Here is a 57,671-nt window from a genome sequence, read left to right as displayed (position 1 = left end):
GCCAAAAAAAACGCCATGGCGGCAAGCCATAGCGTTTGGAGTGGTAAACAGGCTAAATGTTCAAGCGCGTTTGGCCGGTGCACCGTTTGCCACATAGTAGTCAACGCTGGCGCGGGGGAGCGGCTCGTGCCCCTTAATACGGTCGGCGATTTTCTCCGCCAGCATGATGGTGGGCGCATTCAAGTTACCGGTAGGAATCACCGGAAAGAGCGAGGCATCGACCACGCGCAGACCCTCAATGCCATGCACGCGGCCTTGACCATCAGTGACCGCCATCTCGCCTTCGCCCATTCGGCAACTGCCGCAGGGGTGATAGGCGGTTTCTGCGTGCTGTTTAACAAAAGCGTCCAGCTCAGCGTCCGTCTGAACGTTCGGGCCAGGCGCTATTTCACGCCCTCGGTATTTATCAAACGCAGGCTGGGCGACGATGTCACGGGTGAGGCGGATAGCATCACGGAACTCTTGCCAATCTTTTTCTTTGGCCATGTAGTTGAACAGAATGCTGGGTGCCGCGTGTGGATCCGTTGACGTCAGGCGGATACGACCGCGACTTTCTGAGCGCATCGAGCCAACATGGGCTTGGAAACCATGTGCTTCTACCGCGCTTTTGCCGTTATAGCTGATAGCGATGGGCAGAAAGTGGTACTGAAGATTGGGCCACTCCTCTTCATCACGGCTGCGGATAAAGCCACAGGATTCAAACTGGTTGCTGGCGCCCACGCCGGTGCCATTGAATAGCCATTCGGCGCCAATCTTAGGCTGGTTGTACCACTTTAGCGCTGGATAGAGCGAGATAGGTTCTTTGCATTCGTATTGAATGTACATTTCCAGGTGATCCTGGAGATTTTCACCCACGCCGGGCAGGGCATGAACCGTCTCGATATTCAGTTCGTTCAGCAGTTCCGGGTTGCCAATACCTGAACGCTGCAAAATCTGCGGCGAGGCGATGGCGCCGCCACACAGAATTACTTCGCGGCGTACATAGGCCTGCTGTTTTTCACCTTTCTGCTCATAGCGAACGCCCACCGCACGCTTGCCTTCAAACTCAATGACGTCGGTAACGGCATGAGTTTCGATGGTGAGGTTGTGGCGCTGTTTGGCGGTATCCAGGTAGCCTCGAGCCGTAGACGCACGGCGACCTTTGGGCGTGACGAAGCGGTCCATGGGGCCAAAACCCTCTTGCTGGTAGCCGTTAACGTCTTCGGTTTCCGGATAGCCCGCCTGTTTTCCCGCTTCAATAAAGGTGCGGTAAAGCGGATTGTTATCTGCTTTTGGCGTGGTCACGCTCACCGGGCCGTCGCCACCGTGGTAGCTGTTGGCACCGATGTCGCGGGTTTCGCACTTTTTGAAGTAGGGCAGGCAGCTAAGGTAATCCCAATCCTCAAGACCGGGCTGTTTGGCCCAGTTGTCGTAATCGAGCGCATTGCCGCGGATATAGCACATGCCGTTAATCAGCGAGGAGCCGCCCAGACCTTTGCCGCGACCACACTCCATGCGACGACCATCCATATGCGGCTCGGGGTCGGTTTCAAACGCCCAGTTATAGCGCTTGCCCTGTAGCGGAAATGCCAGGGCAGCGGGCATTTGGGTGCGGAAATCGAAGCGATAATCCGGCCCGCCCGCTTCTAACAGCAGTACGCTGACGCTGCTGTCTTCGGTGAGGCGAGTAGCGAGCACGTTGCCCGCCGAGCCTGCACCGATAATGATGTAGTCAAATTCGCGTGGTTGAGACATAGAGTCTCCTTAAGAAATCTTGCTGAGTCGAGGAAGTGAGCCGGTAGGCATAAAAGCGAAGCGTCTTTTTCAGGGATGAAAAAGCCGAGCGCCCATGGATGGGTTCACAGCGTCTTCGTGTTATGCCTACCGGCGGAGCTAGTGCTTAGAGTTAAAACACTGACTCAAAAGGCCCCATCTCGATTTGAACTGACTTGGTTTGGGTATAGTGATTAAGCGTCTCGATACCGTTCTCACGACCAATGCCAGATTCTTTATAGCCGCCTACCGGCATCTCGGAAGGTGACTCACCCCAGGTATTGATCCAGCAGATACCGGCTTCCAATTGATGAATGACGCGGTGGGCGCGATTCAGGCTTTCGCTGAAGACACCAGCGGCAAGGCCGTAAGTGGTGTCATTGGCGCGACGAATGACTTCTGCTTCGTCATCAAAGGCGAGTACCGACATTACTGGGCCGAAGATCTCTTCGCGCACAATGCGCATTTCGTCGGTGCAGTCGGTGAAGATCGTCGGTGCCGCCCAGGCACCATTGGCAAAGCTGCCGGTATTCCACTCGTCGCCACCCACGAGCAGGCGAGCGCCTTGTTCCTTGCCCAGAGCAATATACGAAAGCACTTTCTCTTGATGTTCAAAGCTAACCAGCGGGCCAAAGTTGACGCTGGGATCCATCGGGTCGCCTGCTTTGATGCGCTTGACGCGCTCTATCAGCTTGGCTTCAAAGGCCTCTTTAACGCTGCGTTCAACAAATACCCGCGTGCCGTTGGTGCAGATTTGGCCGCTGGAGTAAAAGTTGGCCATCATGGCGGCGTCTGCGGCGCGGTCAAGGTCGGCATCTGCAAAAACTAGTAGCGGCGATTTGCCGCCTAGTTCCATGGTGACGTCTTTTAGCGTCGAGCTAGCGGCGGCGGCCATGACTTTTTTGCCGGTGCCCGCTTCGCCGGTGAACGAGACTTTGGCGATACCAGTATGCTCAGTGAGCATGGCGCCTACACGGCCATCGCCCTGTACCACGTTAAAGACGCCATTAGGCAGGCCGGCTTCTGTGAAGATTTCCGCCAGTTTCATCACGGTTAGCGGGGTCACTTCGCTGGGCTTGAATACCACTGCGTTGCCTGCCGCCAGCGCCGGTGCGGCTTTCCAGCAAGCAATTTGGATCGGGTAGTTCCAGGCGCCAATGGCGCCAATCACGCCCAGCGGTTCGCGGCGGGTGTAAACAAATGAGCTATCACGCAGAGGGATCTGGCTGCCTTGAATAGCAGGCGCCAAGCCAGCGTAGTACTCCAGCGCATCTGCGCCGGTAACGATATCGACACTGGCGGTTTCGCTGATCGGCTTACCGGTGTTGCGGGTTTCCAGCTCAGCAAGTTCATCATTGCGTTCTCTTAGCAGCGCGACGGCGCGCAGCAGAATACGCGAGCGCTCCATGCCAGTCATCGCGGCCCACTCGCGCTGGCCTCGCTGGGCAGCGGCGACCGCAGTGTCGACATCAGTTTGGCTAGCTTGGCCGATAGTGGCCAGCAGGCTGCCATCAAACGGGTTGGTAACGGTAAAAGTATCGCCTGAGGTGGAGGCTACCTGGCGACCATCAATATAAAGAGGCTGTACGTCTTGAGCGGCCATGTCGGTCTCCTTGAATATAAAAAATTAACTGTTCGTGTGGGATGCAGGCGTTGTACATCCATAATGAGCAAAAAGCTGATCGAGATAAGTGTGCGCAAGAAGGCGGGCTTCGTCAGCATCTAATCCTTCTGGGGTAAGGGCGCCACGTAGCCACAGACCGTCGATCATGGCAGCCAAACCACGCGCTGCGTTGCGGGCTTCTGCGCGGGCCATTACACGTCGAAACTGGTGACATAAGTTGCTGTAAAGACGACGATCATTGACGTTTTGCAGCCGCTGCAGCATAGGTTTATGCATGCTGCTGGCCCAGAACGCTAACCACGTTTTAGCGGCGGGGCCGGTGACCTGAGTGCGGTCAAAGTTACCCTCAATAATGGCGCCAATATGAGCACGGGGAGAGTCGTCTTCCAATGCATGTCGGCGCACCGCAACGGCCCCGGTCAGGTCGGTCAGGATTTGCCGCATTGTCGCTTCCAACAAGCCATCTTTACCGCCAAAGTAGTGACTGATAATGCCCGCTGAAACACCCGCATGACGTGCAATGCGCATGACGGTCGTTTCGGCCAGGCCGACTTCATCAATGGCTGCCATGGTTGCGGTAATTAACTGCTGGCGGCGTATCGGTTCCATTCCCACCTTTGGCACAGCGTTCTCCTAATTCGTTGAATGCCTAACTTGGGTAGATGCTTGAAACCCAGGCGCAGGCATGATTACCTAACCATGATGGCATTTTTTTATTGAACGTTCAATCAATAAAAAGGCGCCGACATTTACACTGGATGCGACCACTGCCACCACTGAGTGTTCGCAGCAGACGTTTAAGGGGAACCACGATCATGAGCAGAACTTCTTCACGCTACGCAGGTGCTTTATTGCTGGCAGCAGGCCTACCGGCGGTGGCTTACGCCGACGAGTGCAGCAGCGTGCGCTTTGCAGAAGTGGGCTGGACGGACATCACCGCGACGACAGCGCTAGCCAGTGAAGTACTTGAAGGGCTTGGTTACGAACCAAGCGTGGATACGGTTTCCGTGCCGATCGCCTACGCAGGCATGCGCAACAATGATTTTGATGTCTTCCTGGGTAATTGGATGCCTTCGATGGCTTCCATCAGCGACCCCTATATCGAGCGTGGCGAGGTTGAGCGCCTGGTGGCTAACCTGGAAGGGGCGAAGTACACCCTCGCAGTGCCCCAGTATGTTTACGACGCTGGCGTGACCTCGGTTAATGATTTAGCGGAGCATGCCGACCAGTTTGATCGCAGCGTGCATGGTATCGAGGCGGGTAACGACGGCAACGAGATGATCGAGCAGATGATCGATGATGACGCTTATGGCCTTGGCGATTGGCAGGTAATCGATTCCAGCGAAGCGGGAATGCTGGCTGAGCTAAGTGCCCGAGTACCTAACGAGCAGTGGATGGTGTTTTTAGGCTGGGAGCCGCACCCCATGAACTCCAACTTCGAGATGGCCTACCTTTCTGATGCCGATGACTATTTTGGCCCAGATTTAGGCGGCGCGACGGTGCACACCAATACCCGTGCGGGCTTTGTGGAGGAGTGCCCAAATGTGGGAACGCTATTGCGCAACATGACGTTTACCCTGGAAATGGAAAACCAACTAATGAGCGCGATCATGGATGATGGCGAAGACCCCCGTGATGCCGCGCGTGATTACTTGAAGGCCAATGATGGCGTGCTTGACGAGTGGTTAGACGGCGTGACCACACGCAACGGCGAGCCTGGTGCTGAAGCCGTGCGTACTGCTATTCAATAAGTCAATTTCGATACGCTTTGTTAACTAGCAGGGCAAGCCGGAATCCGGCTTGCCTTTCATCGTTAAGATAGGCATAATCTGCACCCGTTGATGAGGTAAGGCTACGTAGCTCAGCTGGTTAGAGCACATCACTCATAATGATGGGGTCCCCTGTTCAAATCAGGGCGTAGCCACCACATCAGCATTAGCACACTGACTCAATAACAGAGTGTGCCGTTATGGTGGCCCCTTAGGTCCTCCCGCAACGCTAAACTGCGAACCCCGCCAGGCCCGGAAGGGAGCAACGGTAGTGGTGGCTGCGTGTGCCGGGATGTGGCTTTTGGGGCCGCCTCCATTTTTGTCGTTTCTCCTTCAAAGTGGCACAAACTGTCCTGCTGTTGTCATTTTTTGCCTTTTCTCGTGGCATAACCTACTTTTGTAGTAATAAAACAAAAATAGGTGTACTGCCATGTATACCCGTACCTTGCGTCCTTCTCCCGTCAAGCACATCTATAAATTTGCCAGTCACAAGAATGGCAATGTCCAGACTGTTGAGTCCTCCCTCGAATTTAATGCCTGCTTTCATTTTGAATATGCCAACGAGGTAAGTTCCTTCGTTGCTCAGCCAGAAGGCTTTTATTATCAATTTGAAAACAGGACTTGCTCTTACACACCCGACTTTGAGCTTTTCTGCCGCTCAGGAAAGAAGGTGTTTGTTGAAATAAAGCCACCTCCAGAAGCTTTGAAGCATGATTTCATCCAGCGTTTTACCGCTAAAAAAAAGGCGGTTGAAATGCTGGGCAAAGAGCTAATTCTAGTCACTGATCATCAAATCAGTTCAATTCCAAAACTGAGAAATCTGAAACTAATTAACCGATATGCAGGGCTTTATACTGAGGCGGTATCTCGTAAAAAAATTCACGAATTGATAAAGAAGTCTCATGGTTTAACTATTGCTGATATTTCTGAACTGTGTGGTGCTGACTCAGCTGAGGTCTTGGTTGACGTTATGTGGTTAGTTGCTTCGGGAAAAGTTCTCATAAATATTGATGAAACGTTTGGATATGAATCTCTAATTTGGGTTGGAGGTGGGCAATGAGCATCGAATTTTTTAGTGATGAATTCCCAGGCTTCCAAAGTGGGGAGGCATCCGCAGTTGTAGATAGACAATATCTAAATGCGCCTGAGCGCCTTTCTTATATTTCATTTGATTCCTTAAGCAAAAGCGTACAAGAGGAAGCGTATTATAAGTATAAAGTTATCGTTCTAGTTAATGAGCATCTCCAGGGTGGGTGGACGAAAAAGAATATTGAACCACTTTTAGACTCGTTGTTAGAGCAAGGCCATATTGAAAAAAAGCCATCATGGAGAAGTGTTGCAAGATGGCATAAAAATTACGATCAAGACATTGGGCCAAAATCATTGGTTTCTGCGAAAGGACTAGTGAAAAACGCTGGAAATTCAAAAAGAGATGATGCGGATTTTTATAAAAAAGCTGTGGAAGAAAAGTTTCTCAAAAGAGAGAGGCCGCATGTATCTACCGCTTATTATCACTATTTTAACAATATACTACTATATAACAGGGCGCACCCTGATAATGCTATTGAACCTATTACAAAATCTGCATTTTACAAACGTGTAAAGAAAATTTCTCCCTACGAAGTAGAGGTAGGGCGTTTTGGTAAAGCTGAGGCCGATAAAAATTACCGTGTTGTGAATAAGTTTTCCGCGGCAGAACGTGTGATGGAGCGCGTTGAGATTGATCATACACCTCTCGACTTGATTTTATTAGACGATACATTGCTCATTCCTATAGGAAGGCCGTATTTAACAATCTTAATAGATTGCCATAGTAGGTGTATAATTGGTTTTTATCTTAGCTTTCAGGAGCCAAGTTATAACTCAATAAGAAGCGCAATCATGAACGCGTGTTTAAGTAAAGAAGATGTTGTTGAAAAATATCCAATGATTAAAAAAGATTGGCCGTGTCAAGGTAAAATTGAAACGCTAGTTGTCGATAATGGAGCTGAGTTCTGGTCAAAAAATTTAGAATTTTTCTGCGCATCAGTCGGTATAAACATTGAATTTAACCCTGTGGGTAAACCTTGGAAAAAACCTTTAGTTGAAAGGTTGTTTTCAATTTATAATTCTAAGTTTGTGAAAGAAATACCTGGCACTACTTTTTCTAATGCCCAACAGTTAGCTGGTTATAAACCTGAGAAAGATGCAATCCTTCCGTTTTCCTATTTTATTGAGCTAATGCATATTTGGATAATTGATATTTATAACCAGTCGCCAGATAGCAGGATGACGAGAATACCTGCATTATCTTGGGATATTAGTTGTAAAAAGTATCCTCCTCCTTTATATAGTGGTTTTGAAGAAAAAAAATTTAAAATTGAAGCCTTTCCTACTGAACTGTGTACTCTGCGAAGAGGGGGAATAAGCATTGATAGAATCGATTATACTAATGAAGAGTTGGTGGAGTATCGTAAGATTACCCCACCGCCACCTGGTAGCAAAGTAGTGAAGGTTGTTGTTAAGAGAGATCCAGACGATGTCTCTTACATATATGTTTATTTGGTAGAAAAAAAAGAATATATCAGGGTTTCTGCTGTTGACCCAGATCACTTATATGATGGGCTGAGTGTTTTTCAGCTAAAAGTAAGACGTAAATTACATCGTAATTTTATAAATTCGAAAACTGATTATGTAGGTATTGCGGAAGCTGAAAAATTGATTGACGATAGAGTTTGTGAAATTGCAGAGGAAGTGTCCGCTTCAAAGAAAAAAATTAAAGGAACTAAAAAGGCGGCGGCTTATTTTGGAATATCAAGTGAAAACCCTAGCTCTATCATAGATGGCTTTACTAGTAGGGAAATAAGTGATATCGAGAAAGGAAATAAGTCACACAGTGATGTAAATCCAAATGACGAAGAATGGAAAAGAATTTCTGATGATTTGGAGCCCTACTCATGAATATGTTAATGAGTAACGAAAAATTAGAGCAGCAAATTTATTTCAAGAATTGCTATGTCAAGCATTCGTCTGTTGCAAGAGCCATAAGTTCTTTAGAAATTCTGAAAGCTAATCATGCTCTAGGGGGAGAACAACAGTGTATGTTAATAATAGGAGACCCTGGTTCAGGAAAGAGTAGGCTGGTTCAAGAGTTCCAATCTCAATATCCAGAGTATGTTGAAAATGGCACCGTTATTAAGCCTGTGCTTGTTTCAAGAATTCCAAGTAAACCAGATGTTGAAAGCATGTTGATACAGCTCATGATGGATTTAGGGCAATTCGGAGCTGATACTAGGCGAGAGAGGAGGCGGGAGGCGGGTCTTGCTGAAGCATTAGTTAAGATGTTGAAAAAATGCAAATCTGAAATTATAATAATTAACGAATTTCAGGAGTTAATAGAGTTCAAGTCCGTTGAAGAAAAACAAAGAATAGCTAATATATTAAAGTTGGTAAATGAAAAAGCAGGTATTCCTATAGTTCTTGTCGGTATGCCTTGGGCTGCTGAAATATTAAATGAGCCCCAGTGGGCTTCACGCTTGATGTGCACAATAGAATTGCCTTATTTTAAGTTTTTCAATTTAGAAGACAGAATTGAGTTTACACGTTTTATTAAGGGCTTAGCGTCTAAAATGGGTTTTAAAAAAGCCCCTAGTATTCATGTTGATGAAATTTTGTTCCCTTTGTTTTCTGTTACACGAGGCGAAACAAGGCAAGTGAAAAGAGTGTTAGAGGGCGCGCTTTGTGTGGCATTGTCACAAAATGATAGCACTGTTCGTAGGCAACACTTTTTAGAGGCATGCGATAAATTTTTTTTAGGGGCGGATAACCCTTTTGAGCTTGAGTTAGAAGATGTTCCGATTAGTGAAGTTTCGAAATACTCTTCATATAACCGTTATTCAACTGTGGAATCTGAAACATTTGTTGCGACACAGTTTACTCGTAAAATCCCAACGCGTGAATTATTTTCAAAAAATTAAACAATTATTCAGATGTCTCATTTCGGTAAATAACAATACGGGCACTTCTAAAACAATACCATTGCATTCTTGCTAAGAATCTCTTAGCATATTTTTGTGTCATCTTGCGCTAGCCTAGCGGCTTTCCAAGTAGCGATGGTGTTTTCATGGACAGTCCGCTTCCAGATCGCTTGAGAGCCGCCAGGCAAGCAGCGGGTATGACACAAAGGCAGTTGGGTGAATACCTCGGCATGGAGCCGAATTTGGCGAGTGCGCGTATGACGCAGTATGAAAAGGGGCAGCATGCGCCCAATTTCCAGTTGCTGAAGAGGCTTTCAGAGGCACTAGAGGTGCCCATTCCCTATTTTTTCTGCGAAGACGATACCGTGGCAGAATTGATTCTTGAGTTAGATAAACTCGACCCTGCAGAACGCCAACGTTTGTTGGAACAGCTTAAAAAGGGCAGTGCGCCTAGCGAAAGCTGATCTCGTTACTGATCAGCTGCCTGCAATTCCAATGTAATTGACCTTGATGAGCACCTTTTGACTTCTTTCAGCTACAATTCTGACCTGATCGGCGGTGGTCTGATGGTGCGCGAAAGCCGTGCCGTTGCCGATTTGCTGCTCTCTAATGCTGATGAAAGGCAGTGGCACCAGGCAATCATCGTTGATAACCGCCTCCAGAAGAACCGTCCCGCCACTGCTAAACGTGCAGGTCAAGCTATTCGTAAGCGCTTAGAGAAGCTGGAGCCACCTTTTTGGCAAGCGCTACGTGATGGCGACGACCAGCTCGCCACACAGGTGTCTTTCTGTGCGGCGATGGCACGTAACCTGCTATTGGTGGAGTTTCTTGAAAGTGTTGTCGCCGATGCGTTCTTAACCCAGACGGAGGCGCTTCAGGCCTATCAGTGGGATGAGTTTTTAGCTGAGCGTGCCCACCGCGATGCAGCAATAGCAGGGTGGGCCGAAAGCTCGAAACGTAAAATGGGGCAGGTGGTGTACCGTATGTTGGCCGACGTTGGCGCACTGGCGTCCAGTCGCTCGCGCAAGTTACAGCCCTTGTTGCTGCGTCCAGAAGTAAAAAGCTTGCTTGAAACCTACCAGCACGTCCGCTTGAGTACCTGTTGTCGCTTGCTAAGATAGGTGCCCATAGTACATGCCTGCTTGTCAAAAGCCGTGGCTTCTTCAAAACGCGACTAAGTAGATCTTGCAAGCTATGTAGCTGGCGGCATAGTCTTGCTCAATCAGCCGTTTGCATTAGAAAACCTCTCGCATCCAACATGCTAGACACAGGGACGCATCCGCATGTCACAGAGTGATCAGTACCCACCCCCCAGCGGCTTTAACCACCACGAGGATGACCAGCTTCGGGCGCGTTTGAACCAAGTCGCTGAGAAAATCACGCGTCCCGATTTTTTAGCGGGCCAGGGGTTGGGTAATGAACTGGGCTTCTGGATTTTCGATTACGCCCCAGAGCATGAACTCCAGGTGCGTGCCTACCTGAACTTCCTCCCCTCATTAATGGCACGCCAGCACCCTGATATCAAAATGGCGCAGGTCAATCTGCTGGAAGTGCTAAAGGATTACCTGACTGAGCGCGGCTTCCTGGATAAAGCCATTGCCATGCAAAAAAGCAAAGGCGATGCGGCACTGCTCAAAGCGCTACGTGGGCCGCTGCACATGGACAAGTTCGCCCCATACCTTATCCGACACTCTTTGTCGCATGACCCCGATATTGTGCTGCTTACCGGTGTGGGTAGCCTATGGCCCATGGTGCGTGCGCACAGCTTGTTAAATGCCCTACACGGGCCGCTTGGCCATAAGCCATTGGTACTCTTCTACCCAGGCCGATACGACGGACAAACGATGTCGTTGTTTAAGCAGATCAAAAGCAATAACTACTACCGTGCGTTTGCGCTTGTGCCCTAGCGCAACGGATGACGTCATGCCGTATATTATGTTCGCTTGGTGAGTAGTGGTCTTTGATATCGCTTTACCTCTCAGCCTGAAACACCCAGGGTTCAAACATTTACAGGACAGATATGCACATTCAAGAGCTCTTCCTCAAACCGCTCAGCCGGTCAATCAACGGCGTGGTCAAGGCCGACCAGCGTGACCAGGAAACCGTCTACCAAGAGCTGGATGAGTATGTCGTCACCAACGAGTTAGAAAAGCACTTTCGCGCTTTTTTTGAATCTTACACCACCCCTTTAGATGACCCTTCCATCGCCAACCGCGTGGGCGTTTGGGTCAGCGGCTTTTTTGGGTCGGGTAAATCGCACTTTTTGAAAACGCTTTCTTACCTACTCGCCAACACGGAAGCGTTTGATGCCAGCGGCCAGGCCAAGCGAGCCGCCGACTTTTTTGATGAGCAGAAGCTGATCGATAGCTCTATTCGGGCTGATATCGACAAAGCCGTTCGTGAGCCGGCCCACGTGGTGCTGTTCAACATCGACAGCAAGGCCAGCTCGAACGACGATGGCAACCCCATCCTCAACGTCTTCTTGCGCGTGTTTAACGAGCACCAGGGCTTTAGCTCCGATTACCCGCATATCGCCCACATGGAACGTCACCTGGAAAAACGCGGCGTGTATGAGCGCTTTAAGCAGGCCTTTAACGAAGCCAGCGGCGTGGTGTGGGAAGAGGAGCGAGACGGCTATCAGTTCTACCAGGATGATATTGAGCAAGCGATTGGTGCCGCGCTCGATCTCTCTCCTGAAGCGGCGCATAAATGGTTTGAGGAATCCGAAACCAACTTCAGCGTCTCGGTAGAGAACTTCTGCCACTGGGTAAAAGAGTTTTTGGAGTCGCAGTCAGCGACCCAGCGCATGGTGTTCATGGTCGATGAAGTCGGCCAGTTTATTGGCAGCGACACGCGCTTAATGCTGACCCTGCAAACGCTCACCGAAAACCTCGGCACGATCTGCGGTGGTCGCGCCTGGATCGTCGTGACGTCTCAGGCGGATATGGACGCCGTACTAGGGGAGATGACCGCGTCAAAAGCCAACGATTTCTCCAAGATCGCCGGGCGCTTTAAAACCCGCTTATCGCTCTCAAGCTCCAACTCCGATGAAGTGATCCGCAAGCGCCTATTGGTGAAAACCGACCCAGCACGCGCCGAGCTGGAAGGCGTGTTTGAGGCCAAGGGCTCGATTCTGCGTAACCAGCTGACCTTTGACCGCTCCGGCCCCACGCTGAAAAATATCGAAGGCGTCGAGAGCTTTATCGCCAATTACCCCTTTGTGCCATACCACTTCCAGCTGGTGCAAAAAGTCTTTGAAGAGATCCGCAAGGTAGGGGCGACCGGTGCGCACCTGGCCTACGGCGAGCGCTCCATGCTCGATGCGTTCCACATGGCCGCCAAAGCCGTGCAGGAGAAAACGATTGGCGCACTGGTACCGATGCACTGCTTCTACACAGCAGTAGAGGGCTTTCTCGATACAGCGGTAAAACGCACCATTGATCAGGCCAGCGAAAACCCCGTGTTAGAGGCGTTTGATGTCGAAACCCTGCGCACGCTGTTTATGATCCGCTATGTGGATTTGGTCAAAGGCACGGTCGATAATCTAGTCACACTCTCGCTGACCCAAATCGACGATGACCGTATCGCCATTCGGGAGCAGCTGGAAGCCACCCTGGCACGGTTGGAAAAAGAGAGCCTGATTACCCGCAACGGCGATGAGTACCAGTTCCTCACCAATGAAGAGCGGGACATCACCCGTAAGATCAAAGCCACCGAAGTCACCAGCAGCGACGAAAACAAGGAGCTTTCCAGCCTAATCTTCAAAGACCTGCTTCGCGACCGCACCAAATACCGCTACCCGGTCAACAAAACCGACTACAGCATTGGCCGTTACCTGGATGGCCACACCCTGGATGGCCGCTACCAGAGCCAGCTACGGGTAGAGGTGGTCTCACCGCTCGACGTGGAGTACGTTCAGCTAAGCGAAGCGGGCTGCATTCACAAAAGCGGCGATAACGGCGGGCAGGTGCTCATCAAGCTGCCTGACGACAAGCGCTTTACCGATGAACTGCGCACGCTGCTAAAAACCGATAAGTTTATCCGCCTGAACCTATCGGCCAACGACCACAGCGTGGAGCGCATTCTGGCCGACCGTGGCCGTGAAAACCAAGAGCGCAAAAAGCGCCTGCGGGTGCGTTTAGAAGAGATGCTGCTGGATGCGGATGTCTACGCGCTTGGCCAGAAGCTCGATCTCAGCCGAGGCCAGCTCAACAGCCGTTTAGACGACGCCTGCCGCTACCTGCTGGAAAACACCTACAACAAGCTAAGCCAGCTCACGGTGCTCAGCCCGGAGCCAATGCGCGAGCTGCAGGCCGTATTAACCGCCGATGACCTGGGCACCCAGAACCTGAACCTAGACGGCGAGGAGGGCAACGCCCAAGCGGTGAAAGAGGTAGAGCAGTATATTTCGCTACACGGTGGCGAGCCGGTGCCTTTGAACCCGCTGATTGAGCGCTTTAGCAACCGACCCTTCGGCTGGCCGGAAGGCGAAACGCTGCTGATTCTAGGCCGCCTACATGCCGCTGGGCGCTTAACCTTCCATACCGCTGGCCCCGCGCTGAGCGGTAAAGAGGCGTTTGAGCTACTCAACAACGCCCGCCGCCGCAGTGAAGTGCGCCTCCAGAAAAAGCGCCAAACCGAAGACGCGGTGCTCAACAAAGCCCGCAACCTCACCAAAGAGCTATTCGGCCAGCTAGGCCCCACCAGCGAAAAAGAACTGTTCACCTATTACGTAGACCGCTTATCCCACTGGCGGCGCGAGCTAGAGGCGTATAAAAGCAAAACCGACGTGGGCAACTTCCCTGGACGCAACGCCATTGATAGCTCACTGCGCGAAGTGGAGCGCCTGCTGCGCCTGGACGATAGCTTTGATTTCTTCAAAACCATTGCCAGCCAGCAAGATACGCTGCTCGATGTGGAAGAGGACTACCGCGATCTCAGTGACTTCTTCACCAAGCAGCTGACGACCTGGCAACAGCTAGAGCAGGCGCTTAACCGGTTTGCGGTGAACCGCCTAGAGCTTGAGAAAAACACCCAGGCCCAGCAAGCGCTGGCCGAGTGTGAGCGTATTTACCGCGCCGACGCCCCCTACGCCATGCTCAATAAAGTGGATGGCCTGGTACGCGCGCTGGATGAGATTAACAGCGGCCTGGTGGAGGAAAAACGCCAGCACGCCATTGCCCGTATCGACACGCGCATTGCCAAAGTAAGCGCTGAAATAGCCAAAAGCGGCATTGGCACCGCCGAACTCAGCAACCGATTGCTGCACCCGCTGCAGCAGCTTAAAGCCTCCGTGAATCAGTCGGTCAGCATCGCGCAGATCTACCAGCTGCAAACCGAAACCGCCGTCGAGGAAGAAGAAGCCAGCCTGGAGGCACTGCACAACGCCCAGACTGAAGCCGCCAAGCGGCAGCCGCCTGCGCCTGCGGGAGAGGCCACAACACCAGCGCCCAGATCAGAGAGCCCCAAACCAGCCACACAGACGGCACCACGGGATACAACCTACGGCCCGCACACCGCAACAGCCCCGGCAGCGGTGAATGCCCCCAAACCCGTGGCAAGGGTGCGTGTGAGCGACGTACTCAGCCGCGTGCATAGCGGTGTGTACCTGGAAAGCCAAGCGGAAGTGGATGCCTTTATGGACGAGCTGAGAAAAGAGCTGGAAGGGGCACTTTCAGCGGGCAAACGGGTACAGGTGCGGTAGCGCCTGGATAGGTTGGTTGGCAAAAACAGCAGCGTTGCTAAAAGGAGTGCCGCATGACACATAGCCTTTCTACCCGCGCCGACTATCAGGCCTGGCTGAGCAGCATTAAGCAGCGTGTGCAGTCTGCTCGTATGCGGGCAGCACTAGCGGCGAATGGCGAACTGATCGCACTCTACTACGAACTGGGCGCTCAGATTGTCGAAAGGGAAACCCAGGCACAGTGGGGCAGTGGCTTTATTAACGCTTTCAGCAACGACCTACGCCACGCGTTTCCAGAGGTCGGTGGGTTTTCTCCCAAAAATCTGCGCTACTGCCGAGCTTTCTTCCGGTTTTACTGTGATCCTGCAATTTGGCAACAGGCTGTTGCCAAATTGGCCGACACGCCCTGGGCCGGTATAGATGCCGATCGTGCTGGTTTACTGGTCCAAACGCCCTGGGGGCATAATATCCAGATTTTCAGCAAATGTGCTGACCTAAACGAAGCCGACTTCTACCTCACCCAAACCCTGGAACATGGCTGGAGCCGTGACGTGCTGGCCCTGCAACTCAAGTCGCGGCTGCATGAGCGTACCGGCAAGGCGGTGAGTAACTTTTCCCGCACGTTGCCAGCCCCCCAGTCGGATCTTGCTCAGCAAACGCTCAAAGACCCCTATACCTTCGACTTTATGTCTCTGACCGCGCCTTATAACGAGCGTGACGTAGAGCGTCAGCTCACTCAGCATATCACCCAATTTCTACTGGAATTGGGTAAGGGCTTTGCGTTTATCGGTCGCCAGTACGCCCTCGAAGTAGCTGGTAACGACTACTATCTCGACCTGCTGTTCTATCACGTCACCCTCAAGTGCTACGTGGTCATCGAACTCAAGAACCGACGTTTTATCCCGGAATACGCAGGTAAACTGAACTTTTACCTGTCGGCGGTGGACAGCCTACTCAAGCGCGACGATGACCAACCCACCATTGGCCTGTTGTTGTGTCGGGATAAAAATAACATCGAAGTCGAGTTTGCTCTACGCGACCTGAATAAGCCCATGGGTGTCAGTGAGTACAACCTGGTTGAGACCTTGCCAGACAACCTCAAAGGCTCGCTGCCCACCGTAGAGGAAATTGAACAAGATTTACGGCAGCTACAAGAGGGAATGGATGAATAACTGGCTGGCAATACCGTTTTCCATTAAAAGCAATGGGTCAGTGACCTAGTCACCGACCCAGTAAGCAGCACAGCTAGCGTCAGTCCAGTAGATGGCTAGCAAGCCTAGAACAGTCACGCACAGAAAAACCAGAACACCTCGGCCAAGCCACGCAGGCGGCCCGATAAGGAATTCACCATGTACACCGCCAACATCAAAAAATACGCCCCCAAAGCCCGCGCCCGCTTTATCGACACCATGACGCGCCAGGCGGCCCGTGTGGGCATTAGCCCGGATGGCAAAGGTGGCGCTGTGATTGCCCCCCTGGAGCAAAAGGGCGATGTGTTGGTGATGACCGCCCAGGATGGCCAAACCCACACCGTGCCCGCCCACCTGAAAGGCGCACGGGAAGCGCTGGCCGCGTGGGTGCAGCGCGATGGCTTTACCCAAGCGATAGAGCAGGCCGCCTATAGCTGGTTCAACCGCCTGTGCGCCATTCGCTATATGGAGATTCACGGCTACCTAGACCACGGCCGCCGCGTTTTAAGTGGGGCAGGGGGCGAAGCCGGGCAGCTCCAGATTCTGGAGGAGTGCTTAGAGGTAGATTTACCAGGGCTAGACACCGCCCGCGTGCGCGAACTCAAGCTCGACGGCACCCAGGATGAAACCCTCTACCGCGAGCTGCTGCTGGCCCAATGCCACGCCCTGCATGAGGCCATGCCGTTCCTGTTCGAGCCGCTGGACGACGCCAGCGAGCTGCTGCTGCCCAACAACCTGACCAAAACCGACTCGCTCATCCGTGAGCTGGTCGAAGCGATTCCCGAAGCCGACTGGCAGGATGTAGAAGTGATCGGCTGGCTTTACCAGTTCTACATCAGTGAGAAGAAAGACCAAGTGATCGGTAAGGTGGTGAAAAGCGAAGACATCCCCGCCGCCACTCAGCTGTTCACCCCCAACTGGATTGTGCAATACCTGGTGCAGAACTCGGTAGGCCGCCAGTGGCTGCAAACCTACCCCGCATCAACGCTCAAAGCCGAGATGCCGTACTACATCGAGCCCGCCGAGCAGGAGCCCGAGGTGCAGGCCCAGCTGGACGCCATCACCCCGGCCAGCATCGATCCCGAGAGCATCAAGGTGCTCGACCCCGCCTGTGGCTCCGGCCATATTCTGGTCGAGGCCTACAACGTGCTGAAGGCCATCTATGAAGAGCGCGGCTATCGCTCCCGGGACATCCCCAAGTTGATCCTGGAGAACAACCTGTTCGGCCTGGATATCGACGACCGCGCCGCCCAGCTCGCTGGCTTCGCGCTGCTGATGAAGGCCCGGGAAGACGACCGACGGATCTTCAGCCGTATGGGTGTAAACAAAGTGCGCCTCAACGTGATGGCCCTGCAGAGCACCCAGCACCTGGATGCCAGCGCCCTGTGGCGCGACCTCAACCTTACCGGCGACTGGCACCAGGGCCAGTCCCAGAGCCTGTTCGAGGGCGAGCAGAAGGAGCTCTCCAGCAACGACAACACCTACAAGGCCATCTTCGACCTGATCGAGCGTTTCCAGGACGCCAAGACCTTCGGCTCGCTGATCGAAGTGCCTAACAGCTTCGAAGCCCCGCTCAAGTCCCTGCTGGAAGTACTCACCGAGCTCATCGATAGCGGCGATACCATGCAGAAGACTGCTGCTAAGCAGCTGATGCCGGTTGTGAAGCAGGCGTGGGTACTGGCGCAGCGCTACGATGCGGTGGTTGCCAATCCGCCCTATATGGGCAGTAAGGGGATGAACAAGTCGCTGAAGGATTACGCTAAGAAGGCCTACCCCAATAGCAAGTCGGACCTATTTGCGGTCTTTATTGAGCATGGGTTCACACTGCTTAAGGAATACGCCTTCAACGCGATGGTGACCATGCAAAGTTGGATGTTCCTATCCAGCTACGAAAAGATGCGGCAGTCGCTGCTAGATGATCACACCATCGAAACCATGGTGCACATGGGCAATGGTGTGATGAAAATCGCGTTCGGAACCAATGCAACCATTTTTCGAAATCAGCATATCTCAGGAGTGAAAGGTTCATTTTCATATACTGATGTTAATGATATTGCTGATGACGGGAAGCCATTTGAATTCCCTGTAAAAAACGGACGGCTTAAAATGGTTGCCCCGGATGATTTTAAGAAAATCCCGGGAAGCCCGGTAGCGTATTGGGCGTCCTCCAAGCTTATCGAGGCCTATGAGAAAGGAGTCCTTCTCGGTGATATTTCCTTGCCAAGGCAAGGTTTGGCAACGATGGATAATGACAGATTCACAAGGATGTGGTTCGAGGTTTCATTAGACAAAACCCCGATGAAAGCCGAGAAAGGCAGCGACGTAAAGTGGTTCCCTTATAATAAAGGTGGCGATTTTAGAAAATGGTACGGTAACCAAGAGATGTTGGTGAACTGGAAAGGGGGCGGAGAAGAGATAAAGCACGTTGCAATTAATCGTTACGGCAGTGCATCAAAGCGCGTAGTAAATGAAAGGTATTACTTTGAACCCAGTGTTACCTGGTCAAAAATAGGAAGTGGGATCCCTTCTTTTAGGTATCAGCCTAAAGGAGCTATTTTTGATGTTGCCGGGATGTCTATATTCCCAGAACAGAATGATACATACAAGCTACTGGCACTGCTCAACTCTAATCTATCGTTAAGATTTTTTGAAATATTATCTCCAACTTTAAATCTTGAAGCTGGGCAAATTGCGTCGATCCCAGTCGTCGAGGTCAGCGAGAAGGTGGTTTCTATAGCCAGTCGATCTATCGAGCTAGAAAAAGATGACTGGGATTCGCATGAAATATCTTGGGACTTTTTAGGATTAAAGTTAGCGGGAATAAATGAAGGGCAGTCACTAGTTAATGAATCATTAAATAAGTTGCGAGATGACTGGCTTAAAATGGTTGGAGAGCTGGAGCAGCTTGAGATAGAAAACAACCGCCTTTTTATAGATGCTTATGGTTTACAAGAAGAGATGAGTCCGAAAGCTCCTCTGAAAGGAATTACACTGAACTGCAACCCCCATTATCGCTATGGCGGCAATCGCTCCGAAGAAGAGCTGGAAACTCTGCTCCAGTGCGACACCTTGAAGGAGCTGGTGAGCTACGCCATCGGCTGCATGATGGGCCGCTACTCGCTAGACAAGCTAGGCCTGATGCTCGCCAGCCAAGGCGACACCGTCCGCGACTACCTCGCCCAGGTCCCCGAACCCAGCTTTGCGCCGGATGACAACGCCATCATCCCGCTCACCGATCAGGAGTGGTTTCCCGACGACGCCACCAACCGCTTCCGCGATTTCGTGCGCACCGTCTGGGGCGAAGAGAACCTTCAGGAAAATCTCGATTTCGTCGCCGAAAGCCTTTGTTTGCACGCCATCAAGGTTAAGAAAGGCGAAGCCGCGCTGGAGACTATCCGCCGCTACCTCAGCACCCAGTTCTTCAAAGACCACCTGCGCACCTACAAAAAACGCCCCATCTACTGGCTGTTTTCCTCCGGCAAGCAAAAAGCCTTCGAGTGCCTGGTCTACCTGCACCGCTACAACGAAAGTACCCTGGCCGAGATGCGCACCGACTACGTCATCCCGCTCACCACCAAGCTCGCCAGCTACGTGGAAAAGCTAGAGCAAGACAAAGACGCCAGCACCTCCGCCGCCGAAGCGAAAGCGATTGAGAAAGAGCTAAGCAAGCTCTACAAACAACAAGCCGAACTTAATACCTTCGACGAGAAGCTGCGTCACTATGCCGACCAACGCATCTCGCTGGATCTGGATGATGGGGTGAAGGTGAATTACGGCAAGTTTGGGGATTTGTTGGCGGAAGTGAAGGCCGTGACGGGAGAAAAACCTCAGTAGGTTTTGGCTTAAGACCAGTGGTTAAAGTATAAGGAGAGTCATGGAATGAGTAGTGAAAAACACATATTAAAAGTCAGGGATGATGCATCTCCTATCAAATTTGAAGGTGATCTCTCCGTCGGAAAATTTCAGTGTGAAAACTATTCTGAGACATCTTGGCTGAACTCCAGAGATTTTGGTTACAAGGAGCTTCGGTCTCGTATTGAGCCATGGCTGACATCGTTGTTTCAAACGGAACACCTTTCTCTACTTGCTGGCTCTGGCTTGACCCATGCAATTCATTTCATTGCTGCTGAAAAGCCAGCTGCTGGCATGGACAGTGTTGACTTCATTTTCTCCGATAAAGAGATCAAGAAAGCTGCGCAGGAGTCTGCTGAACGATCTGGGCGAGATCAGGCGAATATCGAAGACCAACTACGTGTAGCAAATGAACTCCTCCGGGGCTTAGAGATTTTGGGGCAAACCAAGAATGCCGAAGCCGTGTCGGCTGATTTGGAAACAATAATTGGTGATTTTGGGATTTCAATCCTTCAAAGTGAGCGGAATATTGCTGAGGCTGGGGAGAGTGAAAGACAAGAGGCATGGAATACTCTCATCACTTTTTTGATGAGCTTTGCCAGCCGGACTGGCGTTCGTGATCGATTAAATATTTTTACTACCAATTACGATCGGCTGATTGAGGCAGGTGCAGAGGTCGCTGGTCTCCATTTGCTCGACAGATTCCTTGGAAACCTGATGCCCGTTTTTAGGTCCTCTCGGCTTGATCTGGACATGCACTACAACCCTCCCGGCATTCGAGGTGAACCAAGATATCTGGAAGGTGTGGCACGTTTTACAAAACTCCATGGCTCCGTGGATTGGATTCAAGCCGAACAGGATATCCGGCGTATCGGGTTACCATTTGGTGCTGAACAGATTAAGCCGTACCTGGATGCGCCTGGTTTGCGGGGTGTAGATGCGAACAAATTGATGATTTATCCCAACTCAGCGAAAGATAGAGAAACGGCTGACTATCCCTACGTTGAGTTATTTCGCGATTTTGCGGCTGCAATCTGCCGGCCAAACAGCACACTTGTGACTTACGGATACAGCTTCGGCGATGAGCATATCAACCGCGTGATTCGCGATATGCTATCTATACCATCAACGCATCTTGTCATCATTTCCCGTGATGACAACCTAGGCCGTATCACCAAGACCTATGACGACCTCGGTCGGTCATCTCAGATTAGTCTGATGGTTGGTCCGGGCCTGGCCGATATACAGAAGCTCACAAAATATTTTCTACCAAAAGCGGCCATCGATAAGACGACATCCAGAATGTCAGAGTTGTTGCGTCAACGTTTCAACTCAGAGCAGCAAACATCAGAGCGTGATGAAGAGGGCGGTAATTCAGGGAGTGAGCAACCATGAGTATGAGCCCTATGGCCTATGCAGACTCTCTCATAATCGGAACCATCGATTTTGTAGCTCCCGATGAGATTAAGGTCTTGCTCAATATCGAGGCTCCGGACAACGTTGCCCTGAACACGGGCACGCCTCGGCCTTTCCCGAGAATAAATGGATACGTTTTGATTCCCAGCGATGAGGGTTACCTCGTTGCCCAAGTCGAATGGATAACAGTCGAGAGATCTCAATTTCCCAAACGCCGGGGCATGCAAGATTTTGGTTTGATCGATCTCCCGTACCCGCTCCGGAAAATGAGCCTGAATCCGATTGGCTCGTTACTCCAGGAAGACGAAGACAAGTTTTCATTTCGACGTGGTGTCGAGGCCTACCCCTCAGTTGGAAGCCCTGTACTGCTTCCCACACAAAATCAACTCAGATCAATTGTCGAGTCAGGAACAAACAAGCATGTGAAGATCGGAGTGAGCCCGTTGGCCGCAAACGCCTCGGTATGCGTTGATCCCGATCGTTTGTTTGGGAGGCACCTTGCCGTTCTTGGTAATACGGGCAGCGGTAAGTCATGTTCCGTAGCAGGGCTCATCCGGTGGTCGCTCCAAGCTGCAAGAAAGGCCCGAGACGGAGGTGACCCGAACGCAAGGTTCATTGTCCTCGACCCAAACGGTGAGTATGCAAACACCTTCAAAGATCTAGGCAACGTTCGTGTTTTTTCTGTGGAGGGCGATGAAGACCAAGAGATTCAGGCGCTTAAGGTTCCCATGTGGTTTTGGAATAGCGAGGAATGGAGCGCGTTTACCCAGGCCAGTCCAAGAGCGCAAAGGCCAACTTTGGTTCAAGCACTCCGCTCAGTAAGAGATGGGTCCTTTGAGGACGATGTGACCCCAAGTAATGAAATGCGGAGATATCTACGAACACTTGTTGGAATCATTCAGCAAGAGAAATCTTCGGGGCGGCCATGGTCAGGTCCGGGTCCGGTTAAGGGCTTTGTGGAGAGGCTTACAACTTGGCAGGACGCTCTCAGAACATCCGAAGACTACTCGGACGATGAGAATGAGTGCATTAGAGGTTTATATGGCTTGATAAGCACGTATCGCGGAACACGGCGTGCTGACTGGCCAGGGCCTTTTACCAAAGCTGAAATAGACGACTTACTAGGTCAAACAAAAGCCGCCCATTCAGCATTTGGTGGCAGCGATACCGATGTTCTTCCAATAGATGCAGATGTCCCACGCGAGTTCACCGGATCGGACTTTCTGAGAAGCCTTGAGGTAAACGCTGAGCAACTTAACGTTTCCGATTACGTGGAAACGATGCTGATGCGAGTGAGAACACTTCTAGGTGATAGTCGGATGAAGTCGGTATCCGGAGAGACAGACGGACTATCTCTGGCTGATTGGTTGAACGACTACATTGGGGCGAGTGATGCAGCCAATGGTTCAATTACAGTGATAGATCTGTCTCTGCTCCCAGTTGAAGTGGTGCATTTGGCGACGGCCGTTATTGCAAGGATGACGCTGGAGGCTTTGCAAAGGTACCGAAAAATTAACCAGGGAAAAATCTTACCCACAGCCTTGGTTATGGAGGAGGCTCATACCTTCATAAAACGTTACAACGCCGATACCGAAAACCAGAGTTCTGCTGCCATTTGCTGCCAAGTCTTCGAGAAGATTGCCAGGGAGGGCAGGAAGTTTGGCCTCGGGCTGGTTCTTTCATCGCAACGCCCCAGTGAGCTTTCACCGACAGTCTTGTCTCAGTGCAATAGTTTCCTCCTCCACCGCATAAGCAACGACAGGGACCAAGAACTGGTTCATCGCTTGGTACCAGACAATCTTCGAGGTCTTTTGAGAGATCTACCGTCACTACCTTCGCGGCATGCAATTTTGATGGGCTGGGCTTCGGAGTTGCCTGTGCTTGTGCAAATGAGAGCCCTTGCAGAATCCGAGCGGCCAACCTCCGATGATCCAGATTTTTGGAATGTTTGGTCTGGGTCTGAAGAGCTTGAGGACGGTAGCTATCAAGATATCCAGCGACCAGTGGATTGGGATTCGATCTCAAGGGACTGGCAGGAACGAAACGATAATGGTGAGAGTAGCCAGAGCTAAAACGGGATGATGGGCTGGCCAGTCCAAAATGGTCAAAGATTAATCTGGTAGCTAAACCATCGTAAGCAAAATCAATATAGTGGAGATACTATGTATCAGACAGGTGGCACCATCTCTTCATTAATTGACCAGGTGAGGAATAATGAATTAATACTCCCAGCGATTCAGAGGGAGTTTGTATGGAGACCTGATCAGATCTGCAACCTGTTCGATAGTCTACTTCAGGGCTACCCGTTTGGCACATTCCTTTTTTGGCGCATACAGCCTGATAATCGTGGGAAGTATCAGTTTTACGATTTTGTGACGCATTATCATCAGCGAGACAATCCTCATTGCCCGCCGCTGAAAGATCTTCCTGCTCGCGAGTTAGTTGCCGTACTGGACGGTCAGCAGCGTATTACAGCTCTGAATATTGGTCTACGAGGGTCTTACAGCCAAAAAATCCATGGCAAGTGGTGGACGAGTCCCGATGCGTTTCCTCTCAAGCGACTTTATATCAACCTACTGGGACAGCCTGAGGACGAAACAGGTAGCCGCTATCAGTTCGAATTCTTAACAGACAAGCAAGCTGGTGACATATCTGAGAGGGATTACTGGTTCCGTGTTGGGCGGATTCTAGAAGAAGACAGAGACGATTTGCACGATGAACTGAATGATGGGTGGGAAGGTGATAGAGAGTCCCTCAAGTCCGCTAGAAGTGTCCTTAGACATCTGATCACCACGATATTAGATAAAGATAAAATTGCTTACTATGAAGAAAAAGAGCAAGACCTTGAACATGTCTTGAATATCTTCATCCGTATGAACAGTGGGGGGACTGTCCTATCATATTCGGACTTGTTGCTGTCCATAGCTGTTGCACAGTGGAACGACCTGGATGCACGAGAGCAAATTCATGCTCTCGTTGACGAAATGAATGAAACAGGGGATGGTTTTTCCTTCAGTAAAGATCTAGTCCTGAAGGCAGGATTGATGCTGTCAGATATTGGCAGTGTTGGCTTCAAAGTCGATAACTTCAATAAAGCTAACATGGCTATCCTTGAGAAGAACTGGCTTGAGATACGAACTGCTCTTCTACTTACGACCAAACTCTTGGCTACTTTTGGATTCAACTCGCAGAACCTGCGTGCAGATAGCGCAATTTTGCCGATTGCCTATTACCTATATATTCGAAAGCTGGATGATGGTTATTTGTCCCGTTCTGAATATGCGAAGGATCGCGAATTTCTGCGCAAGTGGTTTATTAAATCGTTGTTAAAGGCGTCTGGCATTTGGGGTAGTGGTCTTGATACTTTGCTAACCAGCTTGCGCCGAGTGCTTAAGGAGGATAGTGAGGCAGGCTTTCCAGCGGAGAAACTGAGTTCGGTGATGGCGGCCCGCGGTAAGGCACTCCACTTTGTGGACGAGGAAGTCGAAGAGCTGGCCGAGTTGGAGTACGGTGGTAAAAGAACCTTCGCGCTGCTTTCTCTGTTGTTCCCGGGATTCGATTTTTCTCGACATTTTCATGTAGACCACATCTACCCGAAAGGTCTTTTCAGCACAAGCAAACTGAGAAAGGCTGGTGTGCCTGAGGAGAGAGTTGAGTCTTTCAAGGCATGGAGCAATCAGCTTCCTAATCTGCAACTACTGGAAGGAACCATCAATAACGAGAAGCGCCAAAAAATGCCTCTTAAATGGTATGAGGCTGTTTGGCCGGATCCTGACGCGCGTTTGCGTCATCTTCATTCCCAAGGGATTGACCTGCTACCAGACGACATCGCAAATTTTGATGAGTTCTACTTGCAGAGAAAGGCGCTATTAATAGAAAGAATCCGACAAGTAGTTAACAGTTATTAAGCCTAGCAATGTAATTTTGCTATAATTTTATTCAGTATAGATAGGATTCTCTGTGCAGCTCGAACAACTCCAGCAGGGCTTACAACACGCCTTCTTCACCGACCGCCATCGGATTGTGTTCTGGTACGACGCCCCTGGCCATTTTGTGGATTCGCTCAGTGATCTTGCGTTAGAAGGCGTTCAAGTGATCAACATGGCGGGGGAGTCTACCCTGGGTGTCAAGCTTCGCCTGGAGCTGGAAGAGCCGGAAATGCCCACGCTGCTCTACTTTCCCTCTGCCGAGCCAGCCCCAGAAGAGGACTGGCTGCTGGATATCAAGCTGTACTCTGGCCGCTTCTACGCCGACCGCGTTTCGATGATTTTCAACGAGCTGGGCCTAACCCGCCATGTACTGCGCGAGCACTTGGCGCAGCGGCAGGCGTTCTTAGCCAGTCGTAAACGAATCGAAGCGTTGAAGCGTTTGGTCACGCCTTCCCTCAGTGAAGATGAACTGGATCTAGCGATGCTGGCCGTGGTGGTGGGGGCCACGTCTCTTGACGTGGCCACGCTGCTGTTCCACCTGGCTGAAGAAGCGGTAACCCACGAGTTGGGGTTAGAGGCCAACCCAGTGGCGTTGGTTGAGGCCGAGAAGTACGCCTTGGTGCCTGCGCTTGTGCGTGCTTTACAGGCCGAGGTGGGCTATCCCGCCACCCAAGCAGAGCTCAGCGGTGAAGCGTCGCTGAACTTCGGCCAGCTGATGCTACGGCTACTGATTACCGGCTACTGCGAGAGCATTTCTGATATTCCTGACTGGGCGCGTCAGGTGGCCATTCCCTCTGTCAATGCGCGTGCATCCTCTCGGGCGCTATTAACCCGTTGGCGAGATAGCTCGCGCTTTTACCCCGCGTTCGATGTGATCTCCGGGTGGGTGGCGGATGCTCAGCGCATTGATGACAAGCTGCAGGATGTGCCGTTAGAGCAGCTAAGCCATGTGGCGACGTTTGAGGTGGTGGAGAAGCAGATCATTGTCGATCTCTGCCAGGCGATTCCCACGGCGGATGCCCGCGACCTGAAGCTGTTCGACAGCATCATTGTGGCGCGCCTGGACGGTTATTGGGCATCGCGGCATAAAAACGACGTCCGCCGCGAGCGCTACCGGCAGCTGTACGCCGCGCTTACCGCGGCGATTGCGCTGTTTAGTCTGCGTCATCAGCATGCCAAAGGCTTCCATTACGAGAGTGTTGAGGCGCTCTACCACGCTTACCAAACAGACCTCTACCGTTTTGATACCGCCTATCGCCATTACGCGGTGGCCTCTGATACCACCGGCGTTGAGCTGCTTAAAAACCTGGATACCGCCGTTGAGCGCTGTTACGACGAGTGGTTCCTGGGCCAGCTCACCCGTAACTGGAGCGAGCGCGTAGAAGCCGAACAGCGGCTCACCCACTGGAAGCTACCTAACATTTCCAGCCAGCAACACTTCTACCGGGACTGGGTGCAGCCCCAGCTAGGCGCTAGCCGTCAAAAGCGTGTGGTAGTGGTGATTAGCGATGCCTTCCGCTATGAAGCGGCGGAAGAGCTGCGCGAGCGCATTAATGCCAAGCGCTACAGCGAAGCGACGTTAAAAAGCCAGTTGGGTGTGGTGCCCAGCTACACCACCCTGGGGATGGCCTCGCTGTTGCCGCACCGAGAGCTCAGCTATCAGCCGGGCAGCGATACGGTGTTGGTGAACGGCCAATCCACTCAGGGTACGGCGAACCGCAGCAAGTTACTCAAAGCCGCCCTCGGCGGGGAGGCGTTAGCCGTCACCGCCGAGGACGTAAAAGGCTGGAGCCGTGAAGAGGGGCGCGAAAAGATCAAAGGCGTGCAGCTGATGTACGTGTACCACAACGTGGTAGATGCCCGTGGAGATGCCGCCAACACCGAAAGCGAGACGTTCGCGGCGGTGGAGGATGCCATTGATGAGCTGGATCAGCTGACCCGTAAAATCCTCATGCACCTGAATACCAGCACGGTGTTGGTCACCGCTGACCACGGTTTCCTGTTTCAGCGAAGCGCCTTGAATGCTACCGACCGCACGGCGCTGTCAGAAAAGCCAGCGTCGGCCTTCAAAAGCAAAAAGCGCTATGTGCTGGGTGAATCGCTGCCCGATAACCTCAGTGTGTGGCACGGCCATACCCGCGATACCGCAGGCACCACCTGTGACACCCAGTTCTGGATACCCAAAGGCGCGCACCGTTTTCATTTTGTGGGCGGGGCGCGTTTTGTACATGGGGGCATTATGCCCCAGGAAATTGTGGTGCCGGTGCTCACCGTGCAGCAGCTGCGGGGTGAGAAGGTGGAAAAGCGCACCAGTCGCAAGGTGGAAGTCATTTCACCCAAGGCATCGCTGAAGATGGTCAATAACATTCAGCGTTTTGAGCTGCTGCAAACCGAAGCAGTCAGCGAGCGCCTCCGCCCGGTCACGCTGTCGGTGGCGATTTACGCGGGCAGCGAGGTGGTTTCCAGTGAAGAGGTCGTGACCTTCGATAGCGCAAGCGACAATATGAACGAGCGCATGAAGTCGGTGCGCCTCTCGCTATCGGGCACGTCATTCGACCGCAAAAATGACTACTTCCTGGTGCTGCGGGATAAAGACTTGGGCACCGAACGGGAGCGCTACCGGGTGGTGATTGATCTCGCGTTTACGGATGATTTTTTCTAGGCCAGTCATCAGCGGGAACGCTTTTATGTTTGTGCATTGTGCTTTTATTGTCGTTCAGGAGTGACCGCCCACATGGATTTTGACTCAACTTCCGCCACGCAAGTGACTGACGCCCTCCAGGATGCCGATCTGGATACGCTGCTCAACACGCAATTTGCGGGCCGCGTGGTGCGTAAGGATCTCACACAGCGCGTGAAAGAGGGCGCAAACGTGCCCGTGTACGTGCTGGAGTACCTGTTGGGTATGTACTGCGCCTCAGACGATGCGGAGGTGATTGCTAAGGGGCTGGAAAACGTTAAAGCGATTCTGACGGATAACTACGTTCGCCCGGATGAAGCGGAGAAAGTGAAATCCATCGTGCGCGAGCGCGGCAGTTTCAAGGTGATTGATCGGGTCACGGTGCGCCTGAACGAGAAAAAAGACCGCTATGAAGCGGCGTTCAGTAACCTAGGCATCAAAGATGCCGAGATCTCCGCAGGCATTGTCAAAGAGCACGAGAAACTGCTGGTAGGCGGTATTTGGGTGATTGCCACGCTCAGCTATTTTCATGAAGAGGGTCAGTCATCGTCACCGTTTGGCGTCAGCCTGCTCAAGCCAATTCAGATGCCCCACATGAATATGGACGAGCTGTTTGAAGGGCGGCGTGGCTTTACCAATGCTCAATGGCGTGAAGTGCTGATTCGCTCGATTGGTATGGAACCTGCCGAGCTAGACGAAAGCGTTCAATGGCACTTACTGGCCAGGATGATTCCGTTTGTCGAGAACAACTACAACGTCTGCGAGCTAGGGCCACGGGGCACCGGCAAAAGCCATATCTACAAAGAGTGCTCACCCAACAGCATTTTGGTCTCTGGTGGGCAAACCACGGTGGCTAACCTGTTCTACAATATGAGCTCGCGGCGTATTGGCCTGGTGGGCATGTGGGATTTGGTGGCCTTCGATGAAGTGGCCGGTATCTCGTTCAAGGATAAGGATGGGGTGCAGATCATGAAGGATTACATGGCCTCTGGCTCCTTTGCCCGTGGGCGTGAGCAGATGGAGGCCTCAGCCTCGATGGTGTTTGTGGGCAACATCAACCAAAGCGTGGAGTCGCTGGTAAAAACCAGCCACCTGTTGACGCCATTTCCCGATGCCATGATTGATGCTGCCTTCTTTGATCGCTTCCATGCTTATATTCCCGGCTGGGAAATCCCCAAGATGCGGCCCTCGTTCTTTACTCAGCGCTATGGGTTTATTGTTGATTACCTCGCTGAATTCTTCCGTGAGATGCGAAAACGCAGCTTCGCCGATGCCATTGATCGCTACTTCTCGTTGGGTGACAACCTCAACCAGCGTGACGTGATTGCGGTGCGTAAAACCGTGTCGGGCCTGCTGAAGCTGATGTTCCCCCATGGGGAGTATATGAAGGACGATGTACGAGATTGCCTGGAATACGCCATGCAGGTACGCCGCCGCGTGAAAGAACAGCTGAAAAAGATTGGTGGCATGGAGTTTTACGATGTTCATTTCAGCTATATCGACAAAGAAACGCTGGAAGAGCACTTTGTGTCGGTGAAAGAGCAGGGCGGTGGCGGCCTGATTCCAGAAGGCCAGGGCAAGCCTGGCGTGGTGCATACCATTGGTCTCAGCGATAAAGGCATGCCGGGGGTTTATCGCATCGAAATGCAGGTAACCGCAGGCAGCGGCAAGCTGGCCATGTCAGGGCTCTGGAACTCCACCGCCGCCAAAGAGCAGGTCAAAATGGCCTTTGATTACTTCAAGGCCAACGCCAGCCGCATCAGCGGTGCCCGTAAGGTGTTGGAGCATGATTTCCACCTGCATGTGGTCGATCTGCAAAATAGCGGTGTTTTGCGTGACCTCTCTCTCGCCAGCTTGGTCGCGTTCTCCTCTGGCCTGGTAGGTAAACCTACCCAAAGCCAAATGGTGGTGCTGGGCGATATGAGCCTAGGGGGCAGCCTAAAGCCTGTCGAAAGCCTAGCGGAATGCCTGCAGGTTGCTTTTGATGCCGGTGGCAAGCGCGTCACCCTACCCATGAGCAGCGCCATGGATATTCCCACCATCCCCGGAGAGCTGTTCACCAAGTTCCAAACCAGCTTCTATGCCGAACCGATTGATGCAGTGGTCAAAGCGCTTGGGGTGGATTAAGGTTAATGAGTCTATTGCGATGATGTATTCATGCCCTCGCACGCATTACAGGAGGCACTTAGATGGAAAAATCTAATGAGCTCAGTGATGTAGAAGCAAACGGCGGCCCTCTGCAGCGGCTTAAGGGCTCGGTTGGCAAATATGAGAAGCCATTTGAGCCTGTAGGCATTGAGGACTGGGAGGCTATGCAGATGGAAGAGCCTATTCCAGCCACCCGCACAGGTGATGAGCATCCGCCGAGATAGGCACGTATTGCACATGCCATGTTAGTGAGCACATGGTCGGTAGGCGAGGAGTATAGCAATGAAAGTGACTGAAAAAGTAGAAGTCGAAGCCGTCACCGATGTGGTGTGCGATGTCTGCCTAACCACAACACGGGTAGCAGATGAAAATCTTGAGTACGCCACCCTCAAAGCACATTGGGGCTATGGCTCTCAGCACGACGGTGAGCGCTATGAAGTTCACCTGTGCGAAAGCTGTTTTTTCAGCACGTTGGCTTACTTCAAACAAGAACGCCGCGTGCAAAATTTGTTCAGCGAAGATAGCGACAGAGATCAGGCCTTCAATACAGATGACCGCCTGGGGCTAGTGGCGACGGATGACTATTTTGGTGATCATAAATCTTGATAAGTGGTTTTGCTTCGCTTTTGGACTGGCTACAGAGGGCTGCTTAAGGCAGATTTCGACCCTGAGCGGCTCTCTCGGCGAAAGCGGCATGCTGATGCAATCGTATTAAGCAGTCAGCACGATAATCGATGTTATGCTGCTTATTTATATTTTTTTCTTTTGATTTTGATGGGATAAGTCGTAAATGAAAGGGGGAATAATCACTGTTACATTCCTCTGTCAGGCATTAACATCTAGGAGTAAGGTGAGTTTTGGAAAAAATATCTATTAAAGAAATTGAATTACATAGATTCAAACGCTATAGAGAAAAAACAATAGAAGCTCCTGACGGTTTCTGCCTTTTGGCAGGCTCGAATAATTCGGGTAAGTCAACATTTATGCAAGCCTTCGCTTTATGGGAGTTTTGTAAATCAATAATTCAGCTAGAGCAAGGTTTAGACGGCTTGCTAAATGAACATATTGGAAAGAAACAAGGTGTCGGAGTTAATGGTGAGGATTTTCTCCCTCTTAATATACCGTCCTTGAAACACCTGTGGACAAATTTGCGAATTGCTCCCGAAGCTGATAGTAGCGGAAATAAAGAACCTGATGGGTATACACTTTGGTTAGAAGTTAAGTGGAAAAATGAAACGCTGAATAGCGACCGCTACTTAAGATTTTCTTTGTCATTGGCTAATGAAAGGCTATTTATTAAGACTACAAGGTCTAACATTACACAATCAGAGCTACTGCCGAAAGTCGCTTACATCCCACCCTTTGCTGGCATTCTTAACCGTGAGCCATATCACACTAAAGCTATGAGAGCTAGGTTGATTGGCCAAGGGCTAAGTGGCTCGGTGATGAGAAATACGTTGCTCGAACTATACAAAGAAAATCAAAAAGAAAGAGAGCGCCTAAAAGGAGACTTAGATCGAATTCCTAAGCAAGATCTGGAAGATTTGAGAAAGAATGATAGATGGGAGCATCTTCTTGAAGTAATGAGAGAGTTGTTTCAGGTTGAACTTGTAGTTCATGATTTTAATGAAGATTATCACAGCTCTATAAAAGCTGAATATTGGAAGGGTAGCTACAACAAAAATAAAACTAAATTCACAAAGCACACTGGGTTTAATCGTCGAGACATAATGGTTGAAGGTAGTGGGTTTTTGCAGCTGCTGAATGTTTTATCACTTGCCCTTGATCCTTTGTACCATGTTATTTCCCTAGATGAACCTGACGCGCATTTGCACCCTTCATTACAGTTTGATCTTTTAAAAGAGCTAAATATTCTTGCAAGCAAATATGATAAGCAAATTTTGTTTGCCACTCACTCCACGGAACTAATTGCTTCGCAGCCCCCAGAGAGAATTCTCCACTTTGAGAATGGCAAAGTTAATTTGCTTAAGCAAAATTTCCAAAAGATCGCTCTAATAACGGGGCTTGGTTCTGAGTTTTCTCCACAGCTGCATCGGCTTCAGCGTACAAAAAAGGTTGTTTTTGTAGAAAATAGTTCTGACTCAGATTCGTTGAAAAGGATCGCAAATATATTAGGGACTCCTATTTCAGAGGATATAGTTTTTTGGCTATGGCCTGGTAAGCACACGGAAAGACAGCATTTGTTTAACCAATTAAAAAGAGAAATTAGTGGTTTGAAAGGATTAAGTCTTAGGGATAGAGATAATCAAGATTTTAATACTGTAACCCAAAGGCTTGTAGATAAGAGTAATAAAGGTTGCGATAAAGATGGCCTGGCAGCGAGAACTTGGAGGTATCGTTATATTGAAACCTATTTACTATCCTCAAGTGCTATTGCTAGAGCAGCCAAAGTAGAGGAAAAATTTGTAATTGAAGATGCAAGGGCATTTGGCATTGACTTGAGTGCATTTACGACAACTGAAATTTTACCTGGTTTACAAGATTTCTCGTCAAAATCACTCTTGACTGAGGGAAAGGATTGCCTTGTGGTAAAGTATAAAATAAGTAAGTATGATGTTGTTGATAATATGTTTTCATCAGAAATACATCAGGATTTTAAGGAAATTATATCTCAAATTAACGCACTTTAATCTGAGCGTAAAAAACGGCTCTAAGTGAAAACCAACCTCCGTGCCATTTGTGTCTATGGCACGAGCGCCAATTTTGGCACAAATCCCGCTCTGGCTAGTTGGGCCTGAGTCGGGCGTTATGTAAGCCATTTAGGCTAATCGGGTGTTCAGGTGCTAGATGATAGATATCTCAAAACGAATAGAAATAATATCTAAACTTCTCGATGAAGATTCGAGGACTTCTATCGTATACGCCGCGTTAGAGTGCCGATTAACGATAGAAGCGATTTGTTACGAAAGATTTGCAATATCATATGAGTATATCCCTCACGACTTACTAAGAAAGTGGCAACCGCATCATGTCGTTAAGCAAGTTGCAGAGGAAGGCAATGAGCAAGTGACAGAAGGGTTTACAATGTTTATATCAAAATCTCCAACCAATCAGGACAATCCGCCAGTTACATGTGAAGACTATGAGTCTGTCGAATATGTTAGTATTGGCTCACAAGCAGCGCTAGATTTGGGAAAGCTCGGAAAACTTTGGAATGCGCTATCGAATACATCTCTACACGTATCCCTACCACATGCGAAGGGAGAAGAGATCGAAATTTACCGAAATTCAGAAAAAGTCAAAGGTAAAATAGCTGAATCTTTAAATGAATTTAAGAAAATTTTAGATGGAAACCTTCTTAGCAGTGGATTTGGCGAAGAATACTACTTTAACTGCATTGGATGCGACACGAAGCTGAAAAAGAGAGCGAAACTAATAAAGCATGGGGAAATGGTAGTGTGCTTAAATCCAGATTGCCCCGAAAGCTATTACTTTAGTGTTGAAGATGGGGAGATATTTCATATCAGAAGGCTTCTCATCACAACTTGTGCTGATTGCGGCAACTCAATAGAAATTCCAGCTAGATTTGTAGACAAGCTTAAGTTTGGGCAAACGCTAAACGAAGGCTGTTCTGAATGTGGGTACAACAATCAGATTAGATTGATTCCTGGTAGGGCTACTAAACCCGAAGCTGAGGAATAAAATGAAGGTTCACATAACAATCAAAAGCAGTCGTTCGCATAAATGCGTCGCTATTTTGAGCGTTGTATCAGCATCTCCTCAACGTCAGCTTTTGGCCGATAGTTGACGTTAAAAACAGCTGTTTGTTGGTGCCAAAAGCTAAAATTTGCTTGCTTTGAAATATGCAAGCACGTGTAGCAACCTATGAGCAGGCTAGAGAGAGTTTCGGCACACAGTTTGTATATTTCCTAGTAGTGTTCAAAAGCTGTAGGAACGAACAAGGAACGCTAGCGAGCTAAGCGGTAGATCAGAGAAATGTTTTCGCTGAGATGTGTAGTGAATTGTCCATGAGTAACGTCCATCAATGAGAGCGCCGTTATCGCTACCCCAGCTATGGGAAAGCACCAAATACGTATCTTGGCCACAAAGCCACAGTAACCCCATTGTGCGTGTGCCGCGCCCATCGGGGAAACCCGAAACCAAGTCGATTCCCCGCTTAGCCAATGAGTACGACACCTTTGAGCGGTGCATTGCTTATCGAGACCAGCGGGGCAGGGAGGTTTGGGGCGCACGTCGCTGGAAAGAGCTGTTGCTAGTGGATGCACGCTCCGTCGCGCGACATCGTGAACAGCCCGCTGGCCCGATAACGGGCGTTTATCACTACGAACGCCCCACTGGAACAACACTTTGGGTGGCGGCTTGGTATGAGCTGATGCCAGACGGCTCACGCAAAAAATGCAGTGCGCAGTTCAGTTACGGTACGTCTCGCACTCGCTATGCGACCTCAGAAGAGGCGATGCAGGCGGCGATTAAACGGCGGCAAGAGGAAGAAGCACGCTGGTACTGTGTAGTGGGTCAACGTGACCAACGGCGCGTGAATCAATGATGTAAAATCCCATCTTCAAGGAGTTCCGATGGCTTTTCGCTTCCAGCGCCGCATTTCCCTTGCGCCCGGCGTGCGATTGAATATCAGCAAGCGTGGCGTGGGGCTCTCTGTCGGCCCACGCGGTGCGAGTGTGAGCATGGGGCCACGAGGTGCGCATGCACATGCTGGGATCCCTGGGACAGGGCTTGCCTATCGAACGAAGCTTTCCCGTTCTTCCCAGGCCTCAAGACAAAAGCAGGTGGCAACCCCTTCGACCCATGCAACGCTGGAAGAGCGCATCAGGCAAGGCGAGTCTCTGGGGCTACGGCTATCGGTTAATCAAGACGGCAACGTCCGCTACCTACTTGAAGATGGCTCCCCCCTCGACGACAAGGACGTGCGCTGGCTACGTCGTCATGCAAACGACGATATCCGTGCACAGCTCAAAACACTCTGCGATGAATTAAACGCGGATATTATTCGCCTAGGCCGGCTGCACCTCGATACACCTTCCCCTCAATCCCGTGGCTACGCACCACGCCATTTTGCTGAGCGTCCACCTAAACCGCCTAAGTCTGTGTCTCTTCCATGGTGGAAAGCGCTGTGGCCATCGGTACGCCGTCAACATGACGCCGATAACGCACGTCATCAGGCCCAGTTTAATGATGACTACCGTGCCTGGGAGCATCGCAAAGCCGATTTTGAGGCTGCTGAGTTTGCTCGGCAGCAGCGCGAAGAGCAGGGTGTGCTGAGGCAGCGCGATGACATGACACTCACGCTTCAAGAGCGACTGGAGGAGATCGACTGGCCCCGGGAGACGGTGATCGATTTTGATCTAGGCAGCGACGACACCACGATAGCACTGGATATTGACCTGCCATCTGACGATGAGATGCCGGATCGAGAATGGACGATGCCTGTTAAAGCACTCAAGCTTACCCCAAAATCGCTCAGTGCCACACGACAACGGACGCTATACCGCGACCACGTTCACGGCATTGCCTTTCGTGTTCTGGGGGCCGTATTTGTGCGGTTGCCGCACGTTCAAGAAGCGCGAGTGTCTGGGTATCGACAGGTCGTTGATCCCGCCACTGGCGGTACGCGGGATCAGTATCTTTACAGTATCAAGGTCACCCGAGAACAGTGGAACCGTATCCACTTCGATCAGCTGAAACAGGTCGACCCCGTCGCAGCCGTAGAAGCGTTTACGCTGCGCCGTGACATGACCAAAACGGGCATTTTTCGAGACATTGAGCCGTTTAAGCTCATCTAATCTCTAGCCTAGGCATAAGCCCAAGGCTTTTGTGTTGTTTGACCAGGTGTGCTCATTCGATGGTAGTGACAACGGTTAGGCGTGAGCGGCGATGACATTACAGCCTTTGATCATTGAGAAGGCGCGATGAGCTCCATAAGCCAATATTTTTTAGAAAAATTTATGCTTTATGGTGGATAGCTGCTATACGTTTGATAAGGATATCTTAGCAGGTGGTTGCCATGAAATTGCTTGTCCGCCCAAGACCGTTCATTAACGAGTCACTTGAGAGCTACATGCTCCGTCTATCGCAAGAAAATTTCTTTGAATACTATCAGCAGCTTAGTCGAGCGATAAAAGACTGGCTGCAACTGCATGATCATGAAGCGGCAGGGGCGTTCCCAGAAGAGTTAAGCCGTTTGAATGTTTATCACGCGGCTCAGAGTAGTAGTCGACGCATCAGGGCGCTCAAGCTCGTGGAGTCGCTAACAGATAATGAAAAACTTCCGCTACTGCACTTGGCAGTCATGCATTCCAGCGAGAAATTTTGTTCACGCTACAGTAGCGTGTTTTATGCAGGTAGCCATGTACCCAGAGCGCTAGTTCGCCATAAAGGGATACCTGTCTGCCCGGATTGCCTCACTGAAGCCAACTACATCCGGCAAGAATGGCACTGGATGCCCTACGAAGCTTGTATTAATCATGGCAAACAGATGTTACATGAGTGTCCAAAATGCGAAGAGAAATTAAATTACACCCATTCTGAATGTTTGCATACTTGCCGCTGCGGATTTGATCTTCGAAATGCTAACACGGAGCCAGCAGACGAATGGCAGCTTATCGCTAGCCGCCTAGTAGTGGGTGAGCATTCGCCTTTAAGGCATCCTCTGCTAGACATCCGCTCAGTCAGTTTGCGCCTAGCGTGTCTACTGTGGTACCAGCTATACATACATAAAACGTTAGACGCCAGCGATCAGGTTTCCACTCGTACGATTGAACAAGCCATAGAGTATTTCATGCATTGGCCTGAAGTGTTCGCAGAGGAACTAGAAGAACAAGCTGCGCTCTCAGGTGATAAGTTGATATGTGATTATAATAAAACTTCATTTCACGATATTTTTGGCCATATTGTCAGTATCTCTCGTCTCCTTTTAAAGCCTTATCCAGAAAGTGATTTCGTCTTAGCGCCATTGGAGAATTTTTTAGCACGATTGGTTGATCAGAATCCGCAAACACGTGTGACAAACGTCGCAGATCTGCTTATCAGTATGCCGGAAGCCGCGATTTTACTTGGCACGTCGTATGAGCAAGCGTATCGACTTTATGAGGAGGGGTATCTCAAATGCGCGGTCAGATTGAAATCACATGAAAAGCTAGTGAACGGCATAGGGGTGTTTTATTTAAGAGAAATCATAGAGTTGCGTCAATCACGGATGCCGATTGAGACAGGCGCTTACAATAACTATTTACCCGCGTGGTAACGTCATGTCTTTGAATACATTGGTGGAACTCGATGAGCCAAGCCGCTCAGAAGAAATTCGTAAAGCCTTCGCTCCCTACACGCCGCTGCTAGAAGTTTCTGAAAATGTTAGCGTCGCTATTCTAGCACTGCTTAACTTATCACATAAGCGTCAGTTTGCAACCGATTTGTTGAATAAAAAAAGAGCCATTGAAATACTCAAAGATTGGCAACATATAGAAAGCTGTGCGCAGGAAGTACAGTGGCTGCACTCACATAACTTAAAGCATCCTGATGCACGTGTCGCACAGCAAAGAATTTTAGTAAAAGCTGAGAAGCCCTCAAGCAGTGTCATTTCTTCATTTAATAGCGTGAGTCGTTTGGGCTGGTCACACAACTCAGCAGCTGTGAATAAAGCAAAGCTTTTTGGAACTAATTTTATATTTAAGGGTGTAGTTTACTGTTTGGCCACTATTGTTTTAGATAATGACAAGCAATGGCGGAAAGAATTCATGAAACTTGGTATGTCTGATGGTCAATGGGCTTACCTTCAGTCGCTTTTCGATAATTATTTCACTAAAAATTTATTACCCTCTTATGTGGATAGGCATTCAGTGCAAGTTACCTTTCTTTATCAAGGAAAGGATGTCAGTATTACACCTGTCACATCACATTCATTACTGGCCGACATTCAAATTGCTCGACGTAATAAATGTGGGGATTTTTCAACAATAAAACATTGGCACTCTTCAAGTGTTGGAGATTTAGCATCCTCACTTGGAGGTAATATTTCTGCTCTTAGTTACTCCCCTAGATTATTAGCCTGTAGTAAAAATAAAGAAAATGACAGGTCTTCTGGAATATTTTTTGTAGACTTCCATCACAGTTCTTTAAGAAGTAAGTCGTTTATCCTGGCATGTAATGATATTGTTGAAAATAAAAGCTTGTTGATCGGAAAGAAGAGGCGAGATCATAGGCGTTCTGCTATTAAGTTGCTGAGGCAGTCTTTATCTGAATGGCTATCCCCAGTTAGCTATTGGCGAAATGTAGGAGGGGAGGTACCTTCAGACCGGGAAAACAGCACTGCATTCTTTTTGATTTCTGCTCTTGACGAGGATTTACTTGAAATACTACCTGAGGTTAATAAAGAATTGCACAGTATTTTGGTGAGGTATCCCCAAACGCAAAGCTTTGCTTATCATCCAGAGCTATTAATTCCTTTCAAGGCTCAGCTTAAGTCCTTGTTGATTGGGATGAAAATCAAAGAAGATGAAACCATGGCTGAAGAGCCATATCATTACCTTCACTTAAAAAACCTACATGTATTCGATGCGCAGGCGCTATCTTGCCCCTATCTGGTGGGTTTGCCTTCACTGCTGGCAGTATGGGGAACCGTCTATAACTACCAGCTGCGTTTACGAAACATCCTTAAACGGAACATTGTCTTTGAAGGAGTTGCCTGGTTTTTGCGGCAGTATGAGTCCTCCTCGGGTGCCAAGATACCTGCCCCTTATCTGCCTCCAATGAAGCCAGGTGAGGCTCCCAAGCGGCCAGGTCTTATTGATATGCGCTTTTGCGATTTGCGCATGGATTTAGTTATTCGCTATCGACTAGAGGATGGAGGCGATACCCCGCTGGGAAATGACGAATTGACTATGCTTCAGTCTGCGTTCCCTGGTAGGTTTGCAGGGGGGGCTATGCAGCCCCCGCCACTTCATGAAGAGTTGCAGTGGTGCCAAGTATACGCAGATGCGAACAGTTTATTGGCAGCAATATCGCTTCTGCCGGACGAAGGTCGTTGGATTATCGACTCAGAAAAACAGGTGCAAAGCATCGAAAGCTTGGTGGCATGGTTGTCCAAGCATCCCAATCATTTACCTGCTACGAGTGGTTATCAGTTGCTTGAAGGCCCTTGCTATCGGTCTGGTTCGCACAGGGAGCTCCATGCTTATGCTGAGCCTTTGGTAGGTCTAACAGAGACGTTGTCACCGGCAAGCTTAAGGCTCAATGGTAAAGCGTATTTTATTAAAAACGCTTTTTGGAGGTTGAAAATCCAGAACTTGACTATGCTGATGAAAAAAGCATAGGCAGGTCGGCATGATGAACTCCTTCAGACATCTTAGCTATGAGCGCTCTCTCAATCCGGGCAAGGCGGTTTTTTATTACCGGACAGATTCGAGCGAATTTGAGCCGTTGCAAGCGGAAGTGACGCGGTTTCGTGGCCTCAAGGCAACGTTTAGCGATGGCTATATGGCATCCGGGACTGCGCGTGCTAAAGAAACGAGCGACTTGGGCTTTTCTAATCCTATTATGCTTGAAACATGTTATGTACCACCGTTAGTTGATACGGTGTATTGTCGTTTTTCGTTACGCATCATTGCAAACAGCCTAGAACCAAATATCTGTGATAATAGAGAAGCAAGAAAAGCATTGAGAGAGCTTTCTGATGCATATAGAAGTTTGGGAGGATACCATGAGTTAGCAACCCGATATGCTAAAAATATTCTTTCAGCTGAGTGGCTTTGGAGAAATAAAGTTGCAAGAGGAATAGTTGTTGAGGTCTTTACCTCAAATTTAAAAAACTACTGTGTTAAAGACGTACAGTACAAAGAATGGGGTTCTTCTTGGGAAGGTGATGACCTTAAATCATTAGAAGGACTAGCAGCGGAGTTTGAAGAAGCACTATCTTGCCCACAAAAATTTCTTTTTGCTGATGTAACTGCAAAAATTAAAACAGAATTTTGCCAAGAAATCTTTCCCAGTCAATTATTTGTTGAGAAAGATGATAGAGGCAACGGAAGTGCGGCGAGGCAGTTTATGAAAAGCACAATGAGCGATGGTCGTCAAGCAGTTAGCTTTGGTGCTTATAAAGTTGGAGCAGCAATTCAAAAAATTGATGACTGGTGGCTAGATGAAGGTGCTGAATACCCTTTAAGGGTGAGTGAATACGGTGCAGATCGTAGTCGGGTTTTAGCTATGCGTGAGCCGGTTACGAAAAAAGATTTTTACTCGCTGTTGAACGAAATTATAAGACTCACGGAGGAGATGAGTAAAACTCGGCAAGTCAGTTCCAATGCTCACTACGTAATGTCAGTGCTAGTGAAAGGTGGTATGTTCCAAAAAGGAATAAAGAAAGGTGAGAAATGAGATACTTTTTTTATATAAGATATTTAATGCCTTCAGCAAATCATGCATTTTTAGCAGGTAGATGTATTGCTTGCTTACATGGTCTTATGAGCGGCTCTAAGATAAAAAGTTCGGGCATTGGTGTTTCGTTTCCATCATGGGCTACGGACTCAGTAGGGGACTCAATCGCTTTTGTGAGTAAAGATATTAATGGTTTGTCTTACTTATCATCAGTGCGGTATTTTAAGAATATGGCGAACGAAGGATTTATTGAGGTTAGTGATATCAAAATGGTTCCAGCCATATCAGAAGAAGTGAGATTTATTAGAAACCAGCATGTTGCTAAATCTTTCCCAGGTGAAATTAAGAGAAGACTGGTCCGCAGCAAAAAGCGGGCGGAAAAACGCGGCGAGACGTTCATGCCTAGCAGTTCCGTATCAGATCGCTTCGTTGATCACTGCCACGTAATTCCTATTGATAGCCGATCGTCAGGCCAACGATTCCCGCTGTATGTGCAGTATGAGGCGCTTGGTCAAGAAAGCCCGTGCGATAGCTACAATAGCTACGGATTGGCTACAAAACAGATACACTCTGGCTCTGTGCCAAATCTTAAGCAGATTACCTAAATATTTTCAGAATATATATTGTTATATTTTTCAATGGCTTAATTAAGATACGCCAAAAAGGGTATTTTTAGTATTTTGTACTTATCTTGTTGATGCCTATATTCATACTGCTAGCTAGGTCTAGTGAACCGCCGAATAGGCAGCTGAAAAAAGCAGCACGCTTGCCCCGCGAAACTCGCGCAGGTGAACCGCCGAATAGGCAGCTGAAAAAGAAAAGTGTATCTCGTTCATGCTGAGCTGGTGGTGAACCGCCGAATAGGCAGCTGAAAAATCAGGATTGAGCTTGGTGATCGTGGCGCTTCCGTGAACCGCCGAATAGGCAGCTGATATTAGGACTGGAAGACAGCAACGGTAATGATACACACCGCCGCAAGGCAGCAATAGTTCTAAACCCTCCAAGATTTCTTGGAGGGTTTTTTGTGGTGCTAGGTGAAGGCTATTTCTGAAGATGAGTTGGTTTGCTCTTAGAGCACCAGCCGGGGTAATAATGAATACCCACCTTCACGTCACACCGCCACACTCCATAGCGAAGAGTAGACGCCGAACCTGTTTTGCTTCGATATCAGTGCCGCATAGCATGACAGGTGCCTGTCCTCCCAGCGCTTCGTTCGAACTAGACATCCAGTTTATCGTAGCCAGCTTGTTCTCGAATACCTCCATTGCGAGGTGACTTACGGTCGCAACCCTATCAAGACGTTCTGATGCCACGGAGTCCAAATTTTTCCTTTCACGTCTGCGGTGGTGAACTGCTGATATGGATACATTAAACAATGCCTTAACCTGCTTATCCTGTAGCTGAAAGGTCTCTTGCACTGTTAGGAATAATGTTGGTGAGAGGCCTTCCTGGATACTTTGTAAACGCTCAGACTCTTTACACATCGCTTGGACTGTGATGAACCGCCAGAACTCTGCTGTCCGTATTTCACGCTTATTATTCCTCGCTTTATGAGGCGAGATGGGTGGTTCTGGCATAAGTCGCCTCGTCAAGTGGTGGTTATGAAACTTCACATGAAGCGGAGATGGATAACAGCACGGAGCGACTGTTTCTTGTTGAAGTGTAGTCTGTATTCCATGGTTGGTTGTGCTTGCGAACTATGCTTTTAGGTATCGGCACTGGATGGGTCTATGTCGAAGTATGAAGAGAATATAGACATGGTATGGTGCCAGCGACGACACCCCATCTTCAGTAGCACCCGGGTTTAGAGTCTGAAGTTACTTTATCGTTTTTTAACACCAGTTGCTCGGCATAGGCGGAAAGCGTTAATCCTCCCAGTCCTTTCTTCGGTCTTTCCTCGTTGTATTCTCGTCGCCACGCCTCGATGATGGCTCTCGCGTGATACAGGTTGGTGAACCAGAACCAGTGCTCATTTAGACATTCGTCTCTAAAACGGCCATTGAGCGATTCGATGTAGGCGTTTTGATTGGGTTTTACAGGTTCGATTAGAAACAGAGCAGCATGGCGCGCCCGCAGAACTCCTTGCCATTATCCGTACGAATGGCGCTTGGTAGGCCACGTTGTATAGCTAGATGATCCAGAATTCGTGTTAACGACAGCCCATCAATGGCACGGTCAGGCACGATAGCCACGGCTTCATGGGTGGCGTCGTCGACAATGGTGAGGTTCTTTATCACTCTCCCGTCCGCCGTGCGGTCAAACACAAAATCCATTGACCAGACCTGATTGGCGATACCAGGGCGGCCAAGGGACTTGCGTTCAGACGTGGGAACCTTCTTACGCTTGCGCCGTTTTACCTGCAACCGAGCCGCCGCGTAGAGGCGTTCGACGCGCTTGTGATTGACCTGTTCACCAGCCTGACGCAGCTTCAGGTAGATCATACCAGCGCCGTAACGACGCCAAAGCAACAATGCGTTCACGCAATGCCCCATTGCGGTCAGGAGCCGGTTGGTAGCGCAATGCACTGGCACTCATACGGATGGCACGGAGCGCTCGACGCTCACTCAGACCACGTGACGCCAACGTCACCCCATCTTCAGTAGTACCTAGGCTTAGCGATCAAACACAAAATCCATGGATCAAACCTGAGTGACAGTACTCGAGCGACTCAATGGATTTCGCTCAGAAGCGGTGAGTTTCTTGTGTTTAAGGCATTTTACCTGCAACTGAGCCGCAGTGTAGAGACGCTCGACGCGCTTATGATTGTCCTGTTTGCCCGCTTTACGCAGCTTCAAATAAATCATGCCCGCGCCGTAGCGACGATGCCGATGTGCCAAGGAAATGATGCGTTCACGCTATCTCTTGTTATGGTCAAGAGCAGGTTGATAGCGCAATGCACTAGGTTCTGTCTGAAAAGTCGGCGAGCGAAGGTCAGACAAGGCAAAAATCGGCGAAAAGACGGAGTTTACATGTTGTAAATGAGTACTTTGAGCCGATTTTTAACGCCGTATGGCCGAGCGCAGCCAGTTTTCAGACAGAGCCTAGTACTTTTACGAATGACAAGAAGTGCTCGGTGCCCACTCAGGTCACGAGACACTATAAAACGAACCACGTCTTGGCGTGTAAGGGCGTTTACCTTTTTTCTCAGCGCCTCGCGAGTGACCTCTATTTACAGTAGTGACTCGGCGAGCAGTCCCACTTCGGCTTCGCCCAGGAAGATAATAATCTGTTCTTCGCTGAAACGCTTCTTCAGGTCCAATCTCCCTGCCTACAGGATCGGACTCTAAAGGGCGGTCTCAATGAGCAAGTGCAACACCTGACCCATTCGGTATGGTGCTGTCATGACTCACTGCTATCGCCATCTCTCTGCTGAAGACCGAGCCGCTATCATGTTGCTGCGAGCCAGCCATTCGATCCGCGCCATCGCACGCCAATTAGGCCGCGCGCCCAGCACCATCTCCCGGGAGCTGGCACGCCATACGGTCCGTGCTGACAAGCGCTATGACGCCAGTCTCGCCGGGTACCGAGCCGGCCTGACGCGTTGCCAGCCTCGCCGCCGCCCCAAGCTGCATCCCGATAGCGAGCTGTTCGAACTGGTGGTCTACCTGCTGCGCCACTACTGGTCACCCGAGCAGATAGCCCGCACACTGAGACGCATGTTCCCTGATGACACTGACCGCCAGGTCTCACACGAAGCCATCTACAACGCGATCTACGTCATGCCGCGCGGCTCGCTCAAGAAGGAGCTGATTGCCTGCTTGCGACAAGGCAATGGCAAGCGGCGCCCACGCAGCCGTGGCCAGGATCGCCGACAACAGATTCCGGGCCTGGTCAGCATCCACCTGCGACCGCCAGAGATCGAAGATCGCCTAATGCCGGGGCACTGGGAGGGCGACCTGATCATGGGTGCCAATAACCGCTCTGCCGTCGGGACGCTGGTGGAGCGCACCACACGCCTAGTTATCCTGGCAAAACTGGATGGCACCACGGCCACGGCAGCCGCCGTCGGGTTCAGCGACAAGCTCAATGAGGTGCCGCGCTCCCTGCGTCTGTCCATGACCTATGATCAGGGCCGCGAGATGGTGAAACACGCCGAGATCACCCAGAAGACCGGCACGGCGATCTACTTCGCTGACCCCCATAGCCCATGGCAGCGCGGTTCCAACGAGAACACCAATGGCCTGTTGCGGCAGTATCTGCCCAAGGGGACCGATCTCTCGGTCTACAGCCAAGAGGAACTCGATGCCATTGCCGATTCACTGAACACACGGCCTCGCAAGACACTGGATTGGCGAACGCCACTGGAGGTCTATGCCGAGGTGCTCAAGAAATCAGTCGAGGGGCCGTCAACCCTTCAATAGCGTTGCACTTGGAACTTGAGACCGCCAAGTGTAGCGCTACTCAATCAGTGGGTGGCTTCGGGATGAAGCCATTTTTCATTATGATATGACTACGTATTCATTTTTAATACTAAAGTATATTTATATTATAATCAATAGGATACATAAGAATCTGCTGTGGTGATTTGTGGTCATGGTTGAATACGTATTCATTCTATTCTAAAACTTCATTTGGGCTTTAGCTTCAGTACAGAATTTCAGTTATGAGGCCCGTATCACGTAGGTAGAGACTACAACGACAAAATACTCAGCTTTATAGCTGGACCATGTTTAGGAGTGCTTCATGAAACATTTCCTGCCTCTCACATCTTTGGCTGCTGCCATCGCTTTGGCCACTTCAACCCATGCTGCTGCAGGAACAGAGCGTGTTATTAATGTGAGTCTACCGCTCGGCCCTGACTCACAGCAGGGTATTGGGGTTCTTAAATTTGGTGAGGAGCTTGAGCGCCTCTCTGAAGGCCGACTAACCATTGAGCCGCACTACGACAACGCATTGGGTGCCGAACGAGAAGTTGTTGAAGGCATGGGCTTTGGCATTATTGATGCTGGTATTGCTTCCACCGGTCCGATGGGGGGGTTCGTCGATGAATTTATGCTCTTTGATTTACCCTACGTCTTCGAGAATCATAAGCATGCTTATGCCTTTCTAGACAGCGAACATGGCGAAGAGCTCGCTCGGCTGGCCGAGGAAGGCATGAACGTGAAGTTCCTAGCGTGGATGGAGAACGGCTTTCGTCACAACACTAACTCGGTACGTCCAATCGAGAAACCCAGCGATCTGGAAGGTATTAACCACCGCACACAGGAAAGTCGTGTCCAGGTTGATACTTGGGAAGCATTGGGTGCTAACGCGACGCCAATGGCCTGGACCGAGGTTTACACTGCCCTCCAGCAAGGTGTTATGGATAGCCAGGAAAATCCTCTGGCTACCATCTATGACGTTAACTTCTATGAAGTTCAGGACTACCTGAATATAACCCAACACGTCTATTCCCCAGCGCCACTGATGATGGGCCTGGATCTGTTCAATTCCTTCAGCGAAGAAGATCAAGCGATTATTATCGAAGCTGCCCAGATTGCTCTGCCGGTACAACGTGAGGCCAGCCAGGAGCTAGAACAACGTTACCTCGGGCAACTCGAAGAATTGGGCATGACCGTGACCCATCCCGACCTAGCCCCGTTCCGCGAAGCGGTCAAACCTGTCCTTGAAGAGTGGGCCCCTACCGTCGGTGCGGAGCTGGTCGACGCTGCCGTCAATTACAAATATTGAGCCCACAACGTCCGCAGGCAGCACGACTTCCTGCGGGCGCTTTTCCGACGCATGAGGCAGCCATGAAGTCTTATCTACTACTGGCCCACAGAGCCATTGATGAGTTTAACCGTTTGATCGGCTGGATATTGGCCGGGTTGTTGTTAGTGATGACGGTACTCATCTTCTGGCAAGTATTTGCCCGTTTTGTTGTGGGCAGTCCGCTGTTCTTCTCAGATGAAATAGCCCGCTTCTCCATGCTCTGGTTGACCTTTCTAGGAGCCGGATATGCCTATCGTAAGGGCACACTAATTTCTGTAGACATCTTATTGGAACACGCCGGAAAAAAACTGGCGCGCCTGCTGCGAATTGCCATCATCCTGTGTTCCGCTCTCTTCGCCTTTATCTTGATTAAACACGGTTACGACCTTATGGATCGGGTTGCCAGCCAGACTGCACCCAGCACTCGAGTTTCTATGATGTGGCCTTACATGGCCATTCCCGCAGGAGGAGTGGTTATCATGATCAACAGCTTGGGGTTGTTGCTGGATGAGGCGCTCAATATTCACAATCAGCCTAAGCAGGAGGTGAACTGACCATGGCACTGCTCTTGTTCCTACTGCTGATTTCGCTATTCATCATCGGCGTACCCATTGCTCTCTCACTCGGACTAGCTTCTGCCATAACTATTTGGCATGGGGATTTATCGCCAATGCTGATCGTCCCTCAGCAGCTCATCGCTTCGGTGAACTCCTTCCCGTTGATGGCGATACCCTTCTTCATCCTCGCGGGTTCCTTGATGCAGAGCGGTGGTATATCTCGGCGCCTAGTCGACTTTTCCAACACCCTAGTCGGCAGTATGACAGGCGGCTTGGCAATGGTGGCCATCGTCACTTCACTGTTCTTTGCGGCCATCTCAGGATCTGGCGCAGCCACAACCGCCGCTATCGGCTCGATTCTGATACCGGCCATGCTGGCCAAGGGCTACCCTGGAGGCTATACCGCAGCCAACCAAGCTGCCTCCGGCGCCCTCGGCGTCATTATCCCGCCCAGCATCCCGTTGATTCTCTATGGGATTGCTGCAAATGTGTCCGTGGGGGACATGTTCATCGCAGGCATTCTGCCAGGCATCCTAGTGACGCTGACTCTGCTGATCTTTGCCTACTTCTTTGCCAAGGCGAATGGTTTGGCTGGGAGTATCGAAAAGAGTTCTTGGATGGATGTCTTGCGAGCGGGGCGAAAAGCAATCCTGGCAATTCTAATGCCAGTCATCATTTTGGGCGGTATCTACAGTGGCATATTCACGCCGACTGAAGCCGCAGTCATCGCGGTGGCTTACTCTTTCCTGATCGGGTTTGTCATCTATAAAGAAATCAAACCGAGCAGCCTGGTTGATATCCTCAAACAATCGGCTGTTACCAGCGCTATTGTGCTAAGCATCATCGGCGCTGCAGGACTCTATGGGCGTATGCTTCAGCGTCTAAGAGTGCCAGACATGGTGTCCCAATTCGCAATATCGGCTATCGACAGCCCGCTACTGTTTATTATTCTGGCCAATCTTTTGCTGTTGTTTGCAGGAATGTTTATTGAGGCAGCAGCAGCGATCCTGATCTTCGTGCCTATTCTGTTGCCCATTGCGATCAGCTTCGGATTCGATCCTGTTCACTTCGGGATCATAATGGTGGTCAATCTGGCCATGGGAATGTTCACCCCACCGGTTGGCCTCAACCTCTTCGTAGCATCACAGATAGCTAATATTAGTATCGTTCGACTCACCTGGTCCGTACTGCCTTTCGTAGGAATCGTACTTATCAATCTTCTGATTATCAGCCTGCTGCCTTTCCTGTCTACTTGGCTGCCTTCGCTCTAAACCCTTCCAAAGAGAGAAACCATATGACCATTGTAGAAAGCTTAACGCCACGCCATGGCCTTAGAGTACTGATTACCGCTGGTGCCAATGGTATCGGTTTAGCAATCGCTAAGGCCTTCCTGGAAGCGGGCGCGAAAGTGCACGTCTGTGATATCGACACCCATGCCTTGGCTTCGCTGCCGAAGGGCATCTCACACACTATGGCGGATGTTAGCAAAGAAGAAGACGTCAACCGACTGTTCCAAGATGCCGCCTCTCTGGGTGGGCTTGACGTCGTCGTTAATAACGCTGGCATCGCCGGGCCCACTGCAGGGATTGATGAGATCGATAATGACGCCTGGACCCGTACTATCGACATCAATCTCAATGGTCAGTACCGAGTTGCACACCGAGCGGCACCGTTACTGAAGGAAAGCCAGGGGCTGCTGATTAATCTGGCGTCGGTCGCAGGGCGCCTTGGGTTTGCCTATCGAACGCCCTATGCCGCCAGCAAATGGGCTATCGTCGGACTGACTAAGAGCTTGGCAATCGAGCTTGGCCCAGAAGGAGTGAGAGTCAACGCAATCCTACCTGGCATCGTGCGTGGACCGCGTATCGAAAAGGTCATTGAAGACCGTGCGGCCAAGCGTGGAATTAGCTATGCCGAAATGGAACAGGAAAATCTTTCTAAGATATCCATGCGACGCATGGTTGAACCCTCCGACATTGCGTCTATGGCCCTGTTCTTGTCAGCACCTGGTGGTACCAATATTTCAGGCCAAGCGCTGAGTGTCTGCGCCAACGTTGAGTCTTTGTGACTGATATAGGAGCAGCCTCATGACGGCACGTATAGGAATTATCGGCGCAGGCTTGATTGGCCGGGCTTGGGCAATTGTCTTTGCACGAAGCGGGATGTCTGTATGTCTCTATGATGTTGATGCTAGCGCTCTAGGCCAAGTTCAAAGCGGCATTCGGCAATCTCTTGAAGACTTACTTCAGGCTGGCCTAATTAAAGACATTGAGGCTCCGCTATCTCGCATCCAGACAGAAAACGATCTGGCTCATGCTATGAGGGGGGTTGAGTACGTTCAGGAATGTGGGCCAGAAGACATTGATGCCAAACGACGTATCTATTTAGAACTTGAGTCGGTAGTGGCCATAGATACCGTGTTGGCTAGTTCCACTTCAGGAATCGCCGCGTCTCGGTTCACAAACCATCTGAAGCACCCCGAGCGCTGCTTAGTAGCACACCCTGTCAATCCGCCTTACTTGATTCCACTAGTCGAAGTAGCCCCATCACCTGATACTTCGGAAGCAACGGTGAATCGCACCATGCAACTGATGGAACAGGCTCAGCAAACCCCGATTCTGGTTCGGAAAGAAGTCCAAGGTTTCATTCTCAATCGTTTGCAAGGCGCATTGTTGAACGAAGCGTTACGCCTGTTTCGCGATGGCTATGTTTCCGCTGAGGATCTGGATAAGACAGTCAAACACGGACTTGGCCTGCGTTGGTCGTTTATGGGGCCTTTCGAGACCATCGACCTTAATGCGCCTAATGGAATCGTCGATTACGGCCAGCGATATGGACCACTTTACCGCGATGTCGACCGTCAGCGCAGCGATGATGACCCATGGAATACCGAAACCCTGGCTACATTGGGCCAAGAACGCCGGTCACAGCTACCTTCCGAAGGTCTAGCTGAGCGACAAGCCTGGCGAGACCGACGCCTAATGGCGCTGATGGCCCATCAGCGTCATATCAATACTAAATAACTTTTAATTTTAACTAGGAGAAACTTCTGATGGCTAATAAACGTAAAGTCATAATCACCTGTGCCGTAACCGGTGCCATCCATACGCCCTCCATGTCGCCATACCTACCGGTAACACCTGAAGAGATTGCCGAGGCTGGTATCGCTGCTGCTGAGGCAGGCGCTTCCATACTTCACCTTCATGCCCGCGATCCCGATAACGGTAAGCCCACACAAGATCCAGCTGTCTTTGAGCGGTTTCTACCGCGTATCAAGAAAGCTACTGACGCAGTCATCAACCTTACCACTGGTGGCAGCCCGCACATGACCGTTGAGGAACGTATGCGGCCAGCCATGGAGTTTAAGCCTGAGCTTGCCTCTATGAACATGGGGTCGATGAACTTTGGGCTTTTTCCCATGCTCAACCGATATGAGGATCTCAAGCACGATTGGGAGCGTGCCCATCTTGAGAATAGTCGCGATCTAGTGTTCAAGAACACTTTCGCTGATATCGAAAAGGCCATGACTCTTGGTGCAGAGAACGGCACTCGCTTTGAATGTGAATGCTACGATATTGGCCATCTTTACAATTTACGTAATTTGATGGATCGCGGCATTATTAGTGGAAAAGTCTTCGTGCAGAGTGTGTTCGGCATCCTGGGTGGTATTGGCCCTCACCCCGAGGATGTTATGCATATGCGCCGAACCGCCAACCGCTTATTCGGGGATGGCTACGAGTGGTCAGTGCTGGGTGCCGGAGGCAACCAGATGCGGATTGCTGCTCAGGCGGCAGCCATTGGAGGCCATGTTCGCGTCGGTCTTGAAGACTCGCTATGGCTTTCTCCGGGCAAGTTAGCCGAAAGCAACGCAGCACAAGTAGCCAAAGTACGCGAAATTCTCGAAGGCCTTTCCTTTGAAATAGCAACGCCCGACGAAGCACGCGAGATACTTCAACTTAAAGGTGGCGACCAAGTCGGTTTCTAGGGAGATTACTTAATGCCAATATATCGACTCGAAGGTAACGTTCCCGAGATAGCGCCAGGCGCCATGGTGATGGAAGAAGCTACGCTGATCGGGCGGATTCATCTTGCCCACGAAGTCTCTGTCTGGCCTGGCGCAGTGCTACGAGGGGATAATGAACCTATCATCGTCGGGGAGGGCAGCAATTTACAGGATGGCTGTGTTGTACACACAGATCCTGGCTATCCAGTCAATATTGGCCGCCAAGTGACTGTTGGACATTTAGCCATGTTGCATGGTTGTAACATTGGCGATGGCGTGATGGTGGGCATGAACGCAACGTTACTTAACGGTGCGGAGATTGGTGAGCATTGCATCATCGGTGCAGGGGCTCTAGTTACCTCTGGTAAACGGTTTCCACCACGCTCGTTAATTGTAGGTGTGCCCGCTAAAGTGGTCAGGGAGCTAACTGATGAAGAAGTACATGGCGCACTAGATAACAGCAAAAGTTACGTGAAAAAGATTGACCAATATAGGTCACTTGAAAAGCTGTGAAAGTGAGGATGGTAATTCAATGCCTTTGGTTCTGGTGAATAGGGCTGTCTATGACTGGACGGCCCTTTGAGAGCATAATTTATGAAAAGAAAATCCGTAACCTCCCGCGATGTGGCAAAGTTAGCTGGAGTGTCGCAGTCAGCGGTCAGTCGCAGCTTTTCGCCTGACGCCAAGGTGGCGGAGAAAACGCGTAAGAAGGTCATGGCAGCAGCCCGGGAACTTGGGTATCGCCCCAACTCCATTGCGCGTTCGCTGATCACCAGATCAAGCCGGACTATTGCTGTGGTAACTTATAGCCTCGAAAATCCTTTCTACAGCTTTATGTTAGAAAAGGCATCACGCTATTTTCAGCAACAGGGGTACCATCTTCAGCTTTTTTTCGCTCCATCGGATAACGGTTTCGACACAGTAATCGACGATATTATCAGGAGCCAAGTTGAAGGTGTTTTGATGCTGGCTATTACATTGGATAGCACACAAGCCAAGGAGGTGGCGGATTTTGGCATACCCTGCGTTGTTATCAATCGCACCGTCAACTTTGATGGCATTAGCCAAGTCGGCAGTGACAATCATAGTGGAGGCTATTGGGCAGGCCATTACCTTGCTTCACTGGGCCATCGTCGCATTGCCTATATAGCAGGACTACCAAACTCTTCTACTGACCTTCAACGTAAAGCTGGCTTTCTAGAAGGGCTTGCCAAGGATGGATTAACTTGTCACGCAGTAGAAATCGGTAATTATCGTTATGCAGATGCCTGTCATGCGACGAGGCGCCTCTTTGCTAGTTCACCTTCACCCGATGCACTTTTTTGTGCCAATGACCTGATGGCAATTGCGGCTATTGACACATTGCGACATGAATTCGGCCTTTCAGTACCCGAAGACGTTTCGATTATTGGTTTTGACGATGTGCCAATGGCAGCTTGGCCAAGCCATTCTCTTACTACTCTGAAACAACCAGTGGAATTCATGGCGTCAAAGGCTACTGAGCTGCTTATGGCGCAGATCAATCAAGTTGATACTGCACCAGAAAACATTATGCTCCCGGTAACACCAATGTTGCGCAGCAGTACCCGGCGCTCAATACACCATTCGAAGAAGAGCTTAAAGGAACTGAGTGATGCACATCATCGTAGCGCCAGATAGCTATAAGGATTCACTATCGGCTAGAAAAGCAGTGAGCGCGATCGCAAACGGTATTCGTAAGGCAATACCATCTGCGCAATGGGATGAATGCCCAATGGGCGATGGTGGGGAAGGTACTTTAGATGCCTTAATTATGGCTACAGAAGCGGAGCGACGTTGCGAGACGGTGAGTGACTCATTGGGACGACCTCGACTGGCAGAGTGGGGTTGGCACTTCGTTAGCCGTACAGCATATATAGAATTAGCTGAAGCGTGTGGATTGCAGCATCTGACGCCTATGGAACGTACCGCAATGCATAGTTGCACCTACGGTGTGGGAGAGCTGATACTTACTGCTCTTGATGCGGGTGCTGAGAGAATAATACTCATGTTGGGAGGCAGCGCGACCAACGACGCAGGTGCAGGTATGTTGCGGGCTTTGGGTGTAAGATTTCTTGATGATAAAGGCCGACCTTTACCGCCGGGTGGTGCAGCTCTTAGTCATCTAGATCGAATCGATCTAGATGACTTTGATTCGCGTCTGTCTAAGGTGATCGTTGAAACGGCCGTGGATGTAGATAATTCGCTGGTCGGTGATCGCGGCGCCAGTGTTGTGTTCGGTCCTCAAAAAGGTGCAAGTGAAGAAGATATCGTCATACTGGATGCTGCACTTGCGCATTTCGCTGACAAGGTGGCAGAGACTCTGGGAGAAGACTTCCGTGAATTACCCGGCTCAGGAGCAGCCGGAGGAATAGGCTTCGCGGCACGCACTTTTCTCGGAGCAGAGCTGCGTCCAGGTATTGAGCTAGTGATGACCCAGGTGGGGTTTCGACAACGACTTGAGCGTGCCGATTTGGTCATTACCGGCGAGGGAAGGCTAGACGGTCAGAGCATGGCAGGGAAAACTCCTATTGGTATTGCTCGTTGCGCACGGGAAATGGGTGTGCCAGTGGTTGTTTTGGCGGGTAGCCTCGGCGAAGGGTGGCAGTCAGCTTATAACGAAGGCGTCACCGCTGTATTAGCTTTGGTAGATGGGCCTATGAAGCTAGATGAGGCACTTATACGCTGTTCTGAACTGTTGTCAGATCGAAGTGAAAGTGTATTACGTTTATTCCACTAAGTATCTTCACGTATTTGAGTTCTGTTGTGCTAGTTCAACTATGTAATGAATTGATTCTGTTGCAGTGTAGAATAGATACTTTCAAGTTTTCTTGAAAGGGATTGGTATCTGCCCGCTAGCTAGGCACCCCAATCATCAAGCGATGTGGGCCTATTATGGTGAGGGTGGCGAAGGTATTTGCCTAGAACTGACGTTTACTCCAACGATCATGGAGGTGAGCCAATTGTTCCTAGGCTCCGTGATTTACAGTGAACAAGCTCGGGTTCTCAACCGCGCTGAGGATTGGGACGACTTTTCTGGAACTCGACGAGCAGCATCCCGAGGCCACTCTAAAAGAGCTCCATCGGATCAGCACCGAAGTTCCATTTCGCCGCCGCATGGGACTGCGCATGGCCCAGCGTTCCACTTCGATCAAGCATCCTGACTGGGTTCACGAAGATGATATGCGTATGCTCGGGCCGAAAGGGCGAACGTCCTTGCCGATTCTGGGCAAGTACTGACCCGCGTTCACTTCTTGGGTTTCAAGGCACTTAATCGAGTAGCGCCACTACTATTGAAACATTACCCTTATGTCACCTTGATGCAATGAACTTTCGATCATGGTGAGTTGCAAGCTTATGGACGGCCCATAAAGTTCAAACTTATACCTACCAACGGTACAGGATATGCCATCTCTACTGCAGATCTAGCTCGGTCGCCCGAGAGCTGATTTTATACCGCTACCTCTCTCAGCATGGGTGGGCTACTGAGTCGCCTCCCAAAGCTACGCTAAGATGTGGCATTATCAGACGGTGCTAATTAAACGATATTTTTTTAGTGTCTTTTAATTACGTAACTTCACTACTGGAGCATACGGTCGTTTTATTTTATGTCATCTGAAAGTGGAAAATTTATGTCATTTTGTGGTGGAGTTTTTGGTGTAAGTCACTGTTTTTTCGTTTTGGTTATGTCAAATTGAAGTGGAAACGACAATTTTGGCTTTTCTAGTCTGTTGTGATATGAATTCCAGCCAAAATGCCATATTTTCCGGTTTGTCGTGACATAACCTATCTTTGTAGTAATTCTACGAAATGGGGTGGAGTCATTTATAAACACAAGCTCAGCCACCCCCGTGTCAGAAACTCTATAAATTTGTAGCGCAAAATCCATAACAGTAATAACTGTTGACTCGCTGCTCGAATTTTATGCATCCGCTATTTTCTTCATTCTTTAGTTTTACCTAGCTGCATAAACAAGGGTGCTTTGTCCCTGGATTAAATATTAAGTTTGCTAAACCAATAAATATAAAATTATTAAGGTTCCAACTCCTGCAGCTCCTAATGCGTCGAGCGTATCGAACAAATCATTTTCAACCATTTTCAATTCACTGAGAGAAAAATAGCGACCGAGTAACTGTGATATACCATTTGACGTTACACTTAATATGGCGATGGTGATCTCGATGTTTTCTATTCCCGTTAACCACAGCAGAGTCGCTAGTAAAGTAACTAAAACAACGCTGGCTCTAAAGGAAAGCCATTTAGCAGAATGAATAGAGGCGTTGACACCGCCTACCAAGTCCTCCGAGGTTGCCATTTTTTTGGGTAGAAGCCGTCTCCAAAAACCTTGGCTGGAGCCCAATAAATGCGATAAAACCATGTGCATACACCAGAATAGTTGAGCAGAGTGAAAAGCAGCTTGCCATGGAATACTTAACGATCACTTAAGCATTCATTAATTGGCGAGGCTCCGGCACGTTTGGCTAATATCTTTTGCCTGCTGGTAAACGTCCGTTGCTACGTCAAGCAAACCCAACACGCTGTGAAATAAGTTATCGTGCGAGGCGGCTTGATCAGAGACTTGGCGTAAGCAGTCCGTATCAAGCCCTTGCTGCTGTGAAAATGAGTTGGACAGCCACCACACCATAGGCACATGCGTCTGTTCGTCGGGGGCAATAGCGTAGGGAATGCCGTGCAGATAAAGCCCTTTTTCGCCAAGTGATTCACCATGATCCGAGAGATAGATCATCGCCGTTGCGTATTCATCCTGATGCTTTAACGTCTCAATCACCTGATCCAATACGGTGTCGGTATATAGAATGGCGTTGTCGTAGCTATTGGTAATGGCCTCTCTTGAGCACGTGGCTAAATCAGCGCTGTTGCAGGTGGGCACAAAACGCTCATAAGCAGGAGGGTAGCGTTGGTAATAGCTGGGTCCATGGTTGCCTAGCTGATGCAGCACGACCACCTGATCTGCTGAGGTACCGCTAATTTGCGTGGTTAATGCTTGAACCAGTGCTTCATCAAAGCAACGTCCATCTTGACATAAAGACGCATACTCCTCTGGCGAGAGCGCTTTTGTTGTCACTCCGTCGCAGACACCTTTACAGCCTGACTGGTTATCAAGCCAGGTGACCTCTAACCCGGCGTGGGCTAATACGTCCAGCAAGGATTCATGTTGCTGAGCATACGATTTAGCGTAATCGGCACGCCCTGGTAATGAAAACATGCAGGGTAATGAGACTGCTGTGCTTGTACCGCATGAGAAAACATCTGAAAAATTGATAACGTCAGGCTGCAGGGCAAGTTTAGGTGTGGTTTGGCGTTCATAACCATTTAACCCCCAATTCGCCGCCCGTACCGTTTCGCCCACCACGATGACGAGAAGTGTGGGTTTGTCACCCGCTTGTGAGCTGATACTGGCGTCCTCACCCACTGGGGAACGCACCGTATTCGCGGAAGCGTGTTGGCTGGAAAGCGCCTGCGCCATCGAAACAATATAATTACCTGGGGTCACCAAGTAGCGAAGCTCTTTATTGTTGCGCATGAGTGACGATACTTCTTGATAAGATAAAAATAGCGCTAACAGCAATATAACAGCGCTGGCAAGGCAATAAGCCGAGCGACGCAACATTGCCTTCTTCCAGGTTGAAGGTGTGATGTTAACGCGCCAAATCATGACGGTAGGCAAGCCAAAAAAGATTGCCAAATGAATCAGTAAACCAGCTGTGAGAAGTTCCTGTGCTTCGTTAGTGTCCGTTTGAAGCACATTGTCTAGCATGGAGGTGTCAAAATAGGTGCCGTAGTAACTGGTAAAGTAACTGACAAAGGCGGCAATCAGAAACAGCAAGGTTAATAAAGGTTTTACCAGCGTTCGAAAAGCAAGGCTCACGAAGACCAAATAGTTAAGGCAGGTCATCACCAAAAACATATTGGCAAAGGTTAGCCACGCCTGGACGGCAAGAGGGTCATAGCCAGCTAAGGCTTGTTGCCAAAAAGGGACATTGTAAAAAACACTGAATATGACAACGCCCCATAAGACAAGCTGCTCCGTACTTAATGTGGGGCGATAATGCCAAGCGGTGCCTACAATTTTTGAAGGCAATGATAGCAATGGACGCATCGAAAGGCTCTCTATATGAAAAGATTAATGAACGCTGGGGGGTAATAAGAATCTTGAAAGGACAAAGCTTACGGTCCAACAAATCATGACGGTCCAGAGGTCGTGGGAGAGAAAGTGCGCCCCGCGGAACTGTTGAGTGATCCCAAACGTAAGGCCAAGCCCTACACCCAGTGCAAGCCCTGCCCATCGCCAGTGGGGCCGTATGGCGGTAAAAAAGAAGTACAGGGCTATCCACGTATATCCTGCGCTGGCATGCCCGGCGGGAAAGCAGGCGGACGCTGGCACTGAGGGCGGGCGTATGTCGAGCAGGCCAATAAAGCCTCGATCTCCCCCATAGCGAATTAAATCCCAAGGGCATTCCATGCTCACCAGGTGTTTAATCGTCGCAACCAGTAACGCCGAAAGTAGTGTTGCGGAAAAAAGATATAAAAGCGGAGTGCGATACTCTTTGAGACGAGTCACCATGGTGCTTAGTATCAATAGGAGGAGTATGGCTAAACCCATCGCCAGGCTTAGCCATTTACCGCCTTTGTGAAGGATATCCTGAGTAATAAAGGCCTCTTTCCATGCCCAGGTATTACCCTGAAGGCGATATAAAAAGTCGGCTAACGTAAAATCAATGTTTAAAATGCTGAAAACTGACATGGCGAGTAGAAATAAAAACCAAGCGGATGCCAAAGGTTTGAGAACATTTAGTTGAGTAGTACGCATAGCCATACACCCACCGTCATGAAAATGGTCAACATAACGGCGGCAGCCCCCATGTCTTTCGCACGCCCGCTAAGTTCGTTATGTTCTACCTGAATCCGTGAAGCCGGCGCCGACACTTTCCCTATCACCGCCAGCGAGCACTTTTTGATCATTCGCCCCGTGCAAGTTGGCTTTCGCAAGCCCGTTATTGCCAAAACCCACCGTGC

The 57,671-nt window shown here is 50.1% G+C and carries 43 protein-coding genes, 1 tRNA gene, 1 other RNA gene and 2 pseudogenes; 37 read left to right on the top strand and 10 right to left on the bottom strand.

Annotation, left to right across the window (positions count from 1 at the left end; translation table 11 throughout):
- Window positions 1-60: 60 nt before the first annotated feature.
- The 3 genes from betA to betI all read right to left on the bottom strand — a co-directional run bounded on the left by betA (window position 61) and on the right by betI (window position 3,985).
- Window positions 61-1,734, bottom strand: a complete 1,674-nt coding sequence (betA, locus tag HZS80_RS09770; RefSeq protein WP_179915955.1) for a choline dehydrogenase — start codon at window positions 1,732-1,734, stop codon at window positions 61-63.
- Window positions 1,735-1,885: 151 nt separating this feature from the next.
- Window positions 1,886-3,355, bottom strand: a complete 1,470-nt coding sequence (betB, locus tag HZS80_RS09765; RefSeq protein WP_179915954.1) for a betaine-aldehyde dehydrogenase — start codon at window positions 3,353-3,355, stop codon at window positions 1,886-1,888.
- 24 nt (window positions 3,356-3,379) lie between these two features.
- Complete coding sequence (gene betI, locus HZS80_RS09760) at window positions 3,380-3,985, bottom strand: transcriptional regulator BetI (protein ID WP_035563660.1); 606 nt, start codon at window positions 3,983-3,985, stop codon at window positions 3,380-3,382.
- Window positions 3,986-4,191: 206 nt separating this feature from the next.
- On the opposite strand from betI, the gene HZS80_RS09755 reads away from it, so the two are divergent.
- The 27 genes from HZS80_RS09755 (at window position 4,192) to cas6f (ending at window position 40,969) form a co-directional block, all read left to right on the top strand.
- Window positions 4,192-5,127 carry a choline ABC transporter substrate-binding protein gene (locus HZS80_RS09755; protein WP_179915952.1) on the top strand — a complete coding sequence of 312 codons (936 nt, stop codon included), beginning with the start codon at window positions 4,192-4,194 and terminating at the stop codon, window positions 5,125-5,127.
- Between the two features lie 99 nt (window positions 5,128-5,226).
- Window positions 5,227-5,303, top strand: a tRNA-Met gene (locus HZS80_RS09750).
- A gap of 52 nt (window positions 5,304-5,355) precedes the next feature.
- Window positions 5,356-5,452, top strand: an RNA gene (gene ffs / locus HZS80_RS09745) — signal recognition particle sRNA small type.
- 123 nt (window positions 5,453-5,575) lie between these two features.
- Window positions 5,576-6,205 carry a TnsA endonuclease N-terminal domain-containing protein gene (locus HZS80_RS09740; RefSeq protein WP_179915951.1) on the top strand — a complete coding sequence of 210 codons (630 nt, stop codon included), beginning with the start codon at window positions 5,576-5,578 and terminating at the stop codon, window positions 6,203-6,205.
- On the top strand, window positions 6,202-8,085 hold the full coding sequence (locus HZS80_RS09735; RefSeq protein WP_083023766.1) for a Mu transposase C-terminal domain-containing protein: 1,884 nt from the start codon (window positions 6,202-6,204) through the stop codon (window positions 8,083-8,085). Before HZS80_RS09740 ends, HZS80_RS09735 begins: the two co-directional genes overlap by 4 nt.
- Window positions 8,082-9,101: a TniB family NTP-binding protein gene (locus HZS80_RS09730; RefSeq protein WP_083023768.1), complete on the top strand. Its 1,020-nt coding sequence runs from the start codon at window positions 8,082-8,084 to the stop codon at window positions 9,099-9,101. The genes HZS80_RS09735 and HZS80_RS09730 overlap by 4 nt, the downstream gene beginning before the upstream one ends.
- 146 nt (window positions 9,102-9,247) lie before the next feature.
- Window positions 9,248-9,565, top strand: coding sequence for a helix-turn-helix domain-containing protein (locus HZS80_RS09725; protein ID WP_009095642.1), 318 nt, complete (start codon window positions 9,248-9,250; stop codon window positions 9,563-9,565).
- A gap of 57 nt (window positions 9,566-9,622) precedes the next feature.
- A complete protein-coding gene (locus HZS80_RS09720; RefSeq protein ID WP_179915950.1) occupies window positions 9,623-10,222 on the top strand; it encodes a DUF1819 family protein in 600 nt (199 codons plus the stop codon).
- 162 nt (window positions 10,223-10,384) lie between these two features.
- Entirely contained in the window at window positions 10,385-11,008 is a 624-nt protein-coding gene (locus HZS80_RS09715) for a DUF1788 domain-containing protein (protein WP_009095647.1), read from the top strand.
- Window positions 11,009-11,121: 113 nt separating this feature from the next.
- Entirely contained in the window at window positions 11,122-14,805 is a 3,684-nt protein-coding gene (gene brxC, locus HZS80_RS09710) for a BREX system P-loop protein BrxC (protein ID WP_179915949.1), read from the top strand.
- Window positions 14,806-14,858: 53 nt separating this feature from the next.
- Window positions 14,859-15,956, top strand: a complete 1,098-nt coding sequence (locus HZS80_RS09705) for a PDDEXK nuclease domain-containing protein (protein ID WP_179915948.1) — start codon at window positions 14,859-14,861, stop codon at window positions 15,954-15,956.
- Window positions 15,957-16,133: 177 nt separating this feature from the next.
- Window positions 16,134-19,808, top strand: a complete 3,675-nt coding sequence (gene pglX, locus HZS80_RS09700) for a BREX-1 system adenine-specific DNA-methyltransferase PglX (RefSeq protein ID WP_179915947.1) — start codon at window positions 16,134-16,136, stop codon at window positions 19,806-19,808.
- A gap of 45 nt (window positions 19,809-19,853) precedes the next feature.
- Entirely contained in the window at window positions 19,854-21,221 is a 1,368-nt protein-coding gene (locus HZS80_RS09695) for an SIR2 family protein (protein ID WP_179915946.1), read from the top strand.
- Entirely contained in the window at window positions 21,218-23,314 is a 2,097-nt protein-coding gene (locus HZS80_RS09690; RefSeq protein WP_083023783.1) for an ATP-binding protein, read from the top strand. Before HZS80_RS09695 ends, HZS80_RS09690 begins: the two co-directional genes overlap by 4 nt.
- A gap of 90 nt (window positions 23,315-23,404) precedes the next feature.
- Window positions 23,405-25,150, top strand: a complete 1,746-nt coding sequence (locus HZS80_RS09685) for a DUF262 domain-containing protein (RefSeq protein WP_179915945.1) — start codon at window positions 23,405-23,407, stop codon at window positions 25,148-25,150.
- A gap of 52 nt (window positions 25,151-25,202) precedes the next feature.
- On the top strand, window positions 25,203-27,833 hold the full coding sequence (gene pglZ / locus HZS80_RS09680) for a BREX-1 system phosphatase PglZ type A (protein ID WP_179915944.1): 2,631 nt from the start codon (window positions 25,203-25,205) through the stop codon (window positions 27,831-27,833).
- Window positions 27,834-27,905: 72 nt separating this feature from the next.
- Window positions 27,906-29,978, top strand: coding sequence for a protease Lon-related BREX system protein BrxL (brxL, locus tag HZS80_RS09675; RefSeq protein ID WP_179915943.1), 2,073 nt, complete (start codon window positions 27,906-27,908; stop codon window positions 29,976-29,978).
- Between the two features lie 62 nt (window positions 29,979-30,040).
- Complete coding sequence (locus HZS80_RS09670) at window positions 30,041-30,223, top strand: hypothetical protein (RefSeq protein ID WP_179915942.1); 183 nt, start codon at window positions 30,041-30,043, stop codon at window positions 30,221-30,223.
- Between the two features lie 58 nt (window positions 30,224-30,281).
- Window positions 30,282-30,605: a hypothetical protein gene (locus tag HZS80_RS09665; protein WP_179915941.1), complete on the top strand. Its 324-nt coding sequence runs from the start codon at window positions 30,282-30,284 to the stop codon at window positions 30,603-30,605.
- A gap of 251 nt (window positions 30,606-30,856) precedes the next feature.
- Window positions 30,857-32,650 carry an AAA family ATPase gene (locus HZS80_RS09660; RefSeq protein WP_179915940.1) on the top strand — a complete coding sequence of 598 codons (1,794 nt, stop codon included), beginning with the start codon at window positions 30,857-30,859 and terminating at the stop codon, window positions 32,648-32,650.
- Between the two features lie 157 nt (window positions 32,651-32,807).
- Window positions 32,808-33,662, top strand: coding sequence for a hypothetical protein (locus tag HZS80_RS09655; protein ID WP_083024047.1), 855 nt, complete (start codon window positions 32,808-32,810; stop codon window positions 33,660-33,662).
- Window positions 33,663-34,005: 343 nt separating this feature from the next.
- A complete protein-coding gene (locus HZS80_RS09650) occupies window positions 34,006-34,527 on the top strand; it encodes a hypothetical protein (protein WP_083024045.1) in 522 nt (173 codons plus the stop codon).
- Between the two features lie 28 nt (window positions 34,528-34,555).
- The gene (locus HZS80_RS09645; protein WP_083024043.1) at window positions 34,556-35,779 is read left to right on the top strand and encodes a DUF4236 domain-containing protein; all 1,224 of its coding nucleotides are present in this window, start codon (window positions 34,556-34,558) and stop codon (window positions 35,777-35,779) included.
- A gap of 221 nt (window positions 35,780-36,000) precedes the next feature.
- Window positions 36,001-37,239: a TniQ family protein gene (locus tag HZS80_RS09640; protein WP_083024041.1), complete on the top strand. Its 1,239-nt coding sequence runs from the start codon at window positions 36,001-36,003 to the stop codon at window positions 37,237-37,239.
- Between the two features lie 4 nt (window positions 37,240-37,243).
- Window positions 37,244-39,304, top strand: a complete 2,061-nt coding sequence (locus HZS80_RS09635; protein WP_179915939.1) for a hypothetical protein — start codon at window positions 37,244-37,246, stop codon at window positions 39,302-39,304.
- A 10-nt stretch (window positions 39,305-39,314) separates the two neighbouring features.
- Window positions 39,315-40,364 carry a type I-F CRISPR-associated protein Csy3 gene (gene csy3, locus HZS80_RS09630; RefSeq protein WP_083024038.1) on the top strand — a complete coding sequence of 350 codons (1,050 nt, stop codon included), beginning with the start codon at window positions 39,315-39,317 and terminating at the stop codon, window positions 40,362-40,364.
- Window positions 40,361-40,969: a type I-F CRISPR-associated endoribonuclease Cas6/Csy4 gene (gene cas6f, locus HZS80_RS09625; RefSeq protein ID WP_083024037.1), complete on the top strand. Its 609-nt coding sequence runs from the start codon at window positions 40,361-40,363 to the stop codon at window positions 40,967-40,969. Before csy3 ends, cas6f begins: the two co-directional genes overlap by 4 nt.
- Window positions 40,970-41,470: 501 nt before the next feature.
- Here the strand turns inward: cas6f and HZS80_RS24125 are convergent.
- The 3 genes and pseudogenes from HZS80_RS24125 to HZS80_RS09610 all read right to left on the bottom strand — a co-directional run.
- Window positions 41,471-41,848, bottom strand: coding sequence for an antitoxin Xre/MbcA/ParS toxin-binding domain-containing protein (locus HZS80_RS24125; protein WP_243470384.1), 378 nt, complete (start codon window positions 41,846-41,848; stop codon window positions 41,471-41,473).
- Window positions 41,849-42,152: 304 nt separating this feature from the next.
- A pseudogene (locus HZS80_RS09615) lies at window positions 42,153-42,938 on the bottom strand (IS3 family transposase); the annotation flags it as partial.
- Window positions 42,939-43,006: 68 nt separating this feature from the next.
- Window positions 43,007-43,264, bottom strand: a pseudogene (locus HZS80_RS09610) (IS3 family transposase); the annotation flags it as partial.
- Between the two features lie 441 nt (window positions 43,265-43,705).
- Between HZS80_RS09610 and HZS80_RS09605 the strand changes: the two are divergent.
- The 10 genes from HZS80_RS09605 (at window position 43,706) to HZS80_RS09560 (ending at window position 53,373) form a co-directional block, all read left to right on the top strand.
- Window positions 43,706-44,725, top strand: coding sequence for an IS30 family transposase (locus HZS80_RS09605; protein WP_179915937.1), 1,020 nt, complete (start codon window positions 43,706-43,708; stop codon window positions 44,723-44,725).
- Between the two features lie 322 nt (window positions 44,726-45,047).
- Window positions 45,048-46,034: a DctP family TRAP transporter solute-binding subunit gene (locus HZS80_RS09600; RefSeq protein WP_179915936.1), complete on the top strand. Its 987-nt coding sequence runs from the start codon at window positions 45,048-45,050 to the stop codon at window positions 46,032-46,034.
- 62 nt (window positions 46,035-46,096) lie between these two features.
- On the top strand, window positions 46,097-46,609 hold the full coding sequence (locus HZS80_RS09595) for a TRAP transporter small permease (RefSeq protein WP_062362988.1): 513 nt from the start codon (window positions 46,097-46,099) through the stop codon (window positions 46,607-46,609).
- A 2-nt stretch (window positions 46,610-46,611) separates the two neighbouring features.
- Window positions 46,612-47,883 carry a TRAP transporter large permease gene (locus HZS80_RS09590; RefSeq protein ID WP_062362991.1) on the top strand — a complete coding sequence of 424 codons (1,272 nt, stop codon included), beginning with the start codon at window positions 46,612-46,614 and terminating at the stop codon, window positions 47,881-47,883.
- A 23-nt stretch (window positions 47,884-47,906) separates the two neighbouring features.
- Window positions 47,907-48,680: an SDR family oxidoreductase gene (locus HZS80_RS09585; protein ID WP_179915935.1), complete on the top strand. Its 774-nt coding sequence runs from the start codon at window positions 47,907-47,909 to the stop codon at window positions 48,678-48,680.
- A gap of 19 nt (window positions 48,681-48,699) precedes the next feature.
- The gene (locus tag HZS80_RS09580) at window positions 48,700-49,635 is read left to right on the top strand and encodes a 3-hydroxyacyl-CoA dehydrogenase (protein WP_179915934.1); all 936 of its coding nucleotides are present in this window, start codon (window positions 48,700-48,702) and stop codon (window positions 49,633-49,635) included.
- 29 nt (window positions 49,636-49,664) lie between these two features.
- Entirely contained in the window at window positions 49,665-50,597 is a 933-nt protein-coding gene (kce, locus tag HZS80_RS09575) for a 3,5-dioxohexanoate:acetyl-CoA acetone transferase (protein WP_054645374.1), read from the top strand.
- A gap of 12 nt (window positions 50,598-50,609) precedes the next feature.
- A complete protein-coding gene (locus tag HZS80_RS09570) occupies window positions 50,610-51,128 on the top strand; it encodes a gamma carbonic anhydrase family protein (RefSeq protein ID WP_054641768.1) in 519 nt (172 codons plus the stop codon).
- An 81-nt stretch (window positions 51,129-51,209) separates the two neighbouring features.
- The gene (locus HZS80_RS09565) at window positions 51,210-52,274 is read left to right on the top strand and encodes a LacI family DNA-binding transcriptional regulator (protein ID WP_083023301.1); all 1,065 of its coding nucleotides are present in this window, start codon (window positions 51,210-51,212) and stop codon (window positions 52,272-52,274) included.
- A complete protein-coding gene (locus HZS80_RS09560; RefSeq protein ID WP_083023299.1) occupies window positions 52,249-53,373 on the top strand; it encodes a glycerate kinase in 1,125 nt (374 codons plus the stop codon). The genes HZS80_RS09565 and HZS80_RS09560 overlap by 26 nt, the downstream gene beginning before the upstream one ends.
- Before the next feature lie 1,269 nt (window positions 53,374-54,642).
- On the opposite strand, the gene HZS80_RS09555 is transcribed toward HZS80_RS09560, so the two are convergent.
- From HZS80_RS09555 to HZS80_RS23480, 4 genes are all read right to left on the bottom strand, one after another.
- A complete protein-coding gene (locus tag HZS80_RS09555; RefSeq protein WP_179915933.1) occupies window positions 54,643-55,011 on the bottom strand; it encodes a hypothetical protein in 369 nt (122 codons plus the stop codon).
- Window positions 55,012-55,086: 75 nt separating this feature from the next.
- A complete protein-coding gene (locus HZS80_RS09550; protein ID WP_179915932.1) occupies window positions 55,087-56,754 on the bottom strand; it encodes a phosphoethanolamine transferase in 1,668 nt (555 codons plus the stop codon).
- Between the two features lie 24 nt (window positions 56,755-56,778).
- Window positions 56,779-57,471, bottom strand: a complete 693-nt coding sequence (locus tag HZS80_RS09545) for a phosphatase PAP2 family protein (protein ID WP_179915931.1) — start codon at window positions 57,469-57,471, stop codon at window positions 56,779-56,781.
- Window positions 57,447-57,518 (bottom strand): hypothetical protein, encoded by a 72-nt coding sequence (locus tag HZS80_RS23480; protein ID WP_246361904.1) that lies wholly within the window; start codon window positions 57,516-57,518, stop codon window positions 57,447-57,449. Before HZS80_RS23480 ends, HZS80_RS09545 begins: the two co-directional genes overlap by 25 nt.
- Window positions 57,519-57,671: the final 153 nt, after the last annotated feature.

This window comes from Vreelandella glaciei (genome assembly GCF_013415125.1).
Classification (GTDB): Bacteria; Pseudomonadota; Gammaproteobacteria; order Pseudomonadales; family Halomonadaceae; genus Vreelandella; species Vreelandella glaciei.
Note: the sequence above shows the minus strand (reverse complement) of the source record. Positions and strands in the feature narration are given on the sequence as shown.

Excerpts from the sequence above, each read along its gene's own strand:
- HZS80_RS09665 (WP_179915941.1), top strand. The coding sequence starts at position 30,282 with ATGAAAGTGACTGAAAAAGTAGAAGTCGAAGCCGTCACCGATGTGGTG.
- HZS80_RS09685 (WP_179915945.1), top strand. The coding sequence starts at position 23,405 with ATGTATCAGACAGGTGGCACCATCTCTTCATTAATTGACCAGGTGAGG.
- brxL (WP_179915943.1), top strand. The coding sequence starts at position 27,906 with ATGGATTTTGACTCAACTTCCGCCACGCAAGTGACTGACGCCCTCCAG.
- HZS80_RS09635 (WP_179915939.1), top strand. The coding sequence starts at position 37,244 with ATGTCTTTGAATACATTGGTGGAACTCGATGAGCCAAGCCGCTCAGAA.
- cas6f (WP_083024037.1), top strand. The coding sequence starts at position 40,361 with ATGAGATACTTTTTTTATATAAGATATTTAATGCCTTCAGCAAATCAT.
- HZS80_RS09550 (WP_179915932.1), bottom strand. The coding sequence starts at position 56,754 with ATGCGTCCATTGCTATCATTGCCTTCAAAAATTGTAGGCACCGCTTGG.
- HZS80_RS09545 (WP_179915931.1), bottom strand. The coding sequence starts at position 57,471 with ATGGCTATGCGTACTACTCAACTAAATGTTCTCAAACCTTTGGCATCC.
- HZS80_RS09705 (WP_179915948.1), top strand. The coding sequence starts at position 14,859 with ATGACACATAGCCTTTCTACCCGCGCCGACTATCAGGCCTGGCTGAGC.
- HZS80_RS09740 (WP_179915951.1), top strand. The coding sequence starts at position 5,576 with ATGTATACCCGTACCTTGCGTCCTTCTCCCGTCAAGCACATCTATAAA.
- csy3 (WP_083024038.1), top strand. The coding sequence starts at position 39,315 with ATGATGAACTCCTTCAGACATCTTAGCTATGAGCGCTCTCTCAATCCG.
- HZS80_RS09670 (WP_179915942.1), top strand. The coding sequence starts at position 30,041 with ATGGAAAAATCTAATGAGCTCAGTGATGTAGAAGCAAACGGCGGCCCT.
- HZS80_RS09580 (WP_179915934.1), top strand. The coding sequence starts at position 48,700 with ATGACGGCACGTATAGGAATTATCGGCGCAGGCTTGATTGGCCGGGCT.
- HZS80_RS09640 (WP_083024041.1), top strand. The coding sequence starts at position 36,001 with ATGAAATTGCTTGTCCGCCCAAGACCGTTCATTAACGAGTCACTTGAG.
- HZS80_RS09725 (WP_009095642.1), top strand. The coding sequence starts at position 9,248 with ATGGACAGTCCGCTTCCAGATCGCTTGAGAGCCGCCAGGCAAGCAGCG.
- HZS80_RS09655 (WP_083024047.1), top strand. The coding sequence starts at position 32,808 with ATGATAGATATCTCAAAACGAATAGAAATAATATCTAAACTTCTCGAT.
- HZS80_RS09600 (WP_179915936.1), top strand. The coding sequence starts at position 45,048 with ATGAAACATTTCCTGCCTCTCACATCTTTGGCTGCTGCCATCGCTTTG.
- HZS80_RS09605 (WP_179915937.1), top strand. The coding sequence starts at position 43,706 with ATGACTCACTGCTATCGCCATCTCTCTGCTGAAGACCGAGCCGCTATC.
- brxC (WP_179915949.1), top strand. The coding sequence starts at position 11,122 with ATGCACATTCAAGAGCTCTTCCTCAAACCGCTCAGCCGGTCAATCAAC.
- HZS80_RS09585 (WP_179915935.1), top strand. The coding sequence starts at position 47,907 with ATGACCATTGTAGAAAGCTTAACGCCACGCCATGGCCTTAGAGTACTG.
- HZS80_RS09650 (WP_083024045.1), top strand. The coding sequence starts at position 34,006 with ATGAGAGCGCCGTTATCGCTACCCCAGCTATGGGAAAGCACCAAATAC.
- betA (WP_179915955.1), bottom strand. The coding sequence starts at position 1,734 with ATGTCTCAACCACGCGAATTTGACTACATCATTATCGGTGCAGGCTCG.
- betB (WP_179915954.1), bottom strand. The coding sequence starts at position 3,355 with ATGGCCGCTCAAGACGTACAGCCTCTTTATATTGATGGTCGCCAGGTA.
- HZS80_RS09595 (WP_062362988.1), top strand. The coding sequence starts at position 46,097 with ATGAAGTCTTATCTACTACTGGCCCACAGAGCCATTGATGAGTTTAAC.
- HZS80_RS09560 (WP_083023299.1), top strand. The coding sequence starts at position 52,249 with ATGCACATCATCGTAGCGCCAGATAGCTATAAGGATTCACTATCGGCT.
- HZS80_RS09645 (WP_083024043.1), top strand. The coding sequence starts at position 34,556 with ATGGCTTTTCGCTTCCAGCGCCGCATTTCCCTTGCGCCCGGCGTGCGA.
- HZS80_RS24125 (WP_243470384.1), bottom strand. The coding sequence starts at position 41,848 with ATGTGTAAAGAGTCTGAGCGTTTACAAAGTATCCAGGAAGGCCTCTCA.
- pglX (WP_179915947.1), top strand. The coding sequence starts at position 16,134 with ATGTACACCGCCAACATCAAAAAATACGCCCCCAAAGCCCGCGCCCGC.
- HZS80_RS09715 (WP_009095647.1), top strand. The coding sequence starts at position 10,385 with ATGTCACAGAGTGATCAGTACCCACCCCCCAGCGGCTTTAACCACCAC.
- kce (WP_054645374.1), top strand. The coding sequence starts at position 49,665 with ATGGCTAATAAACGTAAAGTCATAATCACCTGTGCCGTAACCGGTGCC.
- HZS80_RS09570 (WP_054641768.1), top strand. The coding sequence starts at position 50,610 with ATGCCAATATATCGACTCGAAGGTAACGTTCCCGAGATAGCGCCAGGC.
- HZS80_RS09735 (WP_083023766.1), top strand. The coding sequence starts at position 6,202 with ATGAGCATCGAATTTTTTAGTGATGAATTCCCAGGCTTCCAAAGTGGG.
- HZS80_RS09555 (WP_179915933.1), bottom strand. The coding sequence starts at position 55,011 with ATGGTTTTATCGCATTTATTGGGCTCCAGCCAAGGTTTTTGGAGACGG.
- HZS80_RS09590 (WP_062362991.1), top strand. The coding sequence starts at position 46,612 with ATGGCACTGCTCTTGTTCCTACTGCTGATTTCGCTATTCATCATCGGC.
- HZS80_RS09695 (WP_179915946.1), top strand. The coding sequence starts at position 19,854 with ATGAGTAGTGAAAAACACATATTAAAAGTCAGGGATGATGCATCTCCT.
- HZS80_RS09730 (WP_083023768.1), top strand. The coding sequence starts at position 8,082 with ATGAATATGTTAATGAGTAACGAAAAATTAGAGCAGCAAATTTATTTC.
- betI (WP_035563660.1), bottom strand. The coding sequence starts at position 3,985 with ATGGAACCGATACGCCGCCAGCAGTTAATTACCGCAACCATGGCAGCC.
- HZS80_RS09565 (WP_083023301.1), top strand. The coding sequence starts at position 51,210 with ATGAAAAGAAAATCCGTAACCTCCCGCGATGTGGCAAAGTTAGCTGGA.
- HZS80_RS09755 (WP_179915952.1), top strand. The coding sequence starts at position 4,192 with ATGAGCAGAACTTCTTCACGCTACGCAGGTGCTTTATTGCTGGCAGCA.
- HZS80_RS09690 (WP_083023783.1), top strand. The coding sequence starts at position 21,218 with ATGAGTATGAGCCCTATGGCCTATGCAGACTCTCTCATAATCGGAACC.